This is a genomic window from Rhodomicrobium sp. R_RK_3 (assembly GCF_002198715.1).
In the GTDB taxonomy this organism is placed as follows: Bacteria; Pseudomonadota; Alphaproteobacteria; order Rhizobiales; family Rhodomicrobiaceae; genus R-RK-3.
Map to the genome: position 1 here is coordinate 1 of NZ_MWLK01000017.1, position 56,672 is coordinate 56,672.

General features: G+C 67.5%; 47 protein-coding genes and 1 tRNA gene (1 of these 48 running past the window's edge). 22 read left to right on the forward strand and 26 right to left on the reverse strand.

What is annotated here, in order from left to right; translation table 11 throughout:
• Positions 1-91: 91 nt before the first annotated feature.
• Entirely contained in the window at positions 92-1,351 is a 1,260-nt protein-coding gene (locus BLEFHOIH_RS09315) for an RNA polymerase sigma factor (protein WP_088344703.1), read from the reverse strand.
• Positions 1,348-1,719, reverse strand: coding sequence for a YciI family protein (locus tag BLEFHOIH_RS09320; RefSeq protein ID WP_088344705.1), 372 nt, complete (start codon positions 1,717-1,719; stop codon positions 1,348-1,350). The genes BLEFHOIH_RS09315 and BLEFHOIH_RS09320 overlap by 4 nt, the downstream gene beginning before the upstream one ends.
• Positions 1,720-1,941: 222 nt before the next feature.
• On the opposite strand from BLEFHOIH_RS09320, the gene BLEFHOIH_RS09325 reads away from it, so the two are divergent.
• The 3 genes from BLEFHOIH_RS09325 (at position 1,942) to BLEFHOIH_RS09335 (ending at position 4,805) form a co-directional block, all read left to right on the forward strand.
• Positions 1,942-2,895: a radical SAM protein gene (locus BLEFHOIH_RS09325; RefSeq protein WP_088344707.1), complete on the forward strand. Its 954-nt coding sequence runs from the start codon at positions 1,942-1,944 to the stop codon at positions 2,893-2,895.
• A 215-nt stretch (positions 2,896-3,110) separates the two neighbouring features.
• The gene (locus BLEFHOIH_RS09330; RefSeq protein WP_170937079.1) at positions 3,111-3,851 is read left to right on the forward strand and encodes a TVP38/TMEM64 family protein; all 741 of its coding nucleotides are present in this window, start codon (positions 3,111-3,113) and stop codon (positions 3,849-3,851) included.
• Positions 3,852-4,805, forward strand: coding sequence for a hypothetical protein (locus BLEFHOIH_RS09335; protein WP_088344711.1), 954 nt, complete (start codon positions 3,852-3,854; stop codon positions 4,803-4,805).
• Positions 4,806-4,809: 4 nt separating this feature from the next.
• On the opposite strand, the gene BLEFHOIH_RS09340 is transcribed toward BLEFHOIH_RS09335, so the two are convergent.
• From BLEFHOIH_RS09340 to BLEFHOIH_RS09375, 8 genes are all read right to left on the reverse strand, one after another.
• The gene (locus BLEFHOIH_RS09340; RefSeq protein ID WP_170937080.1) at positions 4,810-5,352 is read right to left on the reverse strand and encodes a DUF4142 domain-containing protein; all 543 of its coding nucleotides are present in this window, start codon (positions 5,350-5,352) and stop codon (positions 4,810-4,812) included.
• Positions 5,353-5,460: 108 nt separating this feature from the next.
• Positions 5,461-6,384 carry an NAD(P)/FAD-dependent oxidoreductase gene (locus tag BLEFHOIH_RS09345; RefSeq protein ID WP_088344716.1) on the reverse strand — a complete coding sequence of 308 codons (924 nt, stop codon included), beginning with the start codon at positions 6,382-6,384 and terminating at the stop codon, positions 5,461-5,463.
• Between the two features lie 67 nt (positions 6,385-6,451).
• Positions 6,452-6,973: a GNAT family N-acetyltransferase gene (locus BLEFHOIH_RS09350; protein ID WP_088344718.1), complete on the reverse strand. Its 522-nt coding sequence runs from the start codon at positions 6,971-6,973 to the stop codon at positions 6,452-6,454.
• Positions 6,970-8,271 (reverse strand): succinyl-diaminopimelate desuccinylase, encoded by a 1,302-nt coding sequence (dapE, locus tag BLEFHOIH_RS09355; RefSeq protein WP_170937081.1) that lies wholly within the window; start codon positions 8,269-8,271, stop codon positions 6,970-6,972. Before dapE ends, BLEFHOIH_RS09350 begins: the two co-directional genes overlap by 4 nt.
• Positions 8,272-8,388: 117 nt before the next feature.
• Positions 8,389-8,775: a VirK family protein gene (locus tag BLEFHOIH_RS09360; RefSeq protein WP_170937082.1), complete on the reverse strand. Its 387-nt coding sequence runs from the start codon at positions 8,773-8,775 to the stop codon at positions 8,389-8,391.
• A gap of 450 nt (positions 8,776-9,225) precedes the next feature.
• Positions 9,226-10,851: an MFS transporter gene (locus BLEFHOIH_RS09365; RefSeq protein WP_088344724.1), complete on the reverse strand. Its 1,626-nt coding sequence runs from the start codon at positions 10,849-10,851 to the stop codon at positions 9,226-9,228.
• 245 nt (positions 10,852-11,096) lie between these two features.
• Positions 11,097-11,801: an SDR family oxidoreductase gene (locus BLEFHOIH_RS09370; RefSeq protein WP_088344786.1), complete on the reverse strand. Its 705-nt coding sequence runs from the start codon at positions 11,799-11,801 to the stop codon at positions 11,097-11,099.
• 102 nt (positions 11,802-11,903) lie between these two features.
• Complete coding sequence (locus BLEFHOIH_RS09375; RefSeq protein ID WP_088344726.1) at positions 11,904-13,445, reverse strand: cytochrome c; 1,542 nt, start codon at positions 13,443-13,445, stop codon at positions 11,904-11,906.
• A 156-nt stretch (positions 13,446-13,601) separates the two neighbouring features.
• On the opposite strand from BLEFHOIH_RS09375, the gene BLEFHOIH_RS09380 reads away from it, so the two are divergent.
• Together BLEFHOIH_RS09380 and BLEFHOIH_RS09385 are read left to right on the forward strand one after the other, a co-directional pair.
• Complete coding sequence (locus tag BLEFHOIH_RS09380) at positions 13,602-15,017, forward strand: FAD-linked oxidase C-terminal domain-containing protein (RefSeq protein WP_088344788.1); 1,416 nt, start codon at positions 13,602-13,604, stop codon at positions 15,015-15,017.
• Positions 15,018-15,059: 42 nt separating this feature from the next.
• Entirely contained in the window at positions 15,060-19,082 is a 4,023-nt protein-coding gene (locus BLEFHOIH_RS09385) for an AsmA family protein (protein WP_088344728.1), read from the forward strand.
• Positions 19,083-19,779: 697 nt separating this feature from the next.
• Here BLEFHOIH_RS09385 and BLEFHOIH_RS09390 read toward each other — a convergent pair.
• Together BLEFHOIH_RS09390 and BLEFHOIH_RS09395 are read right to left on the reverse strand one after the other, a co-directional pair.
• On the reverse strand, positions 19,780-23,511 hold the full coding sequence (locus BLEFHOIH_RS09390) for a CHAT domain-containing protein (RefSeq protein WP_088344730.1): 3,732 nt from the start codon (positions 23,509-23,511) through the stop codon (positions 19,780-19,782).
• A gap of 30 nt (positions 23,512-23,541) precedes the next feature.
• Positions 23,542-24,858 (reverse strand): trypsin-like serine protease, encoded by a 1,317-nt coding sequence (locus BLEFHOIH_RS09395; protein WP_088344732.1) that lies wholly within the window; start codon positions 24,856-24,858, stop codon positions 23,542-23,544.
• 916 nt (positions 24,859-25,774) lie between these two features.
• Here BLEFHOIH_RS09395 and BLEFHOIH_RS09400 point away from each other — a divergent pair.
• The 9 genes from BLEFHOIH_RS09400 (at position 25,775) to BLEFHOIH_RS09440 (ending at position 33,901) form a co-directional block, all read left to right on the forward strand.
• Complete coding sequence (locus BLEFHOIH_RS09400) at positions 25,775-26,212, forward strand: MarR family winged helix-turn-helix transcriptional regulator (protein ID WP_210191671.1); 438 nt, start codon at positions 25,775-25,777, stop codon at positions 26,210-26,212.
• A 79-nt stretch (positions 26,213-26,291) separates the two neighbouring features.
• On the forward strand, positions 26,292-27,029 hold the full coding sequence (locus BLEFHOIH_RS09405) for an SDR family NAD(P)-dependent oxidoreductase (RefSeq protein WP_088344736.1): 738 nt from the start codon (positions 26,292-26,294) through the stop codon (positions 27,027-27,029).
• A 338-nt stretch (positions 27,030-27,367) separates the two neighbouring features.
• Complete coding sequence (locus BLEFHOIH_RS09410; protein WP_088344790.1) at positions 27,368-28,375, forward strand: zinc-binding dehydrogenase; 1,008 nt, start codon at positions 27,368-27,370, stop codon at positions 28,373-28,375.
• The gene (locus tag BLEFHOIH_RS09415) at positions 28,372-29,889 is read left to right on the forward strand and encodes a class I adenylate-forming enzyme family protein (RefSeq protein WP_088344738.1); all 1,518 of its coding nucleotides are present in this window, start codon (positions 28,372-28,374) and stop codon (positions 29,887-29,889) included. Before BLEFHOIH_RS09410 ends, BLEFHOIH_RS09415 begins: the two co-directional genes overlap by 4 nt.
• Entirely contained in the window at positions 29,886-30,308 is a 423-nt protein-coding gene (locus tag BLEFHOIH_RS09420) for a PaaI family thioesterase (protein ID WP_088344739.1), read from the forward strand. The genes BLEFHOIH_RS09415 and BLEFHOIH_RS09420 overlap by 4 nt, the downstream gene beginning before the upstream one ends.
• On the forward strand, positions 30,305-31,174 hold the full coding sequence (locus tag BLEFHOIH_RS09425) for an ABC transporter ATP-binding protein (RefSeq protein ID WP_088344741.1): 870 nt from the start codon (positions 30,305-30,307) through the stop codon (positions 31,172-31,174). The genes BLEFHOIH_RS09420 and BLEFHOIH_RS09425 overlap by 4 nt, the downstream gene beginning before the upstream one ends.
• Before the next feature lie 25 nt (positions 31,175-31,199).
• Complete coding sequence (locus tag BLEFHOIH_RS09430; RefSeq protein ID WP_088344743.1) at positions 31,200-32,192, forward strand: ABC transporter substrate-binding protein; 993 nt, start codon at positions 31,200-31,202, stop codon at positions 32,190-32,192.
• A 40-nt stretch (positions 32,193-32,232) separates the two neighbouring features.
• Positions 32,233-32,994: an ABC transporter permease gene (locus tag BLEFHOIH_RS09435; protein ID WP_088344744.1), complete on the forward strand. Its 762-nt coding sequence runs from the start codon at positions 32,233-32,235 to the stop codon at positions 32,992-32,994.
• A 7-nt stretch (positions 32,995-33,001) separates the two neighbouring features.
• Positions 33,002-33,901 (forward strand): VOC family protein, encoded by a 900-nt coding sequence (locus tag BLEFHOIH_RS09440; RefSeq protein ID WP_088344746.1) that lies wholly within the window; start codon positions 33,002-33,004, stop codon positions 33,899-33,901.
• A gap of 107 nt (positions 33,902-34,008) precedes the next feature.
• Here BLEFHOIH_RS09440 and BLEFHOIH_RS09445 read toward each other — a convergent pair whose 3' ends face one another.
• The 5 genes from BLEFHOIH_RS09445 to BLEFHOIH_RS09465 all read right to left on the reverse strand — a co-directional run bounded on the left by BLEFHOIH_RS09445 (position 34,009) and on the right by BLEFHOIH_RS09465 (position 37,882).
• On the reverse strand, positions 34,009-34,605 hold the full coding sequence (locus BLEFHOIH_RS09445) for a HupE/UreJ family protein (protein WP_088344792.1): 597 nt from the start codon (positions 34,603-34,605) through the stop codon (positions 34,009-34,011).
• A gap of 250 nt (positions 34,606-34,855) precedes the next feature.
• Positions 34,856-35,113, reverse strand: coding sequence for a hypothetical protein (locus tag BLEFHOIH_RS09450; RefSeq protein ID WP_088344748.1), 258 nt, complete (start codon positions 35,111-35,113; stop codon positions 34,856-34,858).
• A gap of 14 nt (positions 35,114-35,127) precedes the next feature.
• Entirely contained in the window at positions 35,128-35,982 is an 855-nt protein-coding gene (locus BLEFHOIH_RS09455; protein ID WP_088344793.1) for an aldo/keto reductase, read from the reverse strand.
• 229 nt (positions 35,983-36,211) lie between these two features.
• A complete protein-coding gene (gene wrbA / locus BLEFHOIH_RS09460; RefSeq protein WP_088344794.1) occupies positions 36,212-36,811 on the reverse strand; it encodes an NAD(P)H:quinone oxidoreductase in 600 nt (199 codons plus the stop codon).
• Positions 36,812-36,892: 81 nt separating this feature from the next.
• A complete protein-coding gene (locus tag BLEFHOIH_RS09465) occupies positions 36,893-37,882 on the reverse strand; it encodes an LLM class flavin-dependent oxidoreductase (protein WP_088344750.1) in 990 nt (329 codons plus the stop codon).
• 150 nt (positions 37,883-38,032) lie between these two features.
• On the opposite strand from BLEFHOIH_RS09465, the gene BLEFHOIH_RS09470 reads away from it, so the two are divergent.
• The 4 genes from BLEFHOIH_RS09470 to BLEFHOIH_RS09485 all read left to right on the forward strand — a co-directional run bounded on the left by BLEFHOIH_RS09470 (position 38,033) and on the right by BLEFHOIH_RS09485 (position 42,655).
• Entirely contained in the window at positions 38,033-38,785 is a 753-nt protein-coding gene (locus BLEFHOIH_RS09470) for a class I SAM-dependent methyltransferase (protein WP_088344752.1), read from the forward strand.
• Positions 38,786-39,166: 381 nt separating this feature from the next.
• Entirely contained in the window at positions 39,167-39,376 is a 210-nt protein-coding gene (locus BLEFHOIH_RS09475; RefSeq protein ID WP_088344754.1) for a cold-shock protein, read from the forward strand.
• A 127-nt stretch (positions 39,377-39,503) separates the two neighbouring features.
• Positions 39,504-39,578 (forward strand) — tRNA-Val (locus BLEFHOIH_RS09480).
• A gap of 263 nt (positions 39,579-39,841) precedes the next feature.
• Positions 39,842-42,655 carry a M16 family metallopeptidase gene (locus BLEFHOIH_RS09485; RefSeq protein WP_170937083.1) on the forward strand — a complete coding sequence of 938 codons (2,814 nt, stop codon included), beginning with the start codon at positions 39,842-39,844 and terminating at the stop codon, positions 42,653-42,655.
• Positions 42,656-42,901: 246 nt separating this feature from the next.
• Here BLEFHOIH_RS09485 and BLEFHOIH_RS09490 read toward each other — a convergent pair whose 3' ends face one another.
• Positions 42,902-43,912 (reverse strand): aldo/keto reductase, encoded by a 1,011-nt coding sequence (locus BLEFHOIH_RS09490; RefSeq protein WP_245296941.1) that lies wholly within the window; start codon positions 43,910-43,912, stop codon positions 42,902-42,904.
• Between the two features lie 226 nt (positions 43,913-44,138).
• Complete coding sequence (locus tag BLEFHOIH_RS09495) at positions 44,139-45,269, reverse strand: pyridoxal phosphate-dependent aminotransferase (protein WP_170937084.1); 1,131 nt, start codon at positions 45,267-45,269, stop codon at positions 44,139-44,141.
• Positions 45,270-45,430: 161 nt separating this feature from the next.
• On the opposite strand from BLEFHOIH_RS09495, the gene BLEFHOIH_RS09500 reads away from it, so the two are divergent.
• Entirely contained in the window at positions 45,431-46,873 is a 1,443-nt protein-coding gene (locus BLEFHOIH_RS09500) for a PLP-dependent aminotransferase family protein (RefSeq protein WP_088344758.1), read from the forward strand.
• Positions 46,874-47,249: 376 nt separating this feature from the next.
• On the opposite strand, the gene msrA is transcribed toward BLEFHOIH_RS09500, so the two are convergent.
• Together msrA and msrB are read right to left on the reverse strand one after the other, a co-directional pair.
• Positions 47,250-47,765, reverse strand: coding sequence for a peptide-methionine (S)-S-oxide reductase MsrA (msrA, locus tag BLEFHOIH_RS09505; protein ID WP_088344760.1), 516 nt, complete (start codon positions 47,763-47,765; stop codon positions 47,250-47,252).
• The gene (msrB, locus tag BLEFHOIH_RS09510) at positions 47,765-48,211 is read right to left on the reverse strand and encodes a peptide-methionine (R)-S-oxide reductase MsrB (protein WP_088344800.1); all 447 of its coding nucleotides are present in this window, start codon (positions 48,209-48,211) and stop codon (positions 47,765-47,767) included. Before msrB ends, msrA begins: the two co-directional genes overlap by 1 nt.
• Before the next feature lie 150 nt (positions 48,212-48,361).
• Here msrB and BLEFHOIH_RS09515 point away from each other — a divergent pair, with 150 nt between their 5' ends.
• Both BLEFHOIH_RS09515 and BLEFHOIH_RS09520 read left to right on the forward strand, forming a co-directional pair.
• Positions 48,362-49,201, forward strand: coding sequence for an NAD(P)-dependent oxidoreductase (locus tag BLEFHOIH_RS09515; protein WP_088344762.1), 840 nt, complete (start codon positions 48,362-48,364; stop codon positions 49,199-49,201).
• 87 nt (positions 49,202-49,288) lie between these two features.
• Positions 49,289-49,708, forward strand: coding sequence for an EamA family transporter (locus BLEFHOIH_RS09520; RefSeq protein ID WP_088344764.1), 420 nt, complete (start codon positions 49,289-49,291; stop codon positions 49,706-49,708).
• Between the two features lie 130 nt (positions 49,709-49,838).
• Here the strand turns inward: BLEFHOIH_RS09520 and iolB are convergent, their stop codons facing one another.
• From iolB to iolC, 4 genes are all read right to left on the reverse strand, one after another.
• Positions 49,839-50,633, reverse strand: coding sequence for a 5-deoxy-glucuronate isomerase (gene iolB, locus BLEFHOIH_RS09525; RefSeq protein ID WP_088344766.1), 795 nt, complete (start codon positions 50,631-50,633; stop codon positions 49,839-49,841).
• A complete protein-coding gene (gene iolE / locus BLEFHOIH_RS09530; RefSeq protein ID WP_088344768.1) occupies positions 50,630-51,526 on the reverse strand; it encodes a myo-inosose-2 dehydratase in 897 nt (298 codons plus the stop codon). Before iolE ends, iolB begins: the two co-directional genes overlap by 4 nt.
• Before the next feature lies 1 nt (position 51,527).
• The gene (gene iolD, locus BLEFHOIH_RS09535; protein ID WP_088344770.1) at positions 51,528-53,375 is read right to left on the reverse strand and encodes a 3D-(3,5/4)-trihydroxycyclohexane-1,2-dione acylhydrolase (decyclizing); all 1,848 of its coding nucleotides are present in this window, start codon (positions 53,373-53,375) and stop codon (positions 51,528-51,530) included.
• A gap of 178 nt (positions 53,376-53,553) precedes the next feature.
• The gene (gene iolC, locus BLEFHOIH_RS09540; protein WP_245296942.1) at positions 53,554-55,455 is read right to left on the reverse strand and encodes a 5-dehydro-2-deoxygluconokinase; all 1,902 of its coding nucleotides are present in this window, start codon (positions 55,453-55,455) and stop codon (positions 53,554-53,556) included.
• A gap of 128 nt (positions 55,456-55,583) precedes the next feature.
• On the opposite strand from iolC, the gene iolG reads away from it, so the two are divergent.
• Complete coding sequence (gene iolG / locus BLEFHOIH_RS09545; RefSeq protein ID WP_088344774.1) at positions 55,584-56,591, forward strand: inositol 2-dehydrogenase; 1,008 nt, start codon at positions 55,584-55,586, stop codon at positions 56,589-56,591.
• On the opposite strand, the gene BLEFHOIH_RS09550 is transcribed toward iolG, so the two are convergent.
• Positions 56,515-56,672, reverse strand: partial view of a MurR/RpiR family transcriptional regulator gene (locus BLEFHOIH_RS09550; protein WP_088344776.1) — the 3' portion only. 754 nt of this gene lie beyond the right edge of the window; 158 of the gene's 912 nt are visible here — the last part of the coding sequence; its start codon lies beyond the right edge, outside the window — the gene reads right to left on this strand; it ends in the stop codon at positions 56,515-56,517. The genes iolG and BLEFHOIH_RS09550 overlap by 77 nt on opposite strands.

A 56,672-nucleotide genomic window follows, 5' to 3' on the forward strand; every position in this document is an offset into this window, starting at 1 on the left:
CTCTTCGAATGAATACGCGTAAACGCCGCCGAGCCCAAATGGGACGGCGGCGTTTTTGTGTTTTTGGGGGGGCAGGGCAAGGGTCCGTCGCTCAGCGCTTCGGCCGGCCACCCTCCGCCATCAGGCGGTCCAGATGCGTCCGGATATGCGCGGCCTCAGCCGCCGAATTCGCCCGCGCGATCGCCTGGTCGAAGGCCACCCGCGCCTCCTCCTTGCGCCCCAGCTCCAAGAGCAGCGCGCCCTTCACCCCGAAAAAGTAAAAATACCCCGATAGCGGCCCCGCCAGCGGCTCGATCAGCGCCAGCGCCGCCTCCGCGCCCCTCGCCTTCGCCACCGCGACCGCCCGGTTCAGCGTCACCACCGGCGAGGGCTGCATCACTTCCAGCGCCGCGTATAATTGCTCGATCTGCGCCCAGTCCGTATCCTCCGGCCGCGCGGCCTGCGCATGCAGCGAAGCGATCGCCGCCTGCACCTGATACGGCCCCGGCCGGCGGTGCCGCACGGCCTTGTCGATCAACGCCACCCCCTCCCCGATCATCGCCTTGTTCCACAATCCGCGATCCTGGTCCTCCAGCAGCACGATGGCGCCATCGGCATCGAGCCGCGCCGGCGCGCGCCCGTGCTGCAGCAGCATCAGCGCGGCGAGCCCCATGATCTCCGGCTCCGTCTGGAACAGCCGCAACAGCAGCCGCACCAGCCTTATCGCCTCTTCGCAAAGCGGCGCGCGGATATGCGCTTCGCCGCCGCTCGCCGAATAGCCCTCGTTGAACAGCAGATAGATCATCGCCGCCACGGCGGCCAGCCGCTCCGACCGCTCGATCGCCGACGGCGTCTCGAAGGCGACCTGCGCCTCGGCGACCTTGCGCTTGGCCCGCGTGATCCGCTGCTCCATAGCGCTCTCGCTGACCAGGAACGCCCGCGCGATCTCCTTCACCGACAGGCCGGACACCACCCGCAAGGCCAGCGCGATCTGCTGCGCCGCCGGCAGTTCCGGATGGCAGCAGATGAACAAAAGCCGAAGGATATCATCGCGGTAATCCGCCTCGTCCAGCCGCTCGGCGACGGCGATCTCGGCATCGTCGAGGTCCGAGAGCACGGCCTCGTCCGGCAGCGGCGCCTGCTTCTTTTGCCGCCGCGTCGCGTCGACCCCGGCATTGCGCCCGACGAAAATCAGCCAGGCGGCGGGATCGCGCGGCGGGCCGTTTTTCGGCCAGGTCTTCAGCGCCCGCAAACACGCGTCCTGCACCGCCTCTTCCGCGGCGTCGAGGTCGCGGAAATAGCGCAGCAACGCGGCGACCGCCCGCGGACGCGCGGCGGCCAATGTCGAATGGATCCAGCTATCGTCGCTCATGTCGCCCCGCCGCCTTGCCGGAACAAGGCCACCGGCCGGATTTCATAGGAGCCGCCCGGATTGGCGCGGCCGAGATCCTGCGCGATCTCCAGCGCTTCGTCGAGCGAAGCGCAGTCGACGATGTAGAAGCCGAGAAGCTGTTCCTTGGTCTCGGCGAAGGGCCCGTCGATGACCAGCGCCGGCTCGCGGTCCTTGCGCAGGGTGGTGGCGGCGGTGGTCGGCATCAGCCGGGCGACCGGCCCGAGCTTGCCCTGGCGCGTCAGCTTTTCCTGGACAACGGCGAGCCGGCCCATGACGGCCTCGTCCTCTTCCTTGCTCCAGCCGCAGACGACGTCTTCTGAATGATAGCAGAGGATGGCATATTGCATGGCGATCTTCCTTGATGCGCGCTTCCCTAAGGACGGATGGCTGCCGCCCGTTCCGACATCGAAACGCAAAGTTTGACGAGGATTTCCAGCCGGCGTGACAGATGGCGCGGACGTTCTCCTCTTGATCGGGGCAAGATGCGAAATAATTACGCAGGAAGCGAGACCGTTTCGACCGGGCCGGTCGATCTTGGGCGATGGGGCGAAACGCTGTTAGGATGGGCGATGCTGGCGAATATCGAGAGCCTTCAGAAATTCTCCGATCCGCAGATCACCGCGAAAGGCGAGCGCCGCGCGGCGGTCGGCCTGCGCGCGCTGGAAACGCTCTGGTTCAATACCGGCACGCTCTGCAACATCACCTGCGCCAATTGCTATATCGAAAGCTCGCCGCGCAATGACCGCCTGGCCTATCTGACTCTCGCCGATGTCAGCCGCTATCTCGACGAGATCGAGCGGGACCGCCTGCCGGTCGAACTGATCGGCTTCACCGGCGGCGAGCCGTTCATGAACCCGGAATTCCCCGCTATCCTCGAGACCACGCTGGCGCGCGGCTTCCAGACGCTGACGCTCACCAATGCCATGCGGCCGATGACGCGGCGCAAAGCGCAGATCGCGGCGTTCGCCGGCCGCTATGGCGGGCGGTTACGGCTGCGCGTTTCGCTCGACGACTGGCGGCAAACTGTCCACGACGCCGAGCGCGGCGCGGGCTCCTTCGAGAAAACGCTCGCCGGCCTCGCCTGGCTGACCGGGGCCGGGGCCGCGGTCGAAATCGCCGGACGGTTCCTGTCGGGCGATGACGAGGCTGCGATCCGCGCGGGCTATGCCGGCTTGTTCGCCCAGCACGGCATCGCCGTCGATTGCGCCGACCCGATGGCCCTGGTGCTGCTGCCGGAGATGAGCCCCGAGGCCGACCCGCCCGAAATCACCGAAGCCTGCTGGGGCATCCTGCACAAATCGCCCGAGGACGTGATGTGCGCGAGCGCCCGCATGGTGGTCAAGCGCAAGGGGGCGGACGCGCCGGCCGTGCTTGCCTGCACGCTGATCCCCTATGACGAGCGTTTCGAGCTGGGCGCCAGCCTGCGGGAGGCCAGCGGCAGCGTGGCGCTCAATCACAAATATTGCGCGACATTCTGCGTGCTGGGCGGCGCCGTTTGTGGCAAACCGCGCTCCGAATCCTAGGCGAGACATCACAACCGGCGCCAAAATCATCAATTCGGGGTGAAACCCCTGATATCCGCCTCCGCCGGCGCCAAATCGTTGCTAAGAGAAGCCGACCGGAACGCCGGTCGCATTGAATGAGCTCGGCCGCGACGGACAGGGTCCGCGCCGGATTGCCCGGACTCATCACGGGCTTCCGAGCGTTTTTCTTCGGCAGGACACGACTGGACAGGCAGATGAACCCGCGCGCATGGCTGTACGACCGCCGCTTCTGGCTTGCGGCCGCCGCGATTGCCGCTTTCGCCGCACTGCGCCTGCTGGGTGTCGGCGATTACCTGACCTTCGACACCATCCGCCTCTACCGCCAGGACCTGACCGCTTTCGTCGCCGAACACACCCTTCTTGCCGCCCTCACCTATCTCGCCGTCTATGTTGTCGCGGTGTCGTTTTCGGTGCCTGGCGCGGCGGTGCTGACCATCGCCGGCGGCTTCCTGTTCGGCGCGCTGGCCGGCGGCGCGCTGTCGGTGGTCGCCGCCACGACCGGCGCGACGCTGGTCTTCCTGTTCGCGCGCGTCATCTTCGGCGAGGATGCGCTGGAGCGTTTCGGGGCGCCGGCGAAAGCCTTAGCCGAGGCGATCCGGGAGAATGCGGCCCCTTATCTGCTGGTGCTGCGGCTGGTGCCGATCTTCCCGTTTTTTCTCGTCAATTTGATTCCGGCCTTTGCCGGAGTCAGCACCCTGACCTATGTGCTGACGACATTTTTCGGCATCATGCCAGGGACGGTGGTGTTCGCGCTGGCGGGCGGGGGTCTCGGCGGCATCATCGATCGCGGCGAGGAGATTTCCATCGGCTCGGTGCTGACGCCGGAGATCGTCGCCGGTCTCGTGGGGCTGGCGCTGCTGTCTTTGCTTGCGATCCCGCTGAAGAAGCGCTTCGGCCGCCAGCCGGTTGCCGCGCGCCCCGTGGATGAGGTGTAAATGGCATTGCAGGATGTGCTGGCGGCCCGGGCAGGCCGCATCTGCCCGGCGGATTACGCCACCGACCCGGCACGGCTGGCGCGGGCGGCCGATTTTAATGCCGAAACGCTCTACGTCGTCGGCGGCCTCTACGGCAACGCGCTGGCGCTCGACGCCATCGAGGCGCTGGCGGCGGACGAGCCGCGTTCGGTAACCATCGTCTTCAATGGCGATGCGCATTGGTTCGATGCCGAGCCGGGGGCGTTCCGCGATCTGGATGCGCGGCTTGCCCGCTACCCGGCCATTCGTGGCAATATCGAATGCGAAATCGCGCGAGCCGAGGATATCGGCGCGGGTTGCGGCTGCGCCTATCCGGTCGATGTGAGCGACGCCGTCGTGGCGCGCTCGAACGCCATATTGGAGCGGCTGAAGGCGGTTGCCGGCGCCGAGCATCGCGCCCGTTTCGCCGCGCTGCCGCCGGCGCTCGTCGCCGATGTCGGGGGCTTGCGCGTCGGCATCGTGCATGGCGATGCCGCCTCGATCGCGGGCTGGCGGTTCGCGCGCGAGACTCTGGACGCCCCGAATGCCGTTCCCTGGCTCAACCAGATGCGCGCCGTCTCGCGGGTGGACATCTTTGCCTCCACCCACACTTGCGCGGCGGTCATGCGCGATTTCCCCCTGCCCTCAGGCCGCCTGACCGTCGCCAATAATGGCGCGTCGGGCATGGGCAATTTTTCCGGCGAGACATCCGGTTTGCTGACGCGAATCTCCGTCCACCCCTGCCCGCACACGCCCCGCTACGGCGTGCGGCACGGGAATGTCGCCGTCGACGCCATCGCCATTCCCTTCGATGCCGATGGATTTCTCCGCCGGTTCGACGCCATCTGGCCGGCCGGCTCGCCCGCGCAACTGTCATACCGCGCCCGCATCTCAGGCGAGGGGAGCGGCCCGCCGCTGGGCGAGGCGCTGCCTTAATCCCCTATTGCAACTGGCCCGTCGTCTGCGGCAGGGCGAGTTCCTGGGCGTGCTTCAGGTGCATCTGCAGGACCGGCAGGGTCTGCGAGGCCCAGGCTTGCAGCTTGGGATCGTCGCCCTTCTTGATGTAGCCTTCGAACAGGGCGATGGCTTCCTCATGCGCGGCGATCTGCATCGAGCGGTAGGAGCGGTCGAAATCGGTGCCGGAGGCCGTTTTCAGCTTTTCCATCATCTGCTCATGGGTGTCGTCGAGCTTGCCGGGGATCTGGGCGGCGGCGACCATCGACTTCATCTCGTCGGCAAATTTCTCGTGGTCCTTGATCATCATAGCCGCAAAGGCCAGCACGTCCTTGTTCAAGGACTGCGTCTGCGCGAGCTGGCTGGACTGAATCTCGAACATGCCGCCGATGCCGGCGAGCTTGGCGAAGTCCGTGACCGTCATCGGGCCATCGGATTCCTGCACGGCTTGCGAGGCGGGCGAGGTGTTCTGAGCGATGGCCGGAACGGCGGCAACCGCCAGAGCGGCGGCGATCAGCAGCGTTTTCATCTTTGTCTCCGAATGTCCTGTCCCTGCCGGACGCATCGCCCGCAGAGCCCGTGGGGAGAACCGCAAGGGCGCGGCATATGTTCCCGGGCGGCGCTTGCGCGAGGCTGGTCAGCGGGGGCTCGGCGGCAGGCTATTGTGGATGGCGGTGCTGGCGATGGCGGCATGGCCGACGGCGACGCTGATCTGATGCAGGTCGGAGACGACATCGCCGGCGGCGTAGAGGCCGGAGACGCGGGTGCGCTGGCGCTGGTCGACGACGAGGCAGCCCGGCCCGTCGCATTCGGCGCCCAGACGCAGCGCCAGATCCGAGCGCACTTGGGCGCCGAGCGCGGGATAGACGACGTCGAATTCCTCGCGCTCGCCGTCCGGGTAGATGGCGGTGAAGCCGTCCGCGCGCGGCTCCATGTCGATCAGCGCGGCGCGGGAGACGCCGATGCCGGCCTCGCGCAGCTTTGCCATGAGGCTTTCGTCCGGCGCGGCGGGGGATTCGGTGAGCAGGACTTCGATCTGCGCGGAATAAGTGCGCAGGAACAAAGCCTTCTTGGCGGCGGTCTCGAACGGGCCGAGCACGCCGATGCGCTGGTCCATGGCCTCGTAGCCGTCGCAGATCGGGCAGTAGCGCAGCGCGCCGGTCTTCAGCGCCTTCTTGATGCCCGGCAGCGCGGGATCGATGTCGACGATGCCGGTCGCGATCAGGATCGAGCGCGCCTCGACGCCGCCGCCCTCGACCCGCGTGATGAACAGCAGCTCCCCTTCCCGCTCGACGGCTTCGACCCGCCCCCTGACGAGGCGCGCGCCGAAATTCTCGGCCTGGCGGCGCATCAGCGCGAGCAGGTCGGGGCCTGAAATGCCGGAATAGCCGGGATAGTTGTGGCTCTCCGGGATCAGCCCGGCGCGGCTCTCGCCGTCATCGACGACGAGCACGCTGCGGCGGTAACGCGCCAGATAGGTCGCCGCGGTCAGGCCGGCGGGGCCGCCGCCGACGATCAGGCAATCGAGGGCCGGCAGGCGGCCAGGCTTGTCGTCGGGCATGGCGATCGGCGCTCGCTCTCTCGAGGACGTTGAGCTGCGAACAACGCGGCCGGGCAATTGTTCCCGGCTACGCTGCCGATGCCCGGCTCTGAGTGCCCAGCGCCATGCGCATGAAGACGGTGTCGAAGGAGGCGGGCTGGCCGAACACCACCGTGGTGAAGCGCTCTTCCTTCAGCCGTTCGAAGCCGAGCTGGCGGTAAAGCCCGACCGCCGCGACCTGGGTGCGCGTCACATGCAGCTCGATTTCGGCAAATCCCAGTTCCACGGCGCGCGCGATCAGCCGTTCGGCGAGCATGCGGCCGATGCCGCGCCCCTGCATGGCTTCGTTGACATGCAGCTTGCACAGCTCGACCTTGCCATGGCCGTGCGGGGCGAGCGCGCCCATGCCGATCAGCGTGTCGCCGTCGAGCGCGACCAGCATGTCGCCGCCGGCCTCGCGCCATTGCCGCGTCTTGGCGATCATGCAGCCATGGAAGGCGAGGTCCTGGATAAAGCCAGCCTGATTGCGCTGCACCGATTCATGGTAGAGCGCGCAGAGCGGGACGAAATCCTCCTCCTTGGCGCTGCGGACGATGACGGTGTCGATCATGCCGCGCGCCCCGCCTCGGCGAAGAGCAGGTCGCGGTAGCAGCGCGTCAATTGCGCGAGATCGGCGATGGCGCAGCACTCGTCGGCCTGATGCATGCCGCCGGTCCGCCCGAAGGCGCCGGGATGCGCGGCGCGGGTGAGGCCGCCTGCTTCGGGCAGGCCGAGCTCGATGATTTCGGCGCCGGGAAAATGGTCGTGGATGAAGCGTCCGTCGGTCGTGCCGCCCTTGGCGTCGAGCGCGGGCACGGGCCCGCAATGCCGGGCGACGATAGCGGATGCAAGCGCGGCGAGCGCGCCGGGGGCAGAAAAATAAGGCATGGAGGCCGTGTCCGAATTGGCGATCACCCTCAGCTTCGACAGAAGTGGGGCGTCAGGATGACCGTTAGCCCATCGGGGTAATTTTTCAAGTAAGGACTTAACCTTGCCCGAAAGTGTTGCCGTGGATTCGTGATGGGTGAAGCGGATGTTCCACAAGGCGGAGGCCTCGCCGGGAATGATCGCCGTGGCGCCGAAATCGCCGCTCCTGGTGGCGACGGTCTCGAAATTGGTGGCCGGCATTTCCGGGCTGGCATCGTCCCAGCGATGGGCGTGCAGGACGGCCAGCGCCAGGGCGAGGGCGCGGTTGGGGTTCTCGAACAGATGCTGATAGGCGGCGTGGCCCTGGACGCCGGTGGCCGTGATGGTGCCGCACAGGCTGCCCCGCCGCCCGACCTTGATCGCCTCGCCGAATATCTCCTCCGAACTGGGCTCGCCGACGATGAAGCCGCTCGGCCGCTTGCCGGCGGCGGCCATCCATTCGAGCACGCGGCGGCTGCCATTGGCGGCGGCCCATTCCTCGTCGGTGGTGATGAGCAGGCTGGTGCCGACGGCGCCGCCTTCGGCCCGGCGCCGCGCGGCGAAATCGGCGGCGGCGGCAGCGAAGGCGGCGACAGCGCCCTTCATGTCGGTGGCGCCGCGTCCGAGCAGGAAACCGTCCTGGATCTCGCCGGAGAAGGGACCGGAGCGCCAGAGGCTGTCGTCGCCGGGCGGCACGACATCGGTGTGGCCGAGGAAGCAGAGGCCGGACCCGGCGGAGGCGCCCGGCCAGTCGATATAGAGATTATCGACGGGGTAGCCCCATTTGGCATGGCCGCCCTGGAAGCTCAGCCATTCGCAGCGCGCGCCGGCCGGCTCCAGGAAATCGGCGAGAAGCCGCAATGTCCGGGCGGCGGCGGGACGCAAATCCGGCGTCACCGGCGTCAGGCTCGGCACGCGGACCAGCCGCCGCGCAAGCTCGATGGCATGATCTTCCTGCGGCAAGTCTTCGCCTTCTCGCACGTCCCATGGGGAATGGTCCGGATAGGCTAACGCAGGATCGGCAAATCTCAGAGACGATTTGCGCAAAGCATGCCGCCGAGAGCGCGGGCCGCCGCGCTGCTACCAGACGAAGCGGGCTCCCGAGGGGATCTTGCAGACAATCGGCTCCTGCTTGGCCGTGCCGGCTGGCGTGACGCGCGTCAAGGTCAGGCTGAGCTGGCCATCGGTGCGGAGATTGTAGCGGACATATTCGGTGACCGGCTGTCCGGACGGATCGAGCGTCTGATGCACGTCGGAGAAGAGGACGCCCTTCTCGGGCAAGGCGATGAAGGCGTGGATTTGCAGCCCGGACTGCATCGACGGGCCGGGCTTGCCGTCGCCCGACACGCATTGACTGAGGTCGGTCAGCACCTTGACCGGCTTGGCGCTTTGCAGGGCGCCGAGGATTTCGGCATAGCCCGGGGCCTCGGACTGCGCGCGGGCCGGGACGGCCGCGGCGAGGAGCATCGACGCTCCCAGAATGGCTGGACGGCAGGAAAATTTGAGCCTGTGCATATCGCTCCCGTGGTGGGTGTGAAGGTTGAAGCCAGCGGGAGCGGGGTCGTCTGCGGCGCTCCCGCAGGGCTTGCGATAGGCGGCCAAGATCGCGCGATGATGTTGCGCGGGATCTAATCGGCTACATCGGTAACCCAGGCGCTTAAGAGTGCATCCCACATTCGTCGTCCCGGGCGCCGCGAAGCGGTGAGCCGGGACCTAATCATCGATCCGCGAACGCTGCTGTGAGAGGAGAGGCGAGTTGGCCCCGGCTCTTCGGCCGGGGCGACGGTGTTTCGTATACCTCTAATCGGAAACGAAACAGGGCGGGTCCGTGAACATCCTCAGACCTCGCCTTGGCACAAAAAAATTGAGGCGGGGAAATCCCCGCCTCAACCCAGAATTCTGCCTGAGCAATCCGCGCTAGGTCTCGAATGACCGGGCCTTGTGATCGCGCAGGAACAGCGTGCCGATCACCACCGTCATCGCGGCGACGATGATCGGGTACCAGAGGCCGGCATAGATGTTGCCCGTGGCCGCCACGATCGCCGTCGCCAGCAGCGGCAGCATGCCGCCGAACCAGCCATTGCCGATGTGATAGGGCAGCGACATGGAGGTGTAGCGGATATTGGTCGGGAACAGCTCGACCAGGAAGGCCGCGATCGGTCCGTACACCATGGTGACGTAGATCAGCATGATGACCAGGATGATCATCGCCTTGGTATAGTCGATCTGGCTGTAATCGACCTTGGCCGGATAGCCCGCCCCCAGCAGCGCGTCGTTCCATTTCTTGGCGTCGAAGCCGGTGATCGGAGCGCCGGAGCCGATGGTCATGGTGATCGGGGCGCCCGGAGCCGCCTCTTGCGTGACGAACGACATGCCGGCCTTGGTCAGCAGATCGCGCGCCTTATCGCAATCCGAGAACTTGGTGAAGGCGGTCGTGAAGATGTGGAAGCCGCAGGTCGACTTGTCGATCTGCACCGTGATCGGGTGCTTGTCCTGGAACTCGGACAAGGCCGGATTGACGGCGCGGGACAACTCGCCGAACAGCGGGAAGTAGGTGACGGCGGCGATCAAGCAGCCGGCAAGGATGATCTTCAGGCGGCCGATCTTGTCCGACAGCCAGCCGAAGAACAGGAAGAACGGCGTGCCGATGAGCAGCGCGGAGCCGATCATGGTGTAGGCCGTCAGATAGTCCAGCTTCAGATAGAGCGTCAGGAAGAACAGGGCATAGAACTGGCCCGTGTACCAGACGACGCCCTGGCCGGCGGTCGCGCCGAGCAGCGCCAGCAGCACATAGCGGTTGTTCGGATAACGGAAGAAGCTGTCATAGAGCGGGGACTTGGAGGCCTTGCCCTCGGACTTCATCTTCTGGAACACCGGCGACTCGTTCAGCTTGAGCCGGATGTAGATCGAGAACACCAGCAGGATGAGCGAGATCAGGAACGGAATGCGCCAGCCCCAATTCTTGAAATCGGCATCCGGGAAGTAGAAGCGGCAGAGGCCGATGACGAGCAGGGCCAGGAAGAAGCCGAGTGTCGCCGTGGTCTGGATCCAGGCCGTGGACAGGCCGCGGCTCTTGGCCGGCGAGTATTCCGCCACATAGGTTGCCGCGCCGCCATATTCGCCGCCGAGCGCCAGGCCCTGCAGCAGGCGCAGGGTCACGAGCAGGATGGGAGCCAACACGCCGATGGTCTCATAGGTCGGCAGGAGACCGGTTGCGAAAGTGGAGAAGCCCATCAGCAGGATGGTGACGAGGAAGGTGTATTTGCGGCCGACGATATCGCCGACGCGGCCGAACACCACGGCCCCGAAAGGACGCACCAGGAAGCCGGCCGCGTAGGTCGCGAAGGCCGACAGGAGAGCCGCCGTATCGTTGCCGGGCGGGAAGAACAAGGCGGCGAAGAACGGAGCCAGCGTTGCGTAGAGATAGAAATCGTACCACTCAAAAACCGTTCCGAGCGATGATGCGAATACGACCTTTCGCAGCTCGCTGGGACTGACGTCGGCTGTCGCCGAGCCGTCCATGGTTGCAGAGACGTTAGCCATTCAGGCCCTCCATGATTGATATCGGCGTCTTCCCGGACTGCTCTTCTGCTTATGATTATTGCTGGAGGCGCAAGCCCCACCCGTTATGAAAGGGTATTCTACCGGACCCCTCCAGCCGCAGATTGCTTCGCGAGCGACGGTCTCATGCTACTGGTGTTTATAAATCTTCTCTCTTGTCATTTCGTATATACCCCGCATTACCCCCCGTCGATTTACGGATCAGCGAGACAGCTTCTCCCGCAACTTTAAACCGAGCGCGTAATGCCCCCGTCGATACGGATATTCTGCCCGGTGATGTAGCTCGACCGCTCCGACGCCAGGAAGGCGATCAGCTCGGAGACTTCGCCGACGCGGCCGTAGCGGCCCATCGGGATGCGGCCGCGCCGGTCGTCCTTTTCGGGCAGGCTGTCGATGAAGCCGGGCAGCACGTTGTTCATGCGGATATTTTGCGCGGCGTACTGATCGGAGAACAGCTTGGTGAAGGCGGCGAGTCCGGTGCGGAACACGGCCGAGGTTGGGAAGGCGGCTTCCGGCTCGAAGGCGGCATAGGTGGAGATGTTGACGAAGGCGCCGCCGCCCTGGCGCGCCATCACCGGGGTGACGAGGCGCGCGATGCGGATCACGTTCAGCAGGTAGAATTCCATGGCGAGATGCCAGTCGGCGTCGCTGATCTCGAGCACCGGCCCCTTCGGTCCGTGCCCCGCGCTGCTGACCACGGCATCGATGCGGCCCCATTTTCCGACGGCGCCGTCGACGAGGCGCTTCAGATCGTCCGCGGATTGGTTGGACCCGGTCACCCCGAGCCCGCCGAGTTCGGCGGCGAGCGCCTCGCCCTTGCCCGAGGACGACAGGATGCCGACGCTGAAGCCTTCGCCCGCGAGCCTGCGCGCCGCGTCCGCGCCCATGCCGCTGCCGCCGCCGACGATGAGCGCGACCCGTAATTCCGTCATCAAGCTGCTCCGTGATTGCCCGGTCCGGCGCCGCACCGGCGCCATTTCGAGCCGCAAATTATCACGGCCCGAGCCTGCGCGCGGCGGGGAATTTCGCCCCGCTCAATCCCGGCCGATGCGATCCTGCGCCTTGTCGATGGGCACGCCGCCCAGCGCGTCCATGAATTGGAGCTCCTGGTTGATGACGGCGCTGCGGTTCGGCAGCTTCGGCACGATGGTGTTGCAATAGGTGCCGGACAGCGCCGTCACCCGCTCGGCATAGCTGAGCTGCGGGAAGCGGCGCGAATAGTCGCCGAAGATCGAGCGCGCCTTTTCGGGCGGGACCGGCGCCGCGCCCAGTGCGTCCAGTTCGGCGCGGACCTGATCGTCCAGCCGGTCGTCCGGCACGTTCAGGCACGGCAGCGACCGCTCCAGCGCCGGGGTCGGCGGCAGCACGGCGCCGCGCCAATCGTTCACATAGCCCGCCCCGACCGTATCCGCCGCCTGATTGCCCCAGGAACTCCCCACATAATTGGTGACGTCGGCAAGCTGCTGGTCGCTCAGCGCCTGCGCGAAGGAGGGCATCTTGCCCCAGATGCCGCGCGGCTCGATGCCTTCCAGCAGCACCGAGAGGATGTTGTAGGGTTTCGTGCCGGTTAACGCGGTGTTGCCCGCGAGCTTGGCCGCCACACCCGCCACGCCCTCGCCGTTCTCGCCGTGGCAGTTGGCGCATTGCTGCTGATAGACCTCGAGCCCGGCCGCTTTCCGCTCCGGCGACAGGGCGGCGGATGCCGGTTCTGGACCAGCTTTGCCGGCGTCGCGGTTCTGCAGATAGTCGGCGATGGCCGAGATATCGTAGGGCTGCAATTGCGACAGGCTTTCGTCCACCACCTCGATCATCTGGCCGAAGGGCATGATGCGGTTCTCGCGCTCATGGCCGCGCAGGAAATCGACCAGTTCGTCATGGGTCCAGTTCCGGATCGAGCTATTGGCGTCGTTGCTGATATTGGGCGCGTACCATTCCTCGATCCGCGCGCCTTTCAACATCTCGCTCGGGATTTCGGCGCCGAGCGCATTGCGCGGCGTGTGGCAGGCCGAGCAATGCGCCAGCGCCTCGACCAGATAGGCGCCGCGATTGAACTCGGCATCCGCATTCGCATCGGGCTTGAAGCGGCCCGCCTCGAAGAACAGCGCCTGCCAGGCGTACAGGCTCGAGCGCACATTGAACGGGAAGGGCAGTTGGTTGACCTGGACCTCGTGCCGAACCGGCTTGACGGTCTGCATGAAGGCCCAGAGCGCATCGAGGTCCTCGTCGCTCATCTTGGTGTAGCTGGTATAGGGCATCGCCGGATAGAGCGGCTTGCCTGCCTTGGACTTGCCCTCGCGGATGGCGCGCTGAAAATCCTCGCGCGTCCAGCCGCCGATGCCGGTCTCCTTGTCCGGCGTGATATTGGGCGTCAGCAGCGTCCCGAAAGCCGATCTCAGCGCGACGCCGCCGGCAAAAGGCTGGTCCTTGTCGGCGGTGTGGCAGGAACGGCAATCCGCGGCGATGGCGACATAGCGGCCCTTCTCGGCCAGCGCCTGATCCGGGGCCTCGGCGGATGCGGCGGGCCAGCCGCCGATGGTCAGCATGCCGAGGAATGCGAGGGGAGCGACGCGCGTCATCACCGAAAGCCTCCGAGCAGGTCCCCCGAAGGCAACACGCGGAGCGGCATTTGGTTCACGCCGCGCAACCTCAGCGCGCAATGGCCTATCGCCGCCGCTGCCGCTATGATGGGCCACGCCCGACGGCGCGCGAAGCGCTGCGGCCTGGGAGGGGACATGACCATCGTCGACACCGCGCCTGCCAATGACAACCGCCGCAGCAGCCGCGCCGATACGCTCGCCGCGCTGAAGGCCCGCTTCGGCGCCCGCTTTTCCGACAGCCTCGCGCTGCGCCAGCAGCACGCCCATACCCGCACCTGGCTGCCCAACCAGCCGGCCGAGGCGGTGATCTTCCCTGAAAGCACCGGGGAAGTTGTCGAGATCGTTAATCTTTGCCGCGCCAGCCGGACGCCGATCATCCCCTTCGGCGTCGGCACCTCGCTCGAAGGCCATCTCAACGCGCCACGCGGCGGCGTCTGCCTCGATTTCGCGCGGATGAAGCGCGTGCTGGCCGTGAATATCGAGGACATGGATTGCGAGGTCGAGCCGGGCATCACCCGCAAGGAGCTGGAGGCGCATCTGCGCGACACCGGCCTGTTCTTCCCGGTCGATCCCGGCGCCGACGCCTCGCTCGGCGGTATGGCCGCGACCCGCGCCTCGGGCACCACCACAGTCCGCTACGGCAATATGCGCGATCTGGTGCTGAATCTGACCGCCGTGATGGCCGATGGCAGCGTCGTCAAGACGGCGGGCCGGGCCCGCAAATCCTCCGCCGGCTACGATCTGACCCGGCTGCTGGTCGGCTCCGAAGGCACGCTCGGCATCATCACCGGCCTCAATCTGAAGCTTTTCGGCGTGCCCGAAGCGATCCTCGCCGCCATCTGTCCGTTCACGACGCTCGAAGGCGCCTGCCGCACCGTCACCAGCGCCATCCAGCTCGGCCTCGGCCTTGCCCGCATCGAACTGCTCGACGCGCTGACGGTCAAATCGGTGAACAGCTATTCCAAGCTCGCCCTCGCCGAGGTGCCGACGCTGTTCCTGGAATTCCACGGCACCCCGGCGGGCACGCGCGAGCAGGTGGAGATGTTCAAGGAACTGGCGGCGTCCGAAGGCGGCGGTCCGCTCGACTGGGCCGAGCGGGCCGAGGATCGCAACAAGCTGTGGCAGGCGCGCCACGACGCCTATTGGGCCGGTCTCGGCCTGCGTCCGGGCGCCGGCTGCGTCGCCACCGACGTCTGCGTGCCGCTGTCGCGCCTCGCCGAGTGCCTGACCGAAACCCATGCCGACATCGCCGCGATGGGGCTGATCGCGCCCATCGTCGGCCATGTCGGCGACGGCAATTTCCACGTGCTGCCGCTGCTCGATATGGGCGATGCCGCGGAGGTCGTGCGGGTCGAGGAATTCAACATCCGGCTGGTCGAGCGGGCGCTTGCGATGGGAGGCACCTGCACCGGCGAACACGGCGTCGGCTCGGGCAAGATGAAATTCCTGGGGAAAGAACACGGAGCTGGCGTTAAGGTTATGGCCGCCATAAAGAAGGCACTTGACCCGGATAATATTTTTAATCCCGGTAAGATTATTGATTTGCCGTAAGGTTGCTCTATTGTTCCGAGGCTGACCCGGCGATGTCGGGGCATGGCCTGGTTCGGGCTGGAGGTTTCGTTGGGTTCGCTGCTCGCTGCCGTTGCAACGGTCATTCTGACCACGCTCGCCGCGCTGCTCGCCCTGCCTTATTTCGTCGATTGGAACGAGTATAAGGCAGCGTTCGAGGCGCAGGCCGCGAAGATGGTCGGCCGCCCTGTGCGCATCGACGGCAAGATCGATCTCTCCGTGCTGCCGGTGCCGATGCTCAACCTGCGCGGCTTCCGCATCGCCGACGAATTCGGCAAGTTCGACCGGCCCTTCGCCGATATCGAGGGGCTGAATGTCGTGCTCTCGCTGCCGCCTTTGCTGAGCGGCACCATGGAGGCCAAATCCGTCGAGCTGGACCAGCCGGTGCTGCGGCTGAAGATCGACGAATTCGGCGAAGGCACCTGGCAGAGCATCGGCCCGCATGGCGGTGTCGAGATGCCCGTGCCGGTGCGCCAGATCGTCCTCAACCGCGTCGACATCAAGGACGGCTCCATCGAGCTGCGCCGCGACCGCGACACCCGGCCCTCCCGCATCGACCGCATCTCGGGCAGCTTCGCCGCCGACAGCCTGAGCGGCCCGTTCCGCTTCACCGGCAGTGCCAATTTCGGCGGCGGCGACCGCGAGATCCGCCTCGCCTCCGGCAAGCTGCGCGACGACACGCTGCGCCTGAAGGGCTCGTTCCGCTCGGCGGACGGCGTCAGCCTCTATCAGCTCGATGGCGACGTCAAAGGGCTGGACGGTTCCGCCTATTATGTCGGCCCGGTGGCGGCGCGGCTGGCGCTCGACGCGGCGGCGCAGAAGGCCAAGACCGGCCAGCTCGCCGAGCCGATGCCCGGCAAGGCCATCGAGCTGCGCGCCAACGCCAAGCTGACGATGGAAGACGCCAAGCTCGACGGCATCGCGCTGACCGTCACCCAGAACGACCGGCCGCAATCCTTCACCGGCAGCGCCTTCGCCTCCTGGGGCGAGACGCCCCGGCTCGACCTCACCGTCGAGGCCACCTGGGTCGATATCGACCAGATGCTGCGCACCTCCTCCGGCAAGGGCGACCTGATGCCGGGGCCCACCACGGCCATCGCGGCGCTGCCGCGAATCTTCGAGGGCTGGGCGTTCAAGCCGCGCCAGGGCGCGATCAAGGCCAAGATCCAGCAGGCCGGGCTCGGCGGCGAAGTGGTCGAGGGGCTGAGCTTCACCGCTTCGCATGAATCCGGCGGCTGGCGCATCGATGCGCTGCAGGCTCGCCTGCCCGGCGAGACCGATATCGACATCAAGGGCAGCCTGCCGGCCGGCGACGCGCTCGGTTTCGACGGGCAGTTCATCCTCGGCGGCAAAAATCTGTCGCGGCTCTTGCGCTGGGCGGCGCCCTCGCTCGGCGTCGTCGATGCGGGCGACGCGCAGCATTTCGCGCTCTCCGGCGCCGCGACGCTCAGCCCGGCCCGCCTCGCCTTCCGCGACGCCAAGGGCACGCTCGGCGACAGCTCCTTCACCGTCGATCTGGCGCATGATTACGGTCCGCAGTCGAAGCTGCTGCTGGCGCTGCAAAGCGAGCGGCTGGATCTGCGCAGCCTCTATGGCGGCGGCGCGCTGGCCGGGGGCGGCGATCCCGCCGTGCCGGAACCGGGCCAGGGGCGCCCCGACATCGCCCCGCCGCGCAAGACCAGTCTCGTCGACGTGCTGCAGACGGTGTTCAAGGCCGACCAGTCCAATGTCAGCCTGCTGGTCACTCAGTTGCAAATGCCCGATTTCGAGGCCCGCAACGTCCGCTCGGCCTTCCGCTACGAGAACGGCACCTTCGACATCAAGGAGCTGAACCTCGCCAGCACCGACGGGCTGAAGGTCAAGGCGGACGGCAAGATCACCGGCTTCGATTCCAAGCCGGACGGCGCGCTCAACCTGTCGATCGATGCGCCCTCGGCGCAATCCGTGACCAATCTGGCGCGGCTCGGCGGCTTCACCACGCTTTCGTCCGGCGCCCGCCGCCGCATCGACGCCATGGCCCCCTTCCGGCTGACCGGCAAGCTCGACGCCGTCGCCAAGGAGAAGCTGCTGCGGCTGGTCCTTGCCGGCAACGCCGCCGGCAGCGAGCTGAGTTTCACCGGCCGCTTCATCGGCGACCTGAACGACCTGCGCAATTCCAATGTCGACGTGAACGGCGTCATCGGCAATTCCGACGGCCGCCGCCTGATCGCCCAACTCGCCCCCGAAGTGCCGCTCGGCCAGGCGACGCAGACCGGCGCAGGCTTCCTGAAGATCTCCTCGCTCGGCGCGATGAAGTCCGGCCTTGTCAGCCGCATCGAATTGCAGACGCCGCAGGCGCGCGGCGATTTCGAAGGCCGCATCGAACCGCTCGCCTCGCCCGAATGGGGTTTCAGCGGCGATCTGGAACTGCGCGCCGCGCAGGCCGCGACGGCGCTGTCGATGCTGCGCCTGTCGCCCGGCGGCACGCCCGTCGCCGGCAATATCGACCTGCGCGCCAAAATCACCAAGGAAGCGGCGAAATATCAGGTCGCGGAACTCGCCTTGAAGATCGGCGGCGAGACCATCGGCGGCACGGCGGAAGTGAGCGTCGCGGGCGAGCGGCCGATCGCCAAGATCGACATCAGCGCCGCCTCCGCCTCGCTGCCCAAAATCGCCGCCTATCTCTGCGACTGGGACCATCAGGACCTCTCCGCCACCATTTCGGATGCCGCGAGCGGCGGCGGCGGCTTCTGGCCGAACAACGCCTTCGCGCTCGCCGCCCTGCAATCCGGCGACGGCACGCTGCGCCTGAAGGCCCCCTCGATCGCCCTCTCGGACGACCTCAATCTCGGCGACGGCCAGCTCGAGGCCTCGCTGCAATCGGGCGTGCTTACGGTCTCCAAGCTCGAGGGCAAGCTCTATGGCGGCAACTTCCGCGCCTCGGGCGCGCTGAAGGCGCTCGAAGGCCGCGCCGATTTCGACGGCAGGATCAAGCTCGACAATGCCGACCTCGCCGCGCTCACCCGCGCGCCGAGCGGCGGCGAACTGGCCAAGGGCAAAGCCGATCTCGAATTGGCGCTGAACGGCCAGGGTTTCAGCCCGCGCGGCCTGGTCTCGGTATTGTCCGGCTCGGGCTCGCTGAAGCTCAGCAAGGGCACGCTTTACGGCCTGTCGCCCGCCGTGCTGAAGAAGGCGGCGGCGACCTATATGAAGCAGGAGATCCCCGAGCGCGACCGGCTGCTGGCCCAGCTCGATGGCGATTTCCGCCGCGGCAGCCAGCCCTTTGCCCCGATTTCCAGCCCGATTGCCGTCAAGGACGGCGTGCTGAGCGTCAAACAGGCGAGTTTCAAGGGCGACGACTACAATGCCGAGGCCGGGCTGACGGTCGAGCTGGCCGCGCTCCGCCTCGACAGCGAATGGGATATCGGCTTCACCGGCAAGGTCGATGACGGCCAGCGCCTGCCGCCCGTGCGTCTGGTGTTCGCCGGACCGCTCGCCGGCTTCACCGAGCTGAAGCCGCAGCTCGACGCCGACCAGTTCGAGCGCTTCCTCAGCCTGCGCCGCATGGACCAGAGCATGAAGCAGCTCGAAACGCTGACCGAGCCGAAGAACGGCCAGCGCGCTCCGGCGCAAGCGCCGCGCACGCCGATCGTCAACAACGCGCCGCCCGCCCCGCCCGCGCCGTCGGCGGTGCCGCGCCCGCCCGTGACGGTTGAAAGCACGCCGTCGGCCGAGACCATCCCGACGCAATCCTTGCTGCACAGCCCGCCCGTCCCCGCCGACGCCATCACGCCTTTGCCGAGCGCATCCGCCGCCCCGCCCGCGCCGGAACCGGCCGCGCAGAGCCCGGCCAGCGGCTGGTCCACCGGCACCGAAGTGGAAGTCTCCAACGACCCGCCGCCCGCGCCGCGCCCGGCCGCCAATCCCGGCTTGCGCGCCCCGGCCCAGCAGCCCACCGGCAGTTTCGAGGATCAGATCCGCTCGGTGCTCGGCTCGACAGGCAACCAGCGCAACAACTTCAACAGCGACCCGGCCCAAGGCTTCGCGCCCGGCCCAGGGGGGCGATAGGGTTAGCTCGAGCCTGCTGAGATTATGCGGGTCGTGTTTCTTGTCATCCCCGCGAAAGCGGGGATCGAGTAATAACGGAGCAAAGAGCGGAGCTCCGCCTGACCTCAATCGCTGCGGCGTACTGGGTCCCCGCTTTCGCGGGGATGACGTCTGTGCGCTGCGTCAACGCCCTCCTTTTTGTCATTCCCGCGAAGGCGGGAATCCAGCCGCGTCCACGGTGGGCTCCTCAAGGATGCTGGATTCCCGCCTTCGCGGGAATGACACTGCAAAATGTGGAGCCGGCCGGCTCCAACTAACCGACCCCGCTCGAGCCGCGACCGAGGCGACTTGGATGCCGCCACGTTTCAACCGTCTTGGCCAACCACTCCTGCCTACCGCGCCCGGCCGCCTTCGCCTGCCACGACGAGCGGGGCCCCGACGGCGGGATGGACATTGTCCGGCTGCGCGAGCGGTCGTCGCTTTCGTGGGGATCACGTCTGAGCGCTGCATTGACGCTCTTCTTCTTGTCATTCCCGCGCAGGCGGGAATCCAGCCGCGTCCATGGCGGACTCCTCAAAGATGCTGGATTCCCGCCTGCGCGGGAATGACACTGCAAAATGTGGCGCCGGCTGGCTCCAACTTGACCGACCCCGCTAGCCACGGCCGAGGCAGCGTGGCTGCCGTCACGTTCGACCGAGTTCGCCACAGGCGTTCCTGCCTACCGCGCCCGGCCGCCTTCGCCCGCGACGACGAACGGGGCCCAGACGGCGGGGTGGGCGTTGTCCGGCTGCGAACGGTCGTCCATCAGGGCGATCATGGCGCGTTGCAGGGCTTCGGCGCGGCCGGCTTTGGGGTCGCGGTCGAGTTCGGCGAAGGCGCGGGTGGTGAGCTGCACGGCGGCATCGGAATAGACCGGCCAGTGCGAGACCAGCAAGGCCCGCCCCCCGGCATAGAAGAAGGCGCGGGCGAGACCGGACAGAGCCTGCGCGCCGGTCTGGTCGCCGGCGGCGGTGTTGCAGGCGGAGAGCACCACCCAATCGGCGTTGAGGCGCAACCCTGCCACCTCGGAGGCCATCAGCAGGCCGTCATCGTCCGCGCCGGAGGGCGTATCGGGCGGCGTCAGCACGAGGGCCGGTTCGCCATGCCGCCGCGCCATCCGCTCGACATCGCCCGACAGCAGGCCGTGCGTGGCGAAATGCAGGATGCGGTAGCGGGCAAGCTCGCCGCTCGCGCTCAGCGCCTTGACATTCGCCTCGTTCGCCTCGGCCTCGAGCCGCACCAGCGGCGCCTTGCCCTTGAAGCGCTCGGCAACGCATTTGATTTCATAGGCCGTGTCCGGCAGCGGGCAGAGGCCGCGCACCTGGGCGATCAGCGCGTCGGGCGTCGGGCCCTTGGCGAAGACCGTGTCCATGGTGGCGCCGGCGCCGCGCCTGCCTCCGCTGCCGCGCACCGTCGCGCGCTCGGGGATGGCGGCGGCCTTCCGCGCGGCGATGCCGAAAGCCGGACAGGCGGCGGGCGATTTGGTGGACCGGCAGAGCCCGCCATCGCCATTCAGCCGCGGATTGCCGTAGCCCGCATAGGCTTCAGCGCCCGTGGCGGCCCGGCGGCTGCCGGCATTCTGGCGCAATGCCTTCAGGCTGGAGACGGCGGGCAATGTGGTGATGGCATTGCGGCGGCCGAGCCAGGCGGCCTTGCGGTAATCCCGGAACGCCTTCGGCAGCGCGGCTGCGGGCTTCTCGCTCACCAGCACCTGGAAGGGCAGCAGCGTCAGCGCGCCGGAGGGGACGATCAGCAGCCGTTTCCCGGCGATCAGATCCCCGACCTGCCCGAACAGCGCCTTAAAGAGCGCGTGCGCCTTGCCGAGATGGAACGGCAGCGGCTGCGAGGGGTCCGGCACGCTGGTCAGTCCGAGCAGATCGGCGCAGCGCGCGGCCTGGGTCGGCGTCGCCCATTCCTCCTCGTCCAGGCCGCAGCGCAGGGATTGCACCTCGCGGATGAGCGCGGCGCGCCCCAGATCGGCGCGCACCCAGCGCAGCTCCGTCCGCGTCACCACCCAGATGAAGGTCTCCTCCGGCGTCGGCGTGAAGCGGTCGTCGCCGTCGAGGAACAGCACCAGCGCCTCGTCCGCGCCAAGCTGCGCGCGCACCTCCTCGACCGGGAGCGGCACTGGGCTGGCGAGCGCCGCATAATCGGGGAATTTGGCCGCCAGTTGCGTGTCGATCGCGGCGATGCGCGCGTCGATGGCGGCGAGCCGGGCCAGATTCTCCGCCTCGGCGGCGGCGTTGCGCTTTTCGGGCGCCTCGCCGAGCGCGGCATTGCGCAGGCCGTCGCGCTGCTGCCATTCGGCGATCAGATCCTGCCGCTCGCGCACCAGCCCGGCCAGCGCCGGATCGCCCTTCGCCCCGCGCGCCGCCATCTGCGCCAGCGACTGCGCCGCCTCTGAGCCGAGCGCCCATTGCGCGGCGACGAAGGATTCGCGCGCCGCGTCCGCGCCCTTCGGCGACCGCCGATAGAGCGCCTTCACCAGCCCCTGGAACTGATCGGCGGCCTCTTCCGCCTCGCTGCGCTTGCGCCCCGTCCGCGCCCCGTCTTCCAGGCCGCGCCGCACCCGCTCGATCACCGAGGCGCTGCCCTGCCGCCACAGATCGGCCGCGCCTGCCCAGTCGCTCTGTGCGAGACGGACGAAGGCGAGTTGGCTGGCGAGATTGCTGGTCAGCCGGGGATCGCCGCCGGGGATGCGCGCGCTGGCGTCGAGGCCCGCGCGCAACAGCGTCTCCGCCTCGCCATAACGGCGCTGCGCCATGGCGAGCAGCGCCAGATTGCCTGCGCTGGTGATGCTGTCGCGATGGTCGAGGCCAAAATCGCGCGTCAGGGTGTCGAAGGCGCGGCGCAAAAGCGGCTCGGCTTCACCGTAGCGCGCCTGGATGCGATAGAGCTCGGCGAGATTGTTGAGGCTGACCAGCGTATCGCGATGCGCCGCGCCGAACGTGCGCTCATTGACCTCCAGGGCACGCTTCAGCAGCGGCTCGGCCTCGCCGTAGCGGCCTTGGGCGGTGTAAAGGTCGGCGAGGTTGTTGATGCTGCGGATGGTGGCGAAATCCTCCGGGCCGCCCAGCCGCTCGAACGCCTCGCGGGCGCGGCGGTACAGCGGCTCGGCCTCGTCGTAGCGGCCCTGGCTGCGGTAGAGCGCGGCGAGATTGTTGACGCCGATCAGCGTCAGCCGGTCCTCCCGGCCCAGTGTCCGCTCCGCGCCCTCCAGCGCCTGTTTCATCAGCGGCTCGGCCTCGCCGTCGCGGCCTTGCGCGAAATAGAGCTGCGCCAGGCCGCCGAGGCTGGTGAGCGTGTCCGGATGGTCCTTGCCGCCGAGGCGCAGCCGCGCCTCCAGACTGCGCTGGTAGAGGGGTTCGGCCTCGCTGTAGCGGCCGAGCGTGCGGTAGAGCTCGGCGAGGGTGTTGGCGGCCTTGAGCGTCGCCGGATCGCCGGCGCCGAGCGTCTGCTGCCTCGACTCCATGGCCCGCAGCACCAGCGGCACCGCTTCGGCATAGCGGCCCTGGCCGATATAGATCCCGCTCAGGGCGTCGATGGTCAGAAGCGTGTCCGCATGGGTCTTGCCGAGCACCCGGTCGCGAGTGTCCCAGACGCGCTTCAGGATCGGCTCGGCTTCGGCCGGGCGCCCGGTCGCTCCGTAGAATTGCGCGAGATTGGCGAGGGCGGTGAGCGTCCCCGGATGGTCCTTGCCCAAGGCGCGTTCGGTCGATGCGCTGAACCGTTCGAGCAGCGGCCCGGCGTCGTCCGGACGGCCGTCGGCGATATAGGCCATCGCCAGATTGCCGATGCTGGCGAGCGTGTCGGGGTGATCGGGACCGAGCACCCGCTCGCGGCCGGACAAAGCGCGCTTGAACAGCGCCTCGGCCTCCGCGCGCCGGCCGAGGGCGCGATCGATCACGGCGAGATCCTGTGCGCTTTGCAGGCTGTCGGCATGGTCGGGGCCGAGGACGCGGTCGCTCGCCTCCAGCGCGCGGCGCATCAGCGGCTCCGCCTCGGCATTGCGCCCCCGCCCCTGGTAGAACACGGCCCAATTGTTGAGGTTAACGAGCGTGTCCGGGTCGTCCTGGCCGAGCACGCGCTCGGACGCCTCCAGCGCGCGCCGGTACATCGCCTCCGCCTCGCCATCCCGGCCCAGCGCGCCATAGAGCAGGGCCAGATTGGCGACGCTCGACAGCGTGGCGCGATGCTCGGCGCCGAGCGCCTGCTCCGCCTGCGCCAGCGTTTGCTCGGCGACCGGTGCCGCCTCGGCATACCGGCCCCCGGCGTAAAGCTGCTCGACGCGGCCGTTCGCGGCCTCGATATCCGCCTGCGTCTGCGCGCCCGCCGCCGCCGGGATGGCGGCCGCCAGCGCCGCGACCATCAGCGCCCTGCGCAGCATTCGCGAGGCCCATGCCATCGACATCTCTCCCCCGCCTCGCCCGAAAGCGGCAGTCTACTGGTCAGGCCCGACGAAAACCGTGGTGATCTGCACATCGCCCTGGCCCTTCTTGCGGCTCACCGCGATGGTCCAGGGGCCGTCGGCCGGCTTCTCGATGGCGCAGAAGGCGAATTGCCCGCCGCCAGTGTTCGCGCAGGCATTCTCCGATTGCCCCGCGCCCTTGCTGAAGGCGGCGAACTGGAACAGGTTCTTGCCCTTGCCGTCATCCTCCGCGTTCATGGCGACGCGCAAAGCGGTGACGCCCGGCGGCGCTTCGACCGTGAAGCTGGCTTCCGGCTTCTTGCCGTCGAGGCGGATGGTCTGGCGCGCCGGTTCGCGGCTGGGGTCGTCCCAGAGCGGGCGGCCGCACATGGCGGAGGACAGCCGGCCCTCGCCGGCGGCGGCGATCCAGTCGCGATACTGGAAGACGTCGACATTGTAGCTGAGGTCTTTCTTCAGGCAATTGCCGTCCGTCCCGCCCGAGACCACGCCGAAGACCTTTTCGACGACGCGCGGCCCGTCATTGTCGCGCATGAAGACGCCGCCGCCGCTATCGGCGTTGCAGGTGTTCTGCGCCGAGCCGCTCGACACCACGTCGGCATCGAATTTCCAGCACAGCACCTGCGATTTGGCGAGATCCGGTGGGCAGGCCGACGTTTTGACGCTGCCCTCGCGCTTGATGCCGTAATCGAGCCGCGTGCCGCCCGTGCGGCCGAAGCCGACAATGGTCGCGATGGAATTGTTCAGCGGCTTGACGCTGGTGTTGACCGGCATCGGCGCGATGCCCTCGACGGGCCGGTCGAGCGTCAGCATGGCGAGGTCGAAATAGGGGAATTTATATTTGTCCTTGGCCCAGGTGACCGTCTTCACCTTGAAGAAGCCGAGCTCCTGGAAGAACACCAGATAGGCGCCCGGCGCGGGGTTGTCGGCGATGCAATGGGCGGCGGTCAGGAACTTGTCGCAGCCGACCAGCGTGCCGGTGCACCAGGCGCCCGGCGCGTTCGGTCCGCTCGCCGTGACCAGCGCCCCGACGGCGGGATGCGACCGCGATGGCAGTCCGTTGACGATGCGCCGCGCTCCGCGTTCGCGCCGGTTGCGGGCCTGCCGGCCCTCGGCCGTGCTCTCGGGCTTGTCGAGCGCGTCGAGCGCCTTCTGGGCTTCGGCCGCGTGGGCGGGGTCTTCCTCGGCGATGCGCTGCAATTCGGCGCGCAGATCGGCATCTTCCTGCTGCTGGGCGGAAGAGGCGCCCTGGGCCGAGGCAGCCGCGGGGAGGAGAGACACGGCCGCAAACGCGAGCACCAGGGCGAGAAAATTGGACGGCGACGGCTTCATCACTTCCTCCCGCCAAGATGGCGAACGGCGCAAGACCGGGGATGAGCGTCAGACGATCATCCGTAAGCGCCGTTGATAGCATGACGCACCGCCCCGGCGCGTCCTCCGTTCGGGTGAGGCACGTCTATTCCGCCCCTTCGCCGAGGGCGCGGCAACCGGGACACCCCTTGCGATGCGGAGATCGTGATTGCCCTCCATTATGCCGGTTCTCCGGGCTTTATTAGGGTCGCATCGCGGCGAAGTCGGACCATCGCGTGGCGATCTCGCAGCACCCGGCGCGAGGGACAGACGGATGGGCGCGAGCTTCGAGCGGGATCAATGAGAATGGAAACGGCGGGCGCGACCCATCCCCCCTTTTTGTCATTCCCGCGCAGGCGGGAATCCAGCATCCATGAGGAGACCGCCGTGGGCGCGGCTGGATTCCCGCCTGCGCGGGAATGACCATATAACGGGTGGGCGCCAGCTAATCCCAACTCAACCGACCCGCTCTGGAGAGGGATCATTTTGGCTGGAAGCAGCGCATCGCGTCATGCCGCAGCCCAGCCCTCTCCCATGGAAGACCTTTGCAGAACTTCGATTCCTTCGCCCCGGCCGTTAGAGCCGGGGCCCACTCGCCTCTCCACTTGCCGCAGCAATAGCGGAAATATGATTGGGTCCCGGCTCGGCCTGACGGCCGTCCGGGACGACGGGGAGAGGACCTTCGATACGCGAAGGTCTCCAAGGGGAGAGGGCGGCGCGCGTCAGCGCGCCGGGTGAGGGGGTAATGCCTCTCCGTAAGGCGACGCCCGTCCTACCGATAGGGATTACCCCCTCACCCCATGGGAGCGGGAGTCAGGCTGCAGATTGGTTTGGGCGTTAGGGCACCCGTCGATAGACGGAGAGGTTAGCCCTTGACACTGTGCATATGCACACTTACATGCCTGACATGGATGAAGACCTGGGACCGCTGGCCTGCCACTGTTTTGCCGCCCGGCAATTGGCGCGCCATGTCTCGAAAATCTACGAGCGGCATTTGGCGCCTGTGGGGCTGTCGAGCACGCAGATGACGCTCTTGTCCTTCCTGCGGGACCTGCCTGACACCACCATCAAGGACCTCGCCGCGCGCATGGTGATGGACCGGACGACCTTGCTCCGGGCCGCCAAGCCGCTGCAGCGCGACGGGTTGATCCTAGGCGCGCCCAAGGCGGGTCTGCCGCGCCAGATTGCCTTCTCACTGACGCCGCTCGGCGTGAGCAAGCTCGATCAGGCCCTGCCGCTCTGGCTGGCGGCCCAGCAGGAGCATGAAGCAAGAGTTGGGCCTGAAGTGGCCGCACGTTTGCGGCGCGAATTCCTGACCATGACCGGTCAGATCTGAGCGCCGTTTTTTTGTGCTGCCAAATGTGCATATACACATTTGGGGCACGCTCATTAAGAAGTGGGAAAGGATACAGACTATGAAGGTCGCAGGATCAGTTGCCCTCGTCACCGGCGCCAATCGCGGCCTCGGCAGGGCTTATGCCGAGGAATTGCTGAAGCGCGGCGCGAAAAAGATCTATGTCGGCGCGCGCAGCATCGCCTCGCTGTCGGATTTGCTGCGCGGCGGCGATGAGAGGCTGGTGCCGCTCGAGCTCGACGTGGCCGATCCCGGCCAGGTGGCGGCGGCGGCGCGGCTTGCTCCCGACGTCAATCTCCTCATCAACAATGCCGGCTTCGACGGCAAGAGCAGCGCCTTCACCACCTTCGACCTCGCCAATGCGCGCAAGGAGATGGAGGTGAATTATTTCGGCCTGCTGTCGCTGGTGCGCGCCTTCGAACCGGCGCTCGCGGCGGCGGGCGGCGGGGCGGTGGTCAATGTCCTGTCGATGGTGGCGCTGGTGACGCTGCCGGTTTCCGCCACCTATTCCGCCTCTAAATCGGCGGCGTTGGCCGTGACGCGCAGCCTGCGGGCGGAACTTGCCGCCAAGGGCACCACCGTGATGGCGGTCATGCCGGTGCAGATAGAGACCGAGATGGGCCGCAATCTGCCCGAGCCGCGCCTTGCCCCCGCCGAGGTCGCCGCCGATACGTTCGACGCGCTGGAAGCGGGCCTGAACGAGGTGTTTCCGGGGCAATTGTCGAAGAAGGCCGCCGAGGCCTTTGCCGCCGACCCCAAGGCCATCCAGGCCCGCTTCTCGACCTTTCTCCCGGCATAAGGCGGAACGCAGCCGTGGGGGCCGCGCATCCGCGGTCCCCGCCGCGGCCTGCGGCATTCTTCGCCGATTTGAATAAGCTCAGCATATTTCGTTTGTTAGGGTGCGCCGCCCGGTGCGATAGGGTGAGATTGATAAAGCATCGCCTGTTATGCTGCCGGCGAGGTTCCGTTCGCGCGCCTAACGCTCATATTTTCGACCGCCATGCCGGACGCTCCCCACATGGATAAGGGACGCTGAAATCTTATATCTCATGGTTCTGGCACTAGGATTGCGAGCGAAGCGGCAGGCTCGGCGCGGCCCGGTTGCGGTCGGCCGGCTGGATTGAGATGGAGATTGATGTGAAAGCAGCGCTGGTCAAAGCCCATGGCGGCCCGGAAAATCTGGTGATCGTCGAGGATCATCCGGTCCCGGCCATCGGCGAGGGCGATGTGCTGCTGCGCGTGCGCGCGGCCTCGCTGAACTATCACGACGTCTTCACCCGCTCCGGCATGCCCGGCATTACGCTGAAGCTGCCGGTCGTCCCCGGCCTCGACATTTCCGGCGAAATCGCCGAAGTCGGCCCCGGCGTCACCAACTTCGCGCCGGGCGACCGGGTGCTGGTCGATCCCCTGAACCGCGTCGAAGGCGGGCTGATGGGCGAGACCCAGGACGGCGGCCTGCAGGAATTCGCCAGGGTGCGCGCGCATCAGCTCGTGCGGCTGCCCGACAATGTCAGCTTCGAACAGGCCGCCGCGCTTCCCGTCGCCTATGGCACGGCGCAGCGCATGTTGTTCACCAATGGCGGCATCAAGGCCGGCGACAAGATCCTGGTGCTCGGCGCGAGCGGCGGCGTCGGCACCGGCGCGGTGCTCCTGGCCAAGCTCGCCGGGGCGACCGTGATCGCGGCGGGCAGCAGCGAGGCCAAGCTGGCAAAGCTTACCGAGATCGGCGCCGACCAGGTCATCGACTACACCAAGGCCGATTTCGCCAAGGAGGTTTTCACCCGCTTCGGCAAGCCGAACCGGCGCAGCTATGACGGCGGCGTCGATGTCGTGGTGAATTTCACCGGCGGCGACACCTGGGTGCCTTCGCTGCGCGCCTTGAAGCGCGGCGGCAAGCTGCTCACCTGCGGGGCGACGGCCGGCTTCGATCCCAAGGAGGACCTGCGCTTCATCTGGACCTTCGAGCTGAAAATCCTCGGCTCGAATAGCTGGGCGCGCGAGGATCTGGAGACGCTGCTCCGGCTGATTTCGGAAGGCAAGCTGAACCCCGTCATCGACCGCGTCTTCCCGCTCGACGAGGCGCGCGAGGCGCTGCGCCTGATCGAGGAGCGCCAGGTCATCGGCAAGGTGATCGTAACGCCATGAGCGCGACCGTCCGCAATCTGGGCCTGCTCGGCGGCGACATCCCGCCCGACCGGACCGCGATTATCGACCTGAGCGAGTTCCGGCCGCGGACGCTGAGCTATGGCGAATTCCGCACCGCCGTCACCGCCGTTGCCTGCGGGCTGGCCGCGCAGGGCATCGGGCGCGGCGACCGGGTCGGCATCCTGTCGCTCAACCGCGCGGAATATCTGACGCTGCTTTTCGGCATCGTCCTTGCGGGCGCGGTGGCGGTGCCGCTGAACGTCAAGCTGCCCGCCGAGACGCTCGCCGCCATCCTGCGCCAGGACGGGGTCCGCCTGATCTTTGCCGAGCATGAATTCACCCGCCTCGCGCCTGAGGGCACGCCGCTGATCCGCTTCGGCGCGGAATACCGGGCGTTTCTGAAATTCTGCCCGTTCGAGGCGGCTGCGGTGACGGCGGACGAGATTTCCATGCAGCCCTATACGTCCGGCTCGACCGGCCTGCCGAAGGGCGTGCTGCTGACCCATGCCGGGCAATATTGGGCGGCCGAAACGCTCGCCGAGTTCCGCCGGCTCCGGCCTACGGACCGCGCCATCCTGGCCGCGCCCCTCTACCACAAGAACGCCATCGTGGCGGCGAAGACGGCGCTCGCCTCGGGCGGTACCATGATCATCATGCCGCGCTTCGAGGCGGGCGGCTATGCGCGCTCGATCGGGCAATGGGGCGTCACCATGCTGACCGGCGTGCCGACCATGATGCGCCTGCTGCTCGACGATCCCTGCCTGCCTCCCGCCGAAATCCGGGGAAATGTGCGCGTCGTCTCGATGGGCTCGTCCTCCGCCTCCGACAGCCTGCTGGCGGATATCCGCGCCGCCTTCCCCAATGCCGAGATCCACATGAATTACGGCACCACCGAGGGCGGCCCGATCATGTTCGGCTGGTACCACCCGGACGGCAAGCCGCGCCCTTCGGCCAGCATCGGCTATCCCATCCCCGGCTGCGAATGGCGGCTGGAGGGCCCGAAGCCGGATGAAGGCGAGCTTTGGGTGCGCAATCCCGGCGTGGCCAAGGGCTATTTCAACCGGCCGGAGGCGACGGCAAAGAGTTTTCAGGACGGCTGGTACAAGACCGGCGACATTCTGCGCCGCGATGCCGACGGCTGGTTCTATTTCGTCTCCCGCATCGACGACATGATGGTGACCGGCGGCGAAAACGTCTTCCCGCAAGAGGTCGAGGCGCTGCTGGAACAGCATCCGGCGGTGCGGCAGGCCGCCGTGATCGCGGTGCCACATGAAATCAAGGGGGAGGTTCCGGTCGCCTTCGTGGTGCTGCAGGAGGGGCAAACCGTCGATGAGGCGGCGCTGAAGCAGTTCGCGCTGGCCCATGCGCCGGCCTATGCGCATCCGCGCCGGGTTTATTTCGTGCCCTCGCTGCCTCTGACGGGAACCAACAAGATCGATAAAACGGTTTTGAAACAATGGGTGCAGAATGACAGCGCACCGATAGCGACAAGCGGAAAGGCGGCGCAGGCATGAGCGAGGACATAAAGCTGGACCGCGCCGAACTCGACGCGCGGATCCGGCGCGCGCCGTATCATCAGTGGCTCGGCCTCAGCGTCACCGAAGCGGGCGACGGCGAGATCACCATCGAGGTGCCGTGGCGGGATGAATTTTTCGTCAATGCCGAGGCGGGCTATGCGCATGGCGGCATCCTCGCCGCGCTGGTCGATCTGGCCGCCGACTGGGCCATCGCGACGAAGCTCGGCCGCCCGTTCCCGACCATCGACATGCGCGTCGATTACCACCGCCCGGCCCTGAAGGGCACGCTGCGCGTCAAGGGCAAGGTGATCCGGCTCGGCTCGAGCTTTTCGACCTCCGAAGCCCGCGTCGAGGACGCCGACGGCAAACTGCTCGCCAGCGGGCGCGGCACCTATGCGACGGGCACCGGCAAATGACCCAGCTCGATGCGGCAAAGCACATCGAGCGCGGCCCGGCGCTTTCGACCGCGCCGGGCGCCAGATCCGGCGGCACGGCCCTGAAGCTTACCGGCATCAACAAATCCTTCCCGCAGCGCGACGGCGGCCGGCTGGAGGTGCTGCGCGACATCGATCTCAGCGTCCGCTCCGGCGCGATCCAGGCGCTGCTCGGCCGCTCCGGCTCCGGCAAATCGACGCTGCTCAACATCGTCTCCGGCCTGACGCCCGCCGATACCGGCACCGTCACGGTCGACGGCAAGGATTTCACCGGCGGCACGGTGCTGCCGATGGTCGGCTATGTTTTCCAGGACGACCGGCTGATGCCGTGGCGCACCGCCCGCGCCAATATCGCCTTCGCGCTGGAAAACCAGCCGCTCGACAGCAATGAGCGCGCCGAGGAAGTCAGCGAAATGCTGACTCTGGTCGGGCTCGACGGGTTTGGCGCGGCCTATCCGAACGAATTGTCCGGCGGCATGCGCAGCCGCGTGGCGCTGGCGCGCTCGCTGGTGCGGCGGCCGAAATTGCTGTTGATGGACGAGCCTTTCTCCCGCCTCGACGAGGAAACCCGCACCGCGATGCATGAGGAGATCATCCGGCTGCGCGACCTGCTCGGCATGACCATCCTATTCGTCACTCACGATGTCGAGGAGGCCGCCGTGCTTGCGGACGAGGTCACAGTGCTGGCGCCGCGTCCGGGCCGGATCGCGGAGACCGTCGATATCGCCGCCGCCCTGCCCCAACATCCGCCCCTGCGCGACGGCACCGACCCCGCCGTCGTCGAGATCATCCGGCAATTGAAATGCACGATCGCGCGCGTCTCGGCCCAGAGCGACGCGCGATCATGAGCCACGCAAAATGGAGTAAGCGCCTATGACCCGGCATCGTCTATGGACCCTTGCGCTGGCCGCGGCCTTCGCCGCCGCCCTTTCCGCGACGGGCGCCGGCGCGCAGGACAAGCCCGTCCGCGTCGGCTATTGGACCAGCGGCTTCAGCCTCGGCTTCGGCGCGGTGCTGCAGGAGGAGAAATTCCTCGAGAAGGAGGGGCTGAAGAGCCAGTTCCGCACCTTCAGCGAAGTCGGCGCTCCGGCCCAGGCCGTGCTGTCGGGCGATGTCGACATCGCCTTCGGCGCGCCGGTGACCGCCGGCTACAATCTCGCCGTCCAGGGTGCGCCCGTGCGCATCATCCTGGTGACGCAGATCCTCGAAGGCCAGATCGTGGTGCCGGTCGCGAGCCCCATTCAGGCCGTCGCCGAGCTGAAGGGCAAGCGCATCGGCATGTCGCGCCCCGGCAGCGCCACCCACGCCCTGGCGACGGCGATCCTGTCGGCCAATTACGGCATCGAGCCGGACGGCTACAAGATCATCCCCGGCAATGAAGGCCAGCTCACCCAGCTCCTGCAGCGGGGCGATCTCGACGCGGCCATCCTGCGCCGCGTGACCATCGTCCAGCTTCCCAAGGACACGGTGCGCCCGCTCGCCGACATCGTCGCCGAATGGAAGACGCTCACCAAGACCGACGAGACGCCGGCCCTCGCCGTCGCGCTGACCACGGCGGACTTTTTGGAGAAGAACCCGGATGCGGCGGTGAAGGTCGTCAAGGCGATCCAGAAGGCGGTGAAGTTCGGCAGCGAAAACAAGCCCCGCGTCGCCGAGATCCTGCAGAGCGTCGCCAATCTGGCGCCCGAGGATGCGACGAGCTACGCCTCGGTCTGGGAGGCGGGCTACACGGCGACGCTCAGCCCGGCCGCGATCGCCGGCCTGAAGCGCGAGAACGAGATCTTCGTCAAGGCCGGCGCAGCGGAGGCCATCGCGCCGGACTGGCTTTATGCGGACGGCCCCTACAAGGCCGCGACGCAGCAATGACGGCCGGCGAATAACGGGACGAGCGGGAGGGTGCCCGGCGATGAGCTGGAATAGCGTGCTCATGCAGCGTCTGGCGCTGGTCGGCGGCGCGCTGGCGATCTGGTGGATCGGCTCGCTCGGCTCGCCGTCCTATATCCTGCCGAGCCCGCCCGCCGTACTCAAGGCCCTCATCAGCATCGCCGGCCGGCCGACCTTCCTCGAAGATGTCGGCGCGACCTGCTTCCGCGTCTTCACCGGCTTCGCGCTGGCCTTGCTGGTCGGTGTGCCGCTCGGCATTATCTTCGGCGCCAACCGCGGCATCGGCGGCTTCTTCGAGCCGGTCGTGCCGATCTTGAACACCGTCAGCTCGGCGATCTGGGCGATCTTCGCCATCCTCTGGTTCGGCGCGACCGACGCCTCGACCATCTTCGTCGTCTTCATGACCGCCATGCCGCTGATCATGACCAATGCCTGGCAGGGCACGCGCAGCGTCAGCCGCGAGCTGATCGAAGTGGCGCTGTCGCTGCAATATGGCCGCGCCGCGATCCTGCGGAAGGTCTACCTGCCCTCGATCCTGCCTTATGTGTTCTCCGGCGCCCGGCTCGCCTTCGGCTTCGGCTGGCGCGTCAGTCTCGTCGCGGAAACGCTCGGCGCCTCCAGCGGCATCGGCTACCGGCTGCGCCAATCGGCGGACCTGTTCCGGGTCGATCAGGTCTTCGCCTGGACCTTCGTCATGATCGGCATCATGATCGCCATCGAACTCATCCTGCTGCGGCCGCTCGAGCGGCATCTGTTCCGCTGGCAGCAGCCCCGCCCCCTGTGAGGCCGACATGACCGGACAGCTCCCCGAGGGCGACGAGGTCTTTCTCGACCACATCGCCCATTTCGTGCCCGACATCGCCGCCGCGACCGCCGCCCTGCAGCGCTGCGGCTTCCAGACGACTCCGTTCTCCGTGCAGGTCGCGCCGTCGGGCAAAGACGGCGCGCTGGAGCCGACCGGCACCGGCAACGTCACCGCCATGCTCAAGGAGGGTTATCTGGAGGTGCTGTGCAAGACCTCCGACACGCCCCTGTCGCGCGAGCTCGAGGCGGCCATCGGGCGCTGGCCCGGCGTGCATCTGGCGGCGTTCAGCGTCGCCGAGCCGTACGAGGCCCATGCGCGGCTCGAGGCGGAGGGGTTTCCGATGCGGCCGATCGTGCGGCTGAGGCGGCCGGTCGAGACGGAGGATGGCATCGGCGAGGCGCGGTTCACGGTGGTGCGGCCGGAAGCCGGCGCCCTGCCGGAAGGCCGGGTGCAAATGCTGACGCATCATACCGAGCGCGAGGTCTGGCAGCCGCGCTGGCTGGCGCATCCGAATGGCGCGACGGCGCTGCTGGGCTTGCTGATCGTGTCGGATGAAGTGACCGAAGCGGTGGCGCGGTTCCAGAAGTTTTTGCTGACCGCCCCGCAATATGCGGATTTCGGCCCCCGGCTCGAGCTGCCGCGCGGGCATGTGCAGATCAGCGATGCCCGCAGGGCGGCGGGGCTCCTCGGCGAAGCGCCCGGCTTGCCATGGATGGCGGCCTATGCGTTGCTGGTCGATGATCTCAGCCGGGTGGAGACGTTCCTCGCGGCGGCCGGTTGCGAATCCCATGCGGCCGGCAACGCCCTGGTGACGGCGTTTCCGGCGGCGCTCGGCTCGGGTTTCTGGGCCTTCGTCGAGGATCAGAGCGACGTGCCTTGGCTCTAAGGCGAAATGACCCAAGCCCGGGCGCGGCGAGACAGCGCCGCACCCGTGAGCCCTAGAGCAGGATCGGTTTTCCGCTCGTCATCCGCTCCAAAGTAAGAACGTGAGAGTTAGACGATGCCTGCGAGGATCGCGACGCCGGCCAGCGAAATCGCCGCGCCGCCGACCTGCGTCATGCGCGCCGAGCCAAGGCGCTGAATGCCGACGCCGAGCGCGATGCCCGCGATGTGCAGCAAGGCGGTCGCGAGCATGAATCCGGCGGCATAGGCGGCGCCGGATGCGTCGAGCGGCATCTCGGTGCCATGCGCATGGCCGTGGAAGACGGCAAACGTGGCGACCAGCAGCATCGCCAGCATCACCGGCAGTTTCCACTGCATGGCGACGGCAAGGCCGAGAATGACGACCGAGAGCGCAATGCCGAATTCGACGTAAGGCACCCCGGCGCCGGCAATGCCCAGCGCGCCGCCGGCCGCCATCACCGCGACGAAGGTCGCCGGCACCGCCCAGAGCGCCCGCCCGCCGAGGCTCGCCGCGAACAGGCCGACCGCGACCATGGCCAGCACATGGTCGAGGCCGCCGATGGGATGCGCGAAGCCATGCGTGAAGCCATGGGTGTGGCCGACGCCGACATGCGCAGAGGCGGCGGTCGGCAGCAGCAGGGCGGCGGCGGCGAGGCTGAGACGTAAGAGTGCGGAGCGCGACGGCATGACGATTTTCCTTCCCATTTGCGACCCCAGGCTAGAGAACCAATGAGCAATTATAGCGATTTAACGCGCCCGGTCGCCGCCATTGGCGCCAAGCCGTGACGCTTCGCCGCGAAGCCGGTCATGGAACCGCGAAATTCCGCGCCGGTCTTGGCCGAAACCTGCGGCGCGGCGATGGCGGGATTGACGCTCGGCGCATCGTCCCGCACCGCGCGGGCGTCGCAATCCGGACGCGGCAGGCGCCGGGCGGCGATCAGGCGTCGGGCCGGGGATGCTGCTCGGGGTCGGTGTCGATTTCCGGCGGCTCGTCATAGCCGCTGCGGCTACTATAGAAGAGCAGCACCATCAGCCCGCAGCCGATGATCAGCGAAAAGACGATCATCAGCACCAGCGCGGTGATGCCGTTGCCGCTGATCGGCACGTAGCCGACCGATGTCCAGACATAGACCGCCCACAGCACCGCCGCGCCCAGAAAGGCCAGCAAGACCGTCAGCACGAGGGTGGTTTTCATGGGCGGCGGTCCTGTCAGAGCATGTCGAGCGGGGTCCGCTCGTCTGGCGGCGGGAACAGGCGGTCCAACTCGGCGATCTGTCCGGCCGTCAGCGCGCCGTCGAGCGCGGCGAGGTTCTCCCGCAGCCGGTCCGGATGGGCGGTCTTGGGGATGACGATCACGTCGTCCTGGGCAAGCAGCCAGCGCAGCGCGGCCTGAGCAGGCGTCATGCCGTTCGCCTCGGCAAAGCCTGCGAGCGCGGGGCTGGCGACGAGGCGCGCCTGTTCGAGCGGCGAATAGGCCATCAGCGGAATGCCGCGCTCGCGCATCCAGGGCAGCAGCTCCCATTCGGGTCCGCGCCGGGTCAGATTGTAGAGCAACTGGTTGGCGGCGATGCCCTGGCCGCCGGGCGCCTGCCAAAGCTCGGCCATGTCCTCGATGTCGAAATTGCTGACGCCGTAATGGCGGATCTTGCCGGCCTGCTTCAGCGCCGCGAAGGCCTCCAGCGTCTCGGCGATGGGGGTGCGGCTGCGCCAATGCAGCAGATAGAGGTCGATGCGGTCGGTGCCGAGCCGCTTCAGGCTGCGCTCGCAGGCGGCGGCGACGCCCTTGCGCGAGGCATTTGCGGGATGGACCTTGCTTACGATGAAGAGGCCGTCGCGCCGGCCGGCGACGGCCTCGCCGACGATCTCCTCGGCGCCGCCTTCGCCGTACATCTCGGCGGTGTCGATCAGCGTGACGCCGAGATCGAGCGCCAGCCGGATGGCGTCCAGCTCCTCCCGCCGCCGGGAGCGCTGCTCGCCCATCCGCCAGGTGCCGAGGCCGAAAGCGGGCACGCGCTCGCCGGAGGGCAGGGTCACGGTCTTGGATCGGGTCGAGGCGGCGGTCATGTCGGCGATCTCCCTGCGGCTTGTTTTCATAAGTCGAGGCTGTGCCTGCGGCCTACCCCTCACCCACCGGCCTGACGGCCGGAGCTCTCCCTCAAGGGGAGAGGGCGAAGCGGCGCAAGTGGCGGCACTGTGACTCTTATCGGCTCAGCCTAGCCCCCTCCCCTGGAGGGAGAGGGCGGGCGCCGAAGGCGACCGGGTGAGGGGGAGCCGCAAGCTCGGCCTCTCCGACTCACCCCCGCAGCTTCGCCGCAATCTCGGCGATCTGCTTGCCCTGATAGCGCGCGCCGTCCAATTCGTTCTGGCTCGGCTGGCGGGAGCCGTCGCCGCCGGCGATGGTGGTCGCGCCGTAGGGCGAGCCACCCGTCACCTCGTCGAGCCGCATCTGGCCGGCGAAACCGTAATTCAGTCCGACCACCACCATACCGAAATGCAGCAGATTGGCGATGATGGAAAACAGCGTCGTCTCCTGGCCGCCATGCTGCGTCGCGGTCGAGCTGAACGCCCCGCCGACCTTGCCGTGCAGCGCGCCCTTCGCCCATAGACCGCCGGCCTGATCGAGAAAATTCGCCATTTGCGAGGTCATGCGGCCAAAGCGCGTGCCGGTGCCGATGATGATGGCGTCGTAATCGGCCAGATCCTCGATCTTGGCGATCGGCGCGGGCTGGTCGAGCTTGTAATGGGAGGCGCGGGCGACGTCCTCGGGCACCAGCTCCGGCACGCGCTTGATGTCGACCTCGGCACCGGCCGAGCGCGCGCCTTCGGCGACGGCACCGGCCATTGTCTCGATATGGCCGTAAGCGGAGTAATAGAGAACCAAAACTTTCGTCATGGACAGCTCCAGGATGGAGGGGGTGGGCACCTGCACGCAAGATGACTTCGCAACGCAAACTATACCAGCAAAACGTCACGCCTAAGACTTGGCGCCCCAGGCTTCGGCGAGGCGTTCATAGGAGCGCAGCCGCTCGGCATGGTCGTAGATGGCCGAGGCGACGATGATCTCGTCGACGCCGGTCTCGGCCACGAAGGCTTCGAGCCCGCGCCGCACGCTGTCCGCGCTGCCGACGATGGAGCGGGTCAGCATGCGCGAGACGTGGCGCTCCTCGGCCGGGCTCCAGAAGGCGTCGATATCGTCGATGGGCGGGGCGAGCTGGCCGCGCGTGCCGCGGATCATGTCGACGAAACCCTGCTGCATGGAGGTGAACTGGCGGCGCGCCTCCGCATCGGTCTCGCCGACGACGACATTCACGCCGGCCATGGCATAGGGCCTGTCGAGTTGCTCGGAAGGCTGGAATTTCGCCCGGTAGACCTCGAGCGCCTGCACCAGGGCATCCGGCGCGAAATGCGAGGCAAAGGCATAGGGCAGGCCGAGCATTGCCGCGAGCTGGGCGCCGAACAGGCTGGAGCCGAGAATCCAGATCGGCACTTTGGTGCCGGCGCCCGGCACGGCGCGGATGGCCTGGCTCGGCTGTGGCGCCGCCAGCAGCGCCTGCAATTCCAAGACGTCCTGGGGAAAGCTGTCGGCGGCGTCGGGATCGCGGCGCAGGGCGCGCAGAGTGCGCTGATCGGTGCCGGGCGCACGGCCGATGCCCAGATCGATGCGTCCGGGATAGAGTTCGGCAAGCGTGCCGAACTGTTCGGCGATGATGAGCGGGGCGTGGTTCGGCAGCATGATGCCGCCGGAGCCGACCCGGATGGTGTTGGTGCCGTCGGCCACATAACCGATGGCGACCGCCGTTGCGGCGCTGGCGATGCCGGTCATATTATGATGTTCGGCGAGCCAGAAGCGGTTATAGCCCCAGCGCTCGGCGTGCTGCGCCAGGTCGCGCGAATTCCGCAGCGCGTCGCCCGCGCTCTGGCCTTGCGAAATGCGCGCAAGGTCGAGGATCGAAAGTGGCGGCATGGATCGTCTCCGTGGACGCGTTATTCTTTTGATGTCGGTATGCCGCGCCGTGCGCACAAGCGGCGAAAATGCAATAGCATCATTGCCAAAGGCTGATGGTCGGCCGCGCCAAGCGTGCCATAACGCTGCGCCAGATCGGGAGGACGCGCCATGACCGAACCGGGTTTCAAGGATCACTTTTCCGCGCGCTCGGCCGATTATGCCGCCAACCGGCCCGACTATCCGCCGGAATTGGGCGCCTTCCTCGCCGGCCACGCGCCGGGACGCTCGCTGGCGCTGGATTGCGGCTGCGGCAACGGCCAGCTTTCCGTGCTGCTGGCCGATCATTTCGACCGCGTCGCCGCGACCGACGCCAGCGCCCAGCAGATCGCCGCCGCCGCGCCGCATCCGCGCATCGCCTACCGGGTCGCGCCGGCGGAGGCGAGCGGCCTCGCGCCTGGCAGCGCCGACCTGATCGTTGCCGCCCAGGCCGCGCATTGGTTCGACCTCGACGCCTTCTACGCCGAAGCCCGGCGCGTCGCCCGGCCCGGCGCGCTCTTGGCGCTGGTCAGCTACGGCGTGCTGCATGTCGAGGGCGACGCGGAGCCGCCGATGCAGGCGTTTTACTGGCGCACCCTCGCGCCTTACTGGCCGCCCGAGCGCCGGCATGTCGAGGACGGCTACCGCTCGCTGCCGTTCCCCTTCGCCGAGATCGCGCAGCCCGGTCTCGCCATCGAGCGCGCATGGACCCGCGCCCAGCTCATGGGCTATGTCGAGACCTGGTCGGCGGTACGCGAGGCGGAGAAGGCTGTCGGGCGCGGCCCGGTCGACGCTCTCGCGGCGGCGCTCGCCTCCATCTGGCCGGATGGCGAGCGGCGCCGGGTGCGCTGGCCGCTGGCGGTGCGGGCGGGGCGGATCGGTTGACCGCGCCGGCAGTGAGAATTCTCACCGGAATTCCCGCGAAACGGCCATGATTGCGTGCCGGCGGCGGGCAAGAGTGACGAAAGCAACGCCGATATGCGACCGCTTTGGCTTCGTCAAATTGACGCAAAGCTTTACTCAAAATCGTAGTTGGTGCGAATAATCCCGTTTATATTGAGAAAATTTCTTAATCTAGCTCTTGCCAGCGCCGTAACGAGGCCTTAGGCTGGCCACATCGACTTTGGGCCGGACGATTGGGCCGTAACACCGTGGCGAAGCCGGGTGAACGTTCAAACCCTCACCAAATTTCGACGAACCGAGCACTATGAGTGCGCGAAAGCGCATTCTCGTCTCTACTACACAGCCTGTGAATAAGGAAACTACATGAATACCGGTGTCGTTAAGTTCTACAACGATCAAAAAGGTTTCGGCTTCATCCAGCCGGACAACGGCGGCAAGGACGTTTTCGTCCATGCCACGGCACTCGAGCGCGCTGGCATTCGCGGCCTCGTCGAAGGCCAGAAAGTCAGCTTCGACACGCGCGAAGATCGCCGCACCGGCAAGGTCGCTGTGGACAATATCCGGACCGTCTAATCCCGGGATTCGGCGCGCGCTCCAGCCGCGCCACGTGACGAGAGCCGCTCCCAAGGGGGCGGCTCTTTCCGTTTGGAGCGCCGCTTGTCAGCCTCAGGCTTTATGCTATTGTCGCGCCCGTCAGACCGGGCGGTTAGCTCAGTGGTAGAGCGCCTCGCTTACACCGAGGATGTCGGGAGTTCGACCCTCTCACCGCCCACCATCCGGGCCTTCGGCGCCTGCCCGGCCCCTCCGGCGCAGCCGCGGCATCGCGGCACAGGGCCTTTTTCGCCCCAATTATCGCCACGTTACAATCGCCCTCTGGCTGAAATCCGGCCGAAATAGCAATATTGCTGTCTCGGGCCAAGGTCAGTCTCACCGATTGGGGGTTTGATGGCGTCGGATGGTCGTGCCGCCGGAAGGTGTGCTGGGCGGACGGGGCTCATTGCCGCGGTCGTTCAAGTCGTTGCAATTCTTGCGTTGTCCGTGTCCTGCGCCAGCGCGCAGACGACCGCCGTCCCCGCCGGACAGGCCGAAGCGCTGCCGCAGGATCCGGCGGTCGTCAGCGGCGAGCTGGCCAACGGCTTCCGCTACATGGTGCGCAAACATGCCAATCCGCCGGGCAAGGCGACGATGTGGCTGCATCTGAACACCGGGTCGCTCAACGAGACCGATCAGCAGCAGGGCCTCGCCCATTATCTCGAGCACATGGCCTTCAACGGTTCGGCGCATTTTCCGCCCGGCACCCTGGTTCACTCCTTCGAAGCGCGCGGCATGGTGTTCGGCCGTGACCAGAACGCCTTCACCAATCAGCGCGAGACCACCTACCAACTTGCCCTGCCGAAAGTGGATGCGGCGACGCTCGGTAAGGGGATGCTGTTTTTTGCCGACGTCATCTCCAACCTGTCGCTCAAGCAGCGCGAGATCGATGCCGAGCGCCAGATCATCCTGGAAGAGCTGCGGCGCGGCCAGACGCCGGCGCGGCGCGTGGCGGATACTCTTCTGAAGCGGATCGCGCCGGGTTCGAATTACGGCCGGCCGATCATCGGCACCGAGGCGTCGATCAATCGCCTGCAGGAGCCGGATTTCCGCGATTATTACGAAAAATGGTACGCCGCATCGAACGCCACGCTGCTGGTGGTCGCCGATGCCGACCCCGCCGAAATCGTCAAACTGATCGGCAAAGCCTTCGGTGACGCTCCCAAGCGGCCGCGGCCGGTGAGCCGGCCGGCCGGCGTGACCTCCTACAGCAACAGCTTCGCCATCGTCGCGACGGATGCCGAGATCAAGGGGACGGATATCGGCATGATATGGATCGAGGAGGCGCTGCCGATCGCCCGGACGGTGCCGAACTACCGCGCCTTTCTGATCCGCAGGGTTGCGGAGCGGGCGATGGACTGGCGCTTGAGGGCGGAGGCGGCGAAGGCCGGCGGAGCTTTCACCAGCGCCGACCTGTCGCTGTTCCGTGAGGGGCCCGGCATGCGCCGGACCGACCTGTGGGCGGGCGCGCGGGACGGCGCCTGGCGACAGGCGCTGAACGGGCTCGCGCTCGAGCTGCAGCGCGCCCGCGGCATCGGTTTCACCGCGGCCGAGATGGAGGATGCCAAGAAGCAGATCGTCGCCGCCGCGGAGTCGAATACCGAGAATATCGGGGAGCGATCGGCGGAGACCCTGATCCGCGAGCTGAACGATGCCGCGACCTATGACCGGGGCACCATGTCGCCGCAGCAGCAGCTCGAACTGATCCGGCGGCTGCTGCCCGGAATTTCGCTCGAGGAGCTGAACCAGACTTTCGCGCAGAGCTTCAAGCCGGGCGCCGTCGCCTTCGTCGCCAGGATGGAAGCCGGGCCGGGCGCGCCGACCGAGGAGCAATTGCTGGCCGCGGGCGTCGAGGCGCTCGCCCAGCGGCCGCTCCCGGAAGGGGAGGCCGCCGATCCGGCCTCGTCGCTGCTATCCGCGCCGCCGCCGGGCGGAACCGTCGCCGCGACCAGCAGGCACGCCGCGACCAAGGTGTCCGACGCCTGGCTCTCCAACAATGTGAAGGTGCATCACCGCTATGTCGGGACGGAGAAGAACCGGGTCAGCGTCGACATTTCGCTGATCGGCGGCGAGATGCAGGAGACCGACGCCAATGACGGCATCACCGCCCTGGTGGGCGCGGCCTGGGCAGGGACGGCCACCAGCCGTCTCAGCTCGACCGAAATCCGCCGGCTGATGATCGGGAAAAAGGCCGTCGTCACCACCGACTCGGACGGCCACTCGGTGTCCATGGCGATCTATGCGACCTCGGAGGAACTCGAGACCGGGTTCCAATTGGCCTATCTGCGGCTGACCGATCCCAGGATCGAGGAGACCGCCTTCACCCGCCTCGTCAGCGGCTGGCGCGAAAAGACCGGCGAGGACATGCTCAGCCCGACCCGCAATGCCGAAGAGGTGGTGCGGGAGGCGAGCTATCCGCAATCGGACACGCGGGGCAAGCCGTTCACCGTCGAGGATGTCGACCGGCTGACGCTGGCGGCGTCGCAGGCTTGGCTCGAGAAGCTCATCAGGGAGTCGCCGATCGAGGTCACCATCGTCGGCGACATATCGCGCAAGCGCGCCATGGACTTGGCAGCCAAATATCTCGGTTCGCTGCCGGCGCGCGAGCGCGTGCGCCCCTACCGTGCCAGCGACGCCCACAGGCTCGGCCGCCGCAAAGGGCCGCAGACGGTCGAACGCACGATCGACACCAACACCAATCAGGCTTTCGTTTATTCCGGCTTCTACAGCGTCGACGACGCCGACCGCCGTGCGTCGCGGGCGATGTCGATCGCGGCCCGCATCCTGACCACGCGCATGACCAAGGAGATCCGCGAGGACGCGCAGCTCGTCTATGGCATCGACGCCAATTCGTGGCCGGGATTGCCCTATTCGGGGTTCGGGATGTTCTACGCTTCGGCGGTCACCGACCCGCTCAAGACGGCGGCGCTGCGGGACAAGCTGTCCGCCATGTATCGCAGCTTCGCCGAGAAAGGGCCGACGGCGGACGAAATCAAGATCGTCCGGAAGCAGATCGCCAATGCGCGCGAGAAGCCGCCATACAGTCTTGCCTACTGGCGCGGCGCGTTGCGGGAAATCACCTATCGCGGCGAGACGCTGAACGATTTCGGCCGCCGCCGCCCGCCGCTTTCGGCGGAGGAGGTCCGCCGGGTCTTCGCGAAATATTACAAGCCGGAAAACGAGATCATCGTGGTGGTGAAGCCCAGGGCGCCGCTCGCCAACGGAGGCGCCGGCGACGTCCTGATGGAAAGCAGCCGCTAGCGCGGGACCGGTCAAGTTGGAACCGGTCGATGCCACCAATGGTGTTGCCATTCCCGCGCAGGCGGGAATCCCGCATCCTTGAGGCGTCCGCCGTGGACCGGGCTGGATTCCCGCCTGCGCGGGAATGACAAAAAGGGAGGCGTCGCGCCGGGTGTCAGAGCGGTCAGGATCGGGGCGACGGAATGAAATTGCGGGGGCTTGGAAAGCTCCCCTCCGCAGAGGTTGGCCTGCGGCTCCCGTTCGCGCTCAGCCCGCAAAGACCCGGCCGCGATAGGGATAGCGTGGATCGCTATAGGCATAGCCCGCCGCGCTGCCCGACGGGACAAGCTGGTTCATGAACGCCTCGTCCTCGGCGGTATAGGCGGTGGCGGCGAGGCTGATGTAATCCTCGAGCTGCGCCATCGTCTTCGGCCCGATCACCACGCCCGAGACCAACTTGTTGGCGAGCACCCAGGCCAGGGCGAACCCGCTCATCGGGCGGCCGGACGGGGCCAGATGGGCGGCGATTTTCCGCGCGGCGTCGATGGCCTCGGGCCGGAATTCGGTCTCCATCATCCGCTTGTCGTTGCGCGCGGCGCGGGAGCCCTCGGGCGTGCCGTCATTATATTTGCCGGTCAGCAGGCCGCGCGCCAGCGGCGAATAGGGGACGACGCCGATGCCGAAATGCGCGCAGGCGGGCAGATAGTCGATCTCGATGAGCCGGTAGAGCGCGTGATAATAGGGCTGCGCCGCGATCGGCCGGGCAACGCCCAGGCTGTCGGCGACGCGGACCATGTCGGCGATCTTCCAGGCGCGGAAATTCGAAAACCCCCAGCCGCCGATCTTGCCCGCCGCCATCAGTTCGCCGAGCACGCCGATGGTCTCTTCGAGCGGCGTCGCTTCATCGTCGAGATGCAGGTAGTAGACGTCGATCCTGTCGAGGCCAAGCCGGTCGAGACTCTGCTCGACGGCCGGCCGCAGCCAGCGCGCCGACAGTCCGCCGGAACCGGGCACGCCCTTGACGGGGTTGCCGCCCTTGCTGGCGACCACCCAGCGGTCTCGCTGCCCGGCGATGGCGCGGCCGATGATGCTTTCGGACGCGCCGTTCGCATATTGATCGGCGGTGTCGATGAAATTGCCGCCCGCCTCGCCATAACGCGCGATCATCTCGACGGCCGCGCCTTCATCGGTCTGGTCGCCGAACATCATCGTACCGAGGCAGAGGCGCGAGACCTCCGGTCCGCGCGCTCCGAGCGTCGTCTTTTCGATCTGTGCCATTGGCTGGTGGCCCCTGTTCGCAATGTCTCGCTGTTGCCGCCATTCTATCTGCCTTCGCGGCTTTGGCGAGCCTCGGCGATAACATTGTTAAGGGTCACTTTTTGTCGTTCCCGCGAAAGCGGGAGTCCAGTGCGCCGCAGCGGCTGTGTTTAAGGCAATGCCAGATGGCGAAGATCGCCCTTGACTGGATCCCCGCTTTCGCGGGGATGACAATAAAGGCAAACTACTACCGCGACTTGAGCACCCCGGACATCAGGCGCAGCGCCACGATCAGGTCGGACTCCGACAGCAGCCCGAAGCCCAGGCGGAACACCCGCCTCGCCTCGCCGAACCAGTCGCCCGGCGCGACCCGCACGCCCTTGTCGCCGAGTTCCGCATAGAAGCGGGCGACCGCCGCATCGTCGAAGGCGGCAGCCTTCAGGCGGATACAGCAGAGCGCCCCGGCATCCGGCCGCACCCATTCGACCAAATCAGCCTCCGACGCGACCCAATCCGCGACGCGCTGCAGGCAATCGCCCAGATGGCCGCGCCGCTCGTCGAGGATGGCGTCGCGCCGCTCCAGCACCCGCAAGGCCAGCGCCTCGTCGATGGCGGAGTTGCAGATGACGCTGGTGAATTTGCCGAGCTTGATCTGCTCGCGCAAGGCGGGGTCGCGCGTGATCGCCCAGCCGAGGCGCAGGCCCGGCGCGCCGTGGCATTTCGAGAGCGAGGCGCAGGAAATGATGCTCGGGCTGAGGCGGACGAGGCTCGGCACCACGGCGTTCGCGCCATAGACGGCCTCGCGATAGGTCTCGTCCAGCAGGAGATAGGCGTCGGGGCTGATGTCCTGCATCATGCGCGCGATGGCGGCGATGGTCTCCGCCGCCGTGACGACGCCGGAGGGGTTTTGCGGCGAGGTCAGGCAGACGAGGCGGGTGCGCGGCGAAAGCTGCTCGCGCAGGGCGGCGGCGGTCAGGCGGTAGCCGTCCTCGAAGGACAGGCGAAGCGTCTTGACCGTCGCGCCGGACGCGCCGAGCGCGGCGTGGGTGTTGGGGAAATGCGGCGAGGCCAGCACGGCTTCGTCGCCCTGCTCGCACAGGATGGCGGCGATCAGGAACAGCGCGTGCATGCCGCCGATGGTGACGACGACATCGTCGGCCTCGACGCCGTGCAGGCTGCCGATGGCCTGCCGTAAATCCCGGCGTCCGGCGGCGCTGCCATAGGCGAGCGGCAGATCGGCGAGATCGTCCGGATCGCCGGCGAACACCTCGCGCATGCGCAGATCGGGGCCGACGCTTTCGGCGAGGTCATAGTCGGCGGCCTGCTCGGTCAGCGAGAGAATGCCGTTATGCGGGAATTTCGTCAGTTTCCTGGCCATGCGCGATCCTTCCTTGCCGAAATGGGCGACCGGAGACCAGCCTAGCGCACCGACATCCTTGCAATAAGACACAGAGGCCTGCAATTGTAATGAATACAGTTTCAAAATGCGGCCCTGTTTTACGTTCAGGGTGGGTACAGATTCCGGGGAGGCAGACTCCGATGTCATTGAATGGCGCCGACGCGCCGTACCGCTATGAGGCGCTGGCCGAAATCGTCTCCGGCCTGCTGGACAGCGGCGTGCTGCGCGCCGGAATGCGCGCGCCTTCGATCCGCCGGATCGCCGCCGACCACTCGCTCAGCATATCGACGGTGCTGCACGCCTACCGGCTGCTCGAAGATCGCGGCATCCTGGAAGCGCGGCCGAAATCGGGGTTTTATGTCGTCGCGGGCGGCGCGAAATCGCGGGATACGCCAAAGCCTTCCAAGCCGAGGCGCGCGCCGACCGATGTCACCGTTTCGCGCGGCGTGCTCTCGCTGCTGGACTACGCCGCCCGCCCGGACATCGTGCCGCTCGGCTGCGCCATCCCCAGCGCCGATCTGCTGGCGGCGGGCGGGCTCGACCGCTTCCTCGCCCGCGCCGCCCGGGTCAAGGGCCGGGCCTATAACATCTACACCGAGCCGCGCGGCGATCCGCAATTGCGCGCCGAGATCTGCCGCCGCGCCTTGCGCTCGGGCCATGCGCTCGGCGTGGACGGCGTCGCCATCACCAATGGCTGCACCGAGGCGCTGTCGCTGGCGCTCAGGGCGGTGACGAAGCGGGGCGACAGCGTCGCCATCGAGTCGCCGACCTATTTCGGGCTGTTGCAGGTGCTCGAAGCGCTGGAGCTGAAGGCGGTCGAATTGCCGACCGATGCCGGGACGGGCCTCGACATCGGCGCGCTGGCACGGCTGCTCGCGGCCAAGCCGGTGAAAGCCTGCCTGCTGTCGTCGAGCTTCAACAATCCGCTCGGCTGTTCCATGTCGGATGACGGCAAGCGCGCGGTGCTGGCGCTGCTGCAGCGCCACGGCGTGCCGCTGATCGAGGACGACATTTACGGCGACATCTATTTCGGCGCCGAGCGGCCAAAACCCTTCAGCGCCCTCGCGCCGGGGGCGGACATCATCTATTGCAGCTCGTTCTCGAAGACGCTGGCGCCCGGCTACCGTATCGGCTGGATCGCGCCGCAGCGGCATATGCAGCGGGTGCTGGAGGCGAAATTCGCCATGAACATCTGCAGCGCCGCGCTGCCGCAAGCCGCGCTCGCCGAATTCCTGGCCTCGGGCGGCTATGACGGCCATTTGCGCCGCCTGCGCCGGTCATTTGCGGAAAACATCGACAGGATCAGCCGCGCGGTCGACAAAAGCTTCCCGGCCGAGACGCGGGTGACGCGCCCGGCGGGCGGCTTCGTGCTGTGGCTGGAAATGCCTGACGGCTTCGACAGCCGCCGCCTGTTCGACCTCGCCATTGCGCGCGGCATCTGCTTTGCGCCGGGCGACGTCTTCTCGGCCTCGAAGAGCCATGCCCATTGCCTGAGGCTGAGCTGCGGGCACCCCTGGGATGCCCGCATCGAGGACAGCATTCACACGCTCGGTGCGCTTACCGCGGGGCTGCTGGGAGCGTGACCAGAGCGAGATCAGTTTAGACGGAGACCTCACACGCGACGCATCCCCTTTTGTCATTCCCGCGAGGGCGGGAAACCAACCCCGTCCACGGCAGCTCCTGAAGGATGCTGCGTTCCCGCCTTCGCGGGAATGACGATACAACGGGTGGCGCGGGGTGATCCCATCTCAACAGATGCCGTTCCAGCTCTGGTATGAGATCACGTTGAAGGCAGCCCGCCGCCCCTTGCCGCAGCCCAACCCTCTCCAAGGGGAGAGGGTGGCACGCGAAGCGTGCCGGGTGAGGGGTTGCGGACTCTCGGCGGACTCACGAACCCCTCACCCCCGCCCTCTCCCGAGGGAGAGGGAGTCCGGCTGCGGATCTTGAGGGGCTGCGCGATCAGCTCGAGCTGGCGTCGGCCCGGTGCGGCAGCTTCCAGCCGGGGCGGATGAAATGGCAGGTATAGCCGTTCGGAATCCGCTCCAGATAGTCCTGGTGCTCGGGTTCGGCCTGCCAGAAATCGCTGGCCGGCACCACTTCCGTCACCACCTTGCCCGGCCACAGGCCGGAGGCGTTGACATCGGCGATGGTGTCGAGCGCGACGCGCTTCTGCTCTTCGTCCGTATAGAAGATCGCCGAGCGGTAGCTGGCGCCGACATCGTTGCCCTGGCGGTTGCGCGTGGTCGGGTCGTGGATCTGGAAGAAGAATTCCAGGATGGTCCGGTAATCGGTCTTGGCCGGATCGTAGATGATCTCGATCGCCTCGGCGTGGTTGCCGTGATTGCGGTAGGTGGCGTTGCGGACCTCGCCGCCCGTATAGCCGACGCGGGTGGAAATCACGCCCGGCTGCCTGCGGATCAGATCCTGCATGCCCCAGAAGCAGCCACCGGCGAGAACGGCGCGTTGCTCAGTCATCAGATGTCCTCCACTTGGTCGAGATAGGCACCATACCCTTCGGCTTCCATCTCGTCGCGAGGGATAAATCGGAGCGAAGCCGAGTTGATGCAATAGCGCAGGCCGCCGCGATCCTCCGGCCCGTCATCGAAGACATGGCCGAGATGGCTGTCGCCATGCGCCGAGCGGACCTCGGTGCGGATCATGCCGTAGGCGTTGTCCTGCAGCTCGTTGACATTGGCCGGTTCGATCGGCTTGGTGAAGCTCGGCCAGCCGCAGCCGGAGTCGTATTTGTCGGACGAGGCGAAAAGCGGCTCGCCCGAAACGATGTCGACATAGATGCCCGGCTCTTTATTATCGAGATATTCGCCGGTTCCGGGCCGTTCGGTGGCGCTTTCTTGGGTGACGCGGTATTGCTCCGGCGACAGCGCGGCGACCGCTTCGGGCGTCTTGCGATAATTACCCATGTTTTCCTCCATGGCTTGGGCCTGGCTCCCCCGATATGGCGATGATGACAGGCGTTGGCTAGCCGCGCGCCGCAGGTAACGCCGAGTTGTTCCAGTCCGGGAGCGACACCCTATATCCTATGCGCAGATCGCATGAGCAGGAGAGAGAGCATGAGTTTGACCATCGCCGTGATCGCGCCCGGGGCCATGGGCAGCGCCGTCGCCCGCCGTCTTGCCGATCACGGCGCGCGCGTGCTGACCAAGCTGGACGGCCGCAGCGAGGCGACGCGGAAGCGCGCGGCCGCTGCGGGCATGGCCGGCGCGGATGACGCGCAGATCGCGGCGGCCGATGTCATCCTCTCCATCGTGCCGCCCGGCGAGGCGGAGGCGCTGGCCGTCCAATTGCGGGGCGCGATCGCCGCCGCCGCGCGCAAGCCGGTCTATATCGACTGCAATGCGGTCAATGTCGAGACGGCGCGCCGGATTGAGGCGGTGATCGCGGCGACGGGAGCGCCCTTCGTCGATGCCGGCATTATCGGCGGACCGCCACGCGCCGGGGTCGAGGGCCCGACCTTCTATCTCTCCGGGGAGGCCGCGCCGAAGGCTGCGGTGCTGGCGGATTTCGGGCTGAAAATCCGCGTGCTGGACGCGCCGAACGGAGCCGCCTCGGCGCTGAAGATGTCCTATGCCGGCGTCACCAAGGGGCTGACGGCCATCGGCGCCGCGATGATCCTCGGTGCGGCCAGGGCCGGTGCGGCGGAAGCGCTGCACGCCGAACTCGCCGAGAGCCAGCCGCAACTGCTCGAGCGTTTTGAGCGGGCGCTGCCCGACATGTTTCCCAAAGCCTATCGCTGGGTCGCCGAGATGGAGGAGATCGCGGGCTTTCTCGGCGAGGAGGACGGCGCCAGCCTGATCTATCAGGGCGCGGCGAAGGTTTACGCGCGTCTCGCCGGGGATGTGGCGGGGGACAAGCGAGACATCGCGGTGCTGGAGAGCTTCCTCAAGGCTTAGGCTGGAGCGCGCTTCGCCGAGGGGCGTCCGGCAGCGAATCGGATAGACCTTGAACCGGATCAACGGTTTCCGGTCGGCGGAGGCGTCATGCTGACATGGCAGTTTTGGGCCGTCCTTTCGGCGCTGTTCGCGGCGCTCACGGCCATCTTCGCCAAGGTCGGCGTCGAAAACGTCAATTCCGATTTCGCCACCTTCGTCCGCACCATCGTCATCCTGGCCGCGCTCGGCGCGATCCTTGCGGCAACGGGCGGCTGGCAGAACCCCGCCAGCGTCTCCGGCCGGACCTGGCTGTTTCTCGGCCTGTCGGGTCTGGCAACCGGCGCGTCCTGGGTGTGCTATTTCCGCGCGCTGAAGATCGGGGACGCGGCGCGCGTCGCCCCCATCGACAAGCTCAGCGTGGTGATGGTGGCTGTATTCGCGGTCATCTTCCTCGGCGAACGGCTGTCGCTGCCGAACTGGCTCGGCGTCATCCTCATCGGCGCGGGGGCGGTGCTGGTGGCGCTCTAGGGACCATCCCACCCTCCGGCGAAATCCCCGCGAAGGCGGGGATCCAGTACGCCGCAGCAGTTGAGGTTGGGCAACGCGTCGCTCCTGGCTACGGTATTACTGGATCCCCGCCTTCGCGGGGATTTCGAATTTAAAGCAGCCAAGCCTGATCCGGATCGTAGCGGAAGCGCCAGGCGCGCTTCGGGCCGGCCATGACGTTCAGGTAATAGAGGTCGAAGCCGTGCGGGGCGCCGACCGGGTGATAGCCGCGCGGCACCAGCACGACGTCGCGGTCGGCGACGGCCATGGTCTCGTCGAGGCTGCGGTCGTCGGTGTAGACGCGCTGCAGGGCGAAGCCGGGGCGCGCGAGGCGGTGGTAATAGGTCTCTTCGAGATAGGTCTCGTGCGGGAAATCGTCGGTGTCGTGCTTGTGCGACGGGTAGGAGGACCAATGCCCGCCCGGCGTGATGACCTCGACGACGAGCAGGCTCTCCGCCGCCTCGCTTTCCGGCAGGATGTTTCGGACATGGCGGGTGTTGGTGCCCTTGCCGCGCGTTTCCAGGCCGACGGCTTCCGGCGGGATGACGCGGACGGGCAGCGCCCCGGTGCCCGGCGAGGAGCAGAGCGCCAGTTCCGCCTCGCTCTCGGCGCGGATGTCGATCCGCGTCCCGGCCGGGGCATAGACCGACCATGGACTGCCGTCGAAGGGCGATATGCGTGCGCCGATTAAGCCGAGATTTGCCCCGCCGGCCAGGATTTCGGCCCGTCCGCTGACCAGGACCAGACACGCCTCGCGCCCACCGGGGACGGCCAGCGACAGCCGCTGCCCCGCGCCGAGCCGGAAGACCTCGAAGCCGACATAGCGCCAGCCCGCGCTCTCCGGCGTAATGGCGTGAATGCGGCCCTCAGCATCGGCGTCGCGCGGATGCAGCAGCAGCTTGCTCATGCCCAGCGGCTCTCGAAACCGGCGGCTTTCAGCGTCTCGACCAGATGCGCATAGCCCTTCTTCGCATAGGTCAGCGGATGCGCTTTCTCCGGGTCCTGCTCGGCCTCGACCACCACCCAGCCCCGGTAGCCCGGTAATTCCCGGAAGACCGAGCCGAAATCGACCATGCCGTCGCCCGGCACGGTGTAGACGCCGGCGATCACGCTATCGAGGAAACTCCAATCCTTCGCCCCGGCCTCGGCCATCACGGCGGCGCGCACATCCTTGGTGTGGACATGGCTGATGCGGTCGCGGTAGCGGCCGGCGAGGGCGGCCGGATCGGTGCCGCCCCATGTCGCGTGGCCGGTGTCGAGCAGGAGATGCACGGCGGGACCGGTCGCCGCCATGAAGGCGTCGATGTCGGCCTCGCTCTGCACGACCGTCCCCATGTGATGGTGATAGACGAGGCGCACGCCCTCATTGAGCGTCGCCTCCGCGACGGCGGTGACGCGCCGGCCTAATTCGGCCCAGTCGCCCGCAGCCAAAACCGGGCGGCGTGACAAGGGCGTGCCGCGCTCGCCATGGATGGCGTTGGATGTCTCGGCGAAGACCAGAACGGTGCTCCCCATCCCCTTCAGCAGATCGAGATGCGGCCTAAGCGCCGCCAGCTCCGCCTCCGGCTCACGCCGCAGCAGCTCGGCGGAATACCAGCCCGACACGCAATCGAGGCCGTAAGGGGCGAGCGCGGCCTTCAGCGCCGTCACCTCGCGCGGGAATTTGTGCCCGAGCTCCATGCCCTCGAATCCGGCCTCGGCCGCCTCCGCAAGGCACACCTCCAGCGGCGTCGCACCGCCAAGCTCGCGCAAATCGTCATTCGACCAGCCGATGGGGTTCGCCCCTATCCGAATGCTCATTTCAGTCCCCCAATCGCTGCGCGCCGCGCGCCTTGTCATAGCCCGAGCGCGCCGCCCGGACGGCCTCCCGCTCCGAAACCTCCGGCACCGCCACGTCCCACCAATAGCCGCCCGCATCGGTCGAGGCGGCGGGGTCGGTGTCGATGACGAGCACCGTGGTCCGGTCGGCGGTGCGGGCGCGCGCCAGCGCCTGCTCCAATTCGCCGAGCCCGGCGACCTTTTCCGCCTGCGCCCCGAGGCTGCGCGCATGGCCGGCGAAGTCGATCTCGGGCAGGCTCTGATGCCGGGTATTGGCGAGCAGATTGTTGAATCCCTCGCCGCCGGTCGCGCGCTGCAGCCGGTCGATGCAGCCAAAGCCGCGATTGTCGAGCACGACGATGGTCAGCTTCAGTCCGAGCAGCACCGAGGTCGCGATCTCGGAATTCATCATCAGATACGAGCCGTCGCCAAGCATCACGGTGACCTCGCGCGACGGGTCCGCCATCTTGACGCCGACGCCGCCGGCGATTTCGTAGCCCATGCAGGAATAGCCGTATTCCAGATGATAGCCGCCCGGCGCGCCCGCCTGCCAATGCTTGTGCAATTCGCCCGGCAGCCCGCCCGCCGCGCAGACCACGACATCGCTCGGCTGGCTCGCCCGCTGCACCGCGCCGATGACTTGCGCATCGGAGGGCAGCGCGGCATTGCTCGGCGCGGTGTAGCGGCCTGCGGCCTCGAGCCAATTGCTGCGCGCGCCCTTGGCTTTCGCGCTCCACGCTTGCGGTGCGGACCATCCGGCGAGCGCGCGGTCGATCTCGGCCAGCGTCTCGCGCGCGTCGCCGATGACCGGGACGCCGCGATGTTTGGCGGCATCGAACAGCGCGACGTTGATTGCGAGCAGCCGCCGCGCCGGATTTTGGAACAGCGCCCAGGATGCGGTGGTGAAATCCGCAAGCCGCGTGCCGATGGCGATGATGAGATCGGCTTCGGCGGCCAGATCGTTGGCCGCGCCGGTGCCGGTGACGCCGATGCTGCCAAGGTTCAGCGGGTGGCCGGCGGGAAGGCTGGATTTCCCCGCCTGCGTCTCGGCGACGGGGATGCCGCAGCGCTCGGCAAGCCTCGCCAGCGCGGTCTCCGCTTCGGAATAGAGCACGCCGCCGCCCGCGATGATGAGCGGCGATTTGGCGGATTTCAGCGCAGCGACGGCGGCCTCGATCTCCCCCGAATCGGGGCGCGGCCGGCGTTGCCGCCACAGGCGCGGTTCAAGAAGCTGCGCGGGCGCGTCGAACGCCTCGGTCTGCACATCCTGGCAGAAGGCGAGCGTCACCGGACCGCATTCGGCCGGGTCGGTGAGCACGCTCATGGCGCGGTCGAGCGCGGGCACGATCTGCTCGGGGCGGGTAATGCGGTCGAAATAGCGTGAGACGGGGCGGAAGCAGTCATTGGCCGAAACGGTGCCGTCGCCAAAATCCTCGATCTGCTGCAGGACCGGGTCGGGGCGGCGGGAGGCGAAGACATCGCCGGGCAGCAAGAGCAGCGGCAGCCGGTTCACATGCGCGACGGCGGCCGCGGTGACCATGTTGGTCGCACCCGGTCCGATGGATGTCGTGCAGGCCATCATGCGGCGGCGGCGCGCGGCCTTGGCGAAGGCGCAGGCGGCGAGCGTCATGGCCTGCTCATTGTGGCTGCGGAAGACGGGCAGCTCCTCCCGCGTCCGGTACAGCGCCTCGCCGAGCCCGGCGACATTGCCATGCCCGAAGATCGCCCAGACCCCGCCGAAGATCGGCTGGACGGTGCCGTTGATCTCGGTCGTCTGCGCGGCAAGGAAGCGCGTGCAATATTGCGCGGCGGTCAGCTTGATCGTGCTCATGGCGCATTGGCCTCCCTGGTTTTGTTCGGCGGGTTGGTCCCGCACGCTGTGTCGTGCCGGCCTTGAGCCGGGACCCGTTCGCGGCTCCGCCAGCCCTGCGGCGAGCGGATAGGCGAGCAGGCCCCGGCTCCGACGGCCGGGGCGACGAGATTATGCAGGGCCTCCCAACCTTGCAAACTCATCGCCCCGCCTGCTCCCAGGCCGCGATCAGCCGGATGAAGCGGCGATGCATCTCATCGACGATGGCCGCATCGTCCATGCGGCCCGACAGCCACGCCTCAGCCGGCTCGGCGAAAATCGTGCGGCCGACGGCAAAGCCTTTCACGCAAGCCGACCCGCGCGCGGCCGCGAACGCCTCGCCAAGCTCCGCCTCCGACGCCTCCAGCCCGAGCAGGACGACGCCCCGGCAATAAGGATCGCCCTTGGCGATGGCGGCATCGATGGCCTGCCACGCGGCGGCGCTCATTTGCGGTTCCAGCTTCCACCAATCCGGCTTGATGCCGATGGCGTAGAGCCTCCGCAGCACGGCGGCGACCGTATCGGGCCCGAGCGGCCCATGCGGCCCGGCGATGATCTCGACCAGATATTCCCGCCCCACCGTGCGCGCCGCGTCGGCCAGCGCGAGCAGCCGCTCCTCCTGCGCCTCGCGCAGCGCCGGCGGATCGTCCGGATGGTAGAAGCACAGGCATTTGACCGTATGCGTCACCGGCCATTCGACCAGATGCGAGCCGAGATCGGCGCCGGGCTCGAAGGTCAGCGGCCGCGAGCCGGGCGTCTCGACCGGGCGGCCAATCCACAGATCCGCGCCCTCGGCGGCGAACAGCGCCTCGCGTCCATGCGTGTCGTCGATCAGCATCCCGATGTCGCCGCGCCCGCGCGACACGCGCGCCGCCGCCTCGACCGCCAGCACCTTGAGCCGCGACAGCCGCTCGCGCGGCGCGCCGCAGCGGTCGGCGAGGGCTTCGAGCTGGCTGCGATGGTCGATGGCGAGCGCCAGGATTTGGGATTTGCCCGGCCGCCGCGTCGTCGCCCAATGCAGATGGGCGAGCTGCCGGTCGCGGCGCAAAGCGCGCTCGGGGCTGCCATGGTCGAGGAAGTGCCGCAGCTCGGTCCAGCTCGGACTTTCGGGCGAGCAGAGCAGGCGCGACACCAGGATTGCGCCGCAGGCATTGGCATAGGCGCAGGTGGTCTCCCAGGGCTCGCCGCGCAGATAGCCGCGCAGCAGGCCGGACATGAAGCCGTCGCCCGCGCCGAGCACATTATAGACCTCGACGGGGAAGCCGGACCCCTTGATGCCGTCCTCCAGCGACGCCGGGATCGCGCCGGTGAACACCGCGCAGCCCATCGGCCCGCGCTTCAGCACGATGGCGGCGGCCGACAATGCGCGGATACGGCGGAGGGCTGAGAGCGTGTCATCCGTGCCGCCCGCAATATGCACCTCCTCCTCCGTGCCGACGATCAGGTCGCAATCGGGGAGGATGGTTTGCAGATGCGCGCTGACCTCGCCCGAGGGGATGTAGCGCTGTTCGCCGCTGCCATGCCCCGCGAGGCCCCAGAGATTGGGCCGGTAATCGATGTCGAAGATGACGCGGCGGCCGGCCTCGCGGGCGATGCGCATGGCCTTGCGCTGGGCGGCGGCGGAATTTTCCCGCGCGAAATGCGTGCCGGTGACGACGATGGCCCCGGCGCTGCGAATGAAGTCCTCGTCGATGTCGGTCTCGTCGAGCGCGGCGTCGGCGCAATCCTCCCGGTAGAAGATCAGCGGGAAATTGCTCGAGTCGCGCACGCCGAGAATGGCGAGCGCCGTCAGCCGCTTGGGGTCGGCCGCGACGCCGCGCACGTCGACGCCCTCGCGGGCGAGCTGCTCGCGGATGAAGCGCCCGAAGGCCTCGTCGCCGACGCGGGTGACGAGCGCCGAGCGCAGACCCAGCCGGGCCGCGCCGATGGCGATATTGGCCGGGCAGCCGCCGACCGATTTGGCAAAGCTCGCCATGTCCTCCAGCCGTGCGCCGATCTGCTGGCCGTAAAGGTCGACGGAGGCACGGCCGATGGCGATGATGTCGAGCGACGGATCGGGCACGCGGAGGCTCCTCAGGCGATGCAGCACCGCACTTAGGAAATAAGAATTCCAGTATTGCGTCAACATGGAATGTTTGATCTAAAAATGTCGGTGCATCGGCGCGGGAGCGCGATTCAGTGGGAAATGCCATGAAACAGGGCCTAATTCGCTTTGCCGTCCTTGGTGTCGGCCGCATCGGCAGCATCCATGCCAGGAACATTGCCCGCCAGCCCGGAGCCCGGCTCGCCATGGTCAGCGATGTCGACGAGGCGGCGGCCAACGCCATCGCGGCGGAACTCGGCGCAACGGCCGCCGGCCTCGACGAGGCCATCGCATCGGCCGAGATCGACGCCGTGGTGATCTGCACGCCGACCGACACCCACGCCGACCTCATCGACAGGGCCGCCGCCGCGGGCAAGGCGATCTTCTGCGAAAAGCCCATCGACCTGGATTCGGCGCGCATCCGGCGCTCGCTGGACGGCGTCGCGGCGCGCGGCGTGCCGCTGATGATCGGCTTCAACCGGCGGTTCGACCCGTCCTTCCAGACGCTGCAAGCGCGGGTCAGGGCGGGCGAGATCGGCGCGGTGGAGATCGTCACCATCCTGTCGCGCGACCCGGCGCCGCCGCCCGTCTCCTACATCAAGCGCTCCGGCGGCTTGTTCCGGGATATGATGATCCACGATCTCGACATGGCGCGCTTCCTGCTCGGCGAGGAGCCGGTCAGCGTCTATGCGGCGGCCTCCGCCCTGGTCGATCCGGCCATCGGCGCGGCGGGCGACGTCGACACCGCGGTCTGCGTGCTGCGGACGGACTCAGGCCGCATCGCGCAGATCTCCAATTCGCGCCGCGCCGCCTATGGCTACGACCAGCGCATCGAGGTGCACGGGGCGCTGGGCCTGCTCGCCGCCGGCAACCGCACCGCGACCACCGTCACGGCGGCGGGCGCGAGCGGCTTCACCACCGACCCCGCCTTGCCCTTCTTCCTCGAGCGCTATGCCGACGCCTATCGCGCCGAGATCGCCAGCTTCGTCGAAGCGCTGCGCAATAGCACCGCGCCGTCGCCCTCCGGCGAGGACGGGCTCAAGGCGCAGATCCTGGCCGATGCCGCGACCGAAAGCGCCCGGCTCGGCGTCCCTGTCGTCCTGCCGCACTCGTGACGGCCTGCCGCCGCGCGGCCGTCGCGGCGGTCAGCGCGTTGGCGACGACGAAGCTCGCGGCGAGCGAGCGGAAGCCGGCAT

Excerpts from the sequence above, each read along its gene's own strand:
- BLEFHOIH_RS09425 (WP_088344741.1), top strand. The coding sequence starts at position 30,305 with ATGACCCAGCTCGATGCGGCAAAGCACATCGAGCGCGGCCCGGCGCTT.
- BLEFHOIH_RS09315 (WP_088344703.1), bottom strand. The coding sequence starts at position 1,351 with ATGAGCGACGATAGCTGGATCCATTCGACATTGGCCGCCGCGCGTCCG.
- msrB (WP_088344800.1), bottom strand. The coding sequence starts at position 48,211 with ATGGGTAATTATCGCAAGACGCCCGAAGCGGTCGCCGCGCTGTCGCCG.
- BLEFHOIH_RS09470 (WP_088344752.1), top strand. The coding sequence starts at position 38,033 with ATGACCGAACCGGGTTTCAAGGATCACTTTTCCGCGCGCTCGGCCGAT.
- BLEFHOIH_RS09450 (WP_088344748.1), bottom strand. The coding sequence starts at position 35,113 with ATGAAAACCACCCTCGTGCTGACGGTCTTGCTGGCCTTTCTGGGCGCG.
- iolB (WP_088344766.1), bottom strand. The coding sequence starts at position 50,633 with ATGAGCAAGCTGCTGCTGCATCCGCGCGACGCCGATGCTGAGGGCCGC.
- BLEFHOIH_RS09430 (WP_088344743.1), top strand. The coding sequence starts at position 31,200 with ATGACCCGGCATCGTCTATGGACCCTTGCGCTGGCCGCGGCCTTCGCC.
- BLEFHOIH_RS09465 (WP_088344750.1), bottom strand. The coding sequence starts at position 37,882 with ATGCCGCCACTTTCGATCCTCGACCTTGCGCGCATTTCGCAAGGCCAG.
- msrA (WP_088344760.1), bottom strand. The coding sequence starts at position 47,765 with ATGACTGAGCAACGCGCCGTTCTCGCCGGTGGCTGCTTCTGGGGCATG.
- iolE (WP_088344768.1), bottom strand. The coding sequence starts at position 51,526 with ATGAGCATTCGGATAGGGGCGAACCCCATCGGCTGGTCGAATGACGAT.
- BLEFHOIH_RS09345 (WP_088344716.1), bottom strand. The coding sequence starts at position 6,384 with ATGCCCGACGACAAGCCTGGCCGCCTGCCGGCCCTCGATTGCCTGATC.
- BLEFHOIH_RS09475 (WP_088344754.1), top strand. The coding sequence starts at position 39,167 with ATGAATACCGGTGTCGTTAAGTTCTACAACGATCAAAAAGGTTTCGGC.
- BLEFHOIH_RS09520 (WP_088344764.1), top strand. The coding sequence starts at position 49,289 with ATGCTGACATGGCAGTTTTGGGCCGTCCTTTCGGCGCTGTTCGCGGCG.
- BLEFHOIH_RS09340 (WP_170937080.1), bottom strand. The coding sequence starts at position 5,352 with ATGAAAACGCTGCTGATCGCCGCCGCTCTGGCGGTTGCCGCCGTTCCG.
- BLEFHOIH_RS09350 (WP_088344718.1), bottom strand. The coding sequence starts at position 6,973 with ATGATCGACACCGTCATCGTCCGCAGCGCCAAGGAGGAGGATTTCGTC.
- iolD (WP_088344770.1), bottom strand. The coding sequence starts at position 53,375 with ATGAGCACGATCAAGCTGACCGCCGCGCAATATTGCACGCGCTTCCTT.
- BLEFHOIH_RS09445 (WP_088344792.1), bottom strand. The coding sequence starts at position 34,605 with ATGCCGTCGCGCTCCGCACTCTTACGTCTCAGCCTCGCCGCCGCCGCC.
- BLEFHOIH_RS09435 (WP_088344744.1), top strand. The coding sequence starts at position 32,233 with ATGAGCTGGAATAGCGTGCTCATGCAGCGTCTGGCGCTGGTCGGCGGC.
- BLEFHOIH_RS09500 (WP_088344758.1), top strand. The coding sequence starts at position 45,431 with ATGTCATTGAATGGCGCCGACGCGCCGTACCGCTATGAGGCGCTGGCC.
- BLEFHOIH_RS09490 (WP_245296941.1), bottom strand. The coding sequence starts at position 43,912 with ATGGCACAGATCGAAAAGACGACGCTCGGAGCGCGCGGACCGGAGGTC.
- BLEFHOIH_RS09360 (WP_170937082.1), bottom strand. The coding sequence starts at position 8,775 with ATGCTCCTCGCCGCGGCCGTCCCGGCCCGCGCGCAGTCCGAGGCCCCG.
- BLEFHOIH_RS09335 (WP_088344711.1), top strand. The coding sequence starts at position 3,852 with ATGGCATTGCAGGATGTGCTGGCGGCCCGGGCAGGCCGCATCTGCCCG.
- BLEFHOIH_RS09390 (WP_088344730.1), bottom strand. The coding sequence starts at position 23,511 with ATGTCGATGGCATGGGCCTCGCGAATGCTGCGCAGGGCGCTGATGGTC.
- BLEFHOIH_RS09405 (WP_088344736.1), top strand. The coding sequence starts at position 26,292 with ATGAAGGTCGCAGGATCAGTTGCCCTCGTCACCGGCGCCAATCGCGGC.
- BLEFHOIH_RS09375 (WP_088344726.1), bottom strand. The coding sequence starts at position 13,445 with ATGACGCGCGTCGCTCCCCTCGCATTCCTCGGCATGCTGACCATCGGC.
- BLEFHOIH_RS09415 (WP_088344738.1), top strand. The coding sequence starts at position 28,372 with ATGAGCGCGACCGTCCGCAATCTGGGCCTGCTCGGCGGCGACATCCCG.
- iolG (WP_088344774.1), top strand. The coding sequence starts at position 55,584 with ATGAAACAGGGCCTAATTCGCTTTGCCGTCCTTGGTGTCGGCCGCATC.
- BLEFHOIH_RS09495 (WP_170937084.1), bottom strand. The coding sequence starts at position 45,269 with ATGGCCAGGAAACTGACGAAATTCCCGCATAACGGCATTCTCTCGCTG.
- BLEFHOIH_RS09385 (WP_088344728.1), top strand. The coding sequence starts at position 15,060 with ATGGCCTGGTTCGGGCTGGAGGTTTCGTTGGGTTCGCTGCTCGCTGCC.
- BLEFHOIH_RS09330 (WP_170937079.1), top strand. The coding sequence starts at position 3,111 with ATGAACCCGCGCGCATGGCTGTACGACCGCCGCTTCTGGCTTGCGGCC.
- BLEFHOIH_RS09325 (WP_088344707.1), top strand. The coding sequence starts at position 1,942 with ATGCTGGCGAATATCGAGAGCCTTCAGAAATTCTCCGATCCGCAGATC.
- wrbA (WP_088344794.1), bottom strand. The coding sequence starts at position 36,811 with ATGACGAAAGTTTTGGTTCTCTATTACTCCGCTTACGGCCATATCGAG.
- BLEFHOIH_RS09455 (WP_088344793.1), bottom strand. The coding sequence starts at position 35,982 with ATGACCGCCGCCTCGACCCGATCCAAGACCGTGACCCTGCCCTCCGGC.
- BLEFHOIH_RS09370 (WP_088344786.1), bottom strand. The coding sequence starts at position 11,801 with ATGACGGAATTACGGGTCGCGCTCATCGTCGGCGGCGGCAGCGGCATG.
- BLEFHOIH_RS09380 (WP_088344788.1), top strand. The coding sequence starts at position 13,602 with ATGACCATCGTCGACACCGCGCCTGCCAATGACAACCGCCGCAGCAGC.
- BLEFHOIH_RS09365 (WP_088344724.1), bottom strand. The coding sequence starts at position 10,851 with ATGGCTAACGTCTCTGCAACCATGGACGGCTCGGCGACAGCCGACGTC.
- BLEFHOIH_RS09395 (WP_088344732.1), bottom strand. The coding sequence starts at position 24,858 with ATGAAGCCGTCGCCGTCCAATTTTCTCGCCCTGGTGCTCGCGTTTGCG.
- BLEFHOIH_RS09420 (WP_088344739.1), top strand. The coding sequence starts at position 29,886 with ATGAGCGAGGACATAAAGCTGGACCGCGCCGAACTCGACGCGCGGATC.
- BLEFHOIH_RS09400 (WP_210191671.1), top strand. The coding sequence starts at position 25,775 with ATGCCTGACATGGATGAAGACCTGGGACCGCTGGCCTGCCACTGTTTT.
- BLEFHOIH_RS09440 (WP_088344746.1), top strand. The coding sequence starts at position 33,002 with ATGACCGGACAGCTCCCCGAGGGCGACGAGGTCTTTCTCGACCACATC.
- BLEFHOIH_RS09320 (WP_088344705.1), bottom strand. The coding sequence starts at position 1,719 with ATGCAATATGCCATCCTCTGCTATCATTCAGAAGACGTCGTCTGCGGC.
- BLEFHOIH_RS09515 (WP_088344762.1), top strand. The coding sequence starts at position 48,362 with ATGAGTTTGACCATCGCCGTGATCGCGCCCGGGGCCATGGGCAGCGCC.